The sequence below is a fragment of the Pantoea graminicola genome, assembly GCF_048452665.1.
Lineage (GTDB): Bacteria > Pseudomonadota > Gammaproteobacteria > Enterobacterales > Enterobacteriaceae > Pantoea.
In genome coordinates this window covers 573,062-630,732 of the sequence record NZ_JBLWSJ010000002.1, presented here as the reverse complement: position 1 = coordinate 630,732, position 57,671 = coordinate 573,062, and the positions used below count along the sequence as shown (strand labels likewise).

Here is a 57,671-nt window from a genome sequence, read left to right as displayed (position 1 = left end):
AGCAGCGGCCGCTGCTGTCGCCGGAATCGGCGTGGATCATCCGGCGTATTCTGGCTGGTGAAGCCCAGCCTGCGGCCAGTGGCATCGCCCCCGACGTGGTGCCTCTGGCCTGGAAAACCGGCACCAGTTATGGCTATCGCGATGCCTGGTCGGTGGGCATCAATCCCCGCTATCTGATCGGCGTCTGGGTCGGGCGACCGGATGCCACGCCCGTCGCCGGACAGTTCGGTTTTGCCTCTGCCGTGCCCGTGATGAATCAGATCAACAGCCTGCTGATGAGCCGCCTTAACCGGCGGGATGTTCCGGTCGATCCGCGCCCGGCGACGGTAACGGTGGCGACTATCTGCTGGCCTGGCGGTCAGCCGCTGCCCGACGGGGATGAAAACTGTCGGCAGCGCCGGCAGAGCTGGGTCGCCGCCGGAACACTGCCGCCCACGCTGCTGGCTGCCGGGCAGGAGAGCCTCAGCGGATTGCACCTGAGCTACTGGCAGAACCGGCAGGGGCTGCGCGTGGCCGCCGATTGCCCCGATGCGACCCGCCACGAACTGCTGGTCTGGCCGCTGCCGCTGGAGGCCTGGCTGCCGCCTCAGGAGCGGCGCGCACAGCGCCTGCCGCCGGTGGATATGCGCTGTCCGCCGTTACAGCAGGGCAGTGGCGCACCGCTGATCGTCACCGGCGTGACGGAGGGACAGATCGTCAGACCGCTGCCGGGCAGAGGTTCGCTGACTATCCCGGTTGCGGTACAGGGCGGGCAGGGCACACGGCGCTGGTGGTTTCTGAATGGTGAACCGCTGGTGACGCAGGACGCCGCCACACACCTGGCGCTGCCGCTCGATCGACCCGGTGAATATCAGCTGGTGGTGATGGATGAAGAGGGGGGCGTGGTCTCGGTCACTTTCCGGCGGGATTGACGATTTTTTGCGCTAAATCATAATATTGGCGCCTCTGCTTCGACTCAGATCAAGAATTTTCACCAAATTAGGGATCTCTGATAGGCAATGCCGGACTCAGCCCCTATAATCGGCGCCGTTTCTTAACCGGGGCGGATGCCACCGGTTTCTTCAGAACGTCAAGACAGAGGTCATCATGGCAATCGAACGTACTTTTTCTATCATCAAGCCAAACGCCGTCGCTAAAAACGTGATTGGTGCTATCTACAACCGTTTTGAGAGCGCAGGCTTCAAAATCGTTGGCGCAAAAATGCTGCAGCTGAGCAAAGAGCAGGCTGAAGGTTTTTACGCTGAGCACCAGGGCAAGCCATTCTTCGATGGCCTGGTTGAATTCATGACCTCTGGCCCGGTTGTTGTTTCCGTGCTGGAAGGTGAAAATGCCGTTCAGCGTCACCGCGACCTGATGGGTGCCACTAACCCGGCAAACGCACTGGCTGGCACACTGCGTGCTGACTACGCTGACAGCTTCACCGAAAACGCGACCCACGGTTCAGATTCTGCTGAATCCGCGGCCCGCGAAATCGCCTACTTCTTCGGCGAAAACGAAATCTGCCCACGTACCCGTTAATCGCCTGGCGATAAACGTTACAGCGGCTTTACAAAAATCTGCCTGGGGGAGGTGACTCCCGCCTGTTATCAGGCCGCAGATGTTGTACAATATTGCGCCTTCATTGACTCCGCTTAATGAAGGCGCAATTTTTTCACCTATCCCTGAACAGCGCCATAACGTGTAACAACGAGGCCAGAGAATATTATGTCCGAACAGATTGTGACGTCCGCGTCCGCATCCCCCATTGTCGTTTCCCCGAAAAGCCAGAAAATCAACCTGCTCGATCTCAACCGTCAGCAGATGCGCGAATTCTTCCAGTCGCTGGGCGAAAAGCCGTTCCGCGCTGACCAGGTCATGAAGTGGATCTATCACTACTGCTGCGACGATTTCGAGCAGATGACCGACATTAATAAAAAGCTGCGTAACCGGCTGATGGAACTGACGGAGATCCGCGCGCCAGAAGTGGCGGAAGAGATGCGCTCCACCGACGGCACCATTAAATGGGCGATTCGCGTGGGCGATCAGCTGGTGGAAACGGTCTACATCCCGGAAGGAGACCGCGCCACGCTCTGCGTCTCTTCCCAGGTTGGATGTGCACTGGAGTGTAAATTCTGTTCGACCGCACAGCAGGGCTTTAACCGTAACCTGCGGGTGTCAGAAATTATTGGTCAGGTGTGGCGCGCGGCGAAGATTGTCGGCGCAGCTAAAATCACCGGCCAGCGTCCTATCACTAACGTTGTGATGATGGGCATGGGCGAGCCACTGCTCAACCTCAACAACGTGGTTCCGGCGATGGAGATCATGCTGGATGACTTCGGATTTGGTCTGTCGAAGCGTCGTGTGACCCTCTCCACCTCTGGCGTGGTGCCTGCCCTGGATAAACTGGGCGATATGATTGATGTCGCGCTGGCGATCTCCCTGCACGCGCCTAACGACAAACTGCGTGACGATATCGTACCGATCAACAAAAAGTACAATATCGAAACCTTCCTGGCGGCGGTAAAACGCTACATCGGCAAATCCAACGCCAATCAGGGTCGCGTAACGATTGAGTACGTGTTGCTGGATCATGTTAATGACAGCACAGATGATGCGCATGAACTTGCCGCATTACTGAAAGAAACACCGTGTAAAATCAACCTGATTCCCTGGAACCCCTTCCCGGGCGCGCCGTATGGCCGTAGCTCCAACAGCCGCATCGATCGTTTCTCCAAGGTCCTGATGGACTACGGTTTTACCACCATCGTGCGCAAAACCCGAGGCGACGACATTGATGCTGCCTGCGGTCAGTTAGCCGGAGAGGTCATCGACCGTACCAAGCGGACCATGCGGAAAAAGATGGCGGGTGAAGCCATCTCTGTGAAGGCGCTCTAGAAGCGTAATCTCAGACGTTTCCTGACGGGATAACGCGTGGCAGGCTGCTGCCTGTGAACGTCAACCGTAGGGAAACGATTATGCGTAACGGATTACTGCTGGCGCTGTTAGTTGTAAGCGGGTGTGTCAGTCAGCCTCATCAACCCGGCGCTGCAGAGGTGCGTCTGCAACTCGGCATGCACTATCTGGCCGGGGGCGACTACGCCGCCGCAGAGCGAAACTTCCTGCGTGCGCAGGCCGCCGCTCCCGGGGATTACCGGGTCTCGCTTGCGCTGGCTCGACTGGCACAGGCGCAGGGGAATCAGACAGCGGCGCAGGCTCGCTTTATACTGGCACAGCAGCAGGCGCCGGATAATGGTTTCGTCGCTAACAATTACGGTGCGTTTCTCTGCGCTTTAAGGCAGTATGATGAAGCGCATCAACAGTTTAGTCGGGCAAGAGCAGCACAGCAGTCTGATGCACGTAATGACGCGCTTGAGCTGGCAGGATATTGTTATCTGCAGGCTGGCGAATATGCCGCAGCCCGCAGGACGCTACGGCTGGCCATTGAAGCAGACCGTCGCAAGGCGGACGCGTTGCTGGCTGAAGCTGAAAAGCAGATGAGTGATAACCATCTGACAACCGTGCCGGTTTTGCTCGACGTTTACCAGCACTCGCTGCCTGAAACGGCACGAAGTCTGGCGTTACACTTACGTTTCGCCGCGCTACAGGGAAATGCCGCTGACGTTTTACGTTATGGCGACCAGTTAGCGCGACGTTTTCCGCAATCGATACAGTACCAGCGTTATTTAGCTAATGAATACTGAAGCCACTCAAGAAAACTCTGCATTACACTCTACAGGCGAACGCCTGCGTCTGGCTCGTGAGCAGATGGGGCTGACGCAGCAGAACGTTGCTGAACGCCTGTGCCTGAAACTGACCACCGTGCGTGATATCGAGGAAGATAAATCACCTGTCGATCTCGCCTCGACGTTTTTGCGCGGTTACATCCGCTCCTATGCGCGTCTGGTGCACATTCCTGAAGAGGAACTGCTGCCGATGATGGCGAAACAGACGCCGGTCCGGGCAGCCAAAATTGCGCCCATGCAAAGTTTCTCCCTGGGCAAGCGCCGCAAAAAACGCGATGGCTGGCTGATGATTTTCACCTGGCTGGTGCTGTTTGTTGTCGTGGGGCTGACCGGTGCCTGGTGGTGGCAGAACCACAAGGCGTCACAGGATGATCTGGTGTCAGTGACCGATCAGAACGGCAGCGGAGATAACAGCCAGTCTATTCCGCTGGGTGAAACCAGCGGTGACAGCGCGACCCCGGCGGCGCCTGACGAAAGCAACAGCGCCAACAGCGACAACAGTGCAGCAGCCAGCACGCCTGCCACGGCGGCACCGGCTGCCAGCGCCAGCAACAGCACCGCCACTACTCAGCCGGATGCGGCCAGCAACACTGTGGTGTCGCCGAGCCAGGCACCGACAGAGAATACGGCGGCAGCGCCTGCTGCGACCAGCAGCACCGGCACCGCCTCTCAGATGCCCGTCGGAGCTGCCGCAGTCAGTGAACCTGCAGCTGACCCGAATGCGGTCGTGATGACCTTCACTGCGGACTGCTGGCTGGAAGTCAGCGATGCCACCGGCAAAAAACTGTTCAGCGGCACGCAGCGCAGTGGTGGTAAACTCAGCCTGGCAGGAACACCTCCGTATCGTCTGAAAATTGGCGCGCCATCGGCGGTTCAGGTGCAATATCAGAATCAGCCCGTTGATTTAAGTCGTTTTATCCGTAATAACCAGGTTGCTCGCCTGACATTGGGTGCGCAATAACAGCGTATTCTGTACCGGGCAATTGTGGAGAAGAAATATATGCATAACGAAGCACCCATTATCCGTCGTAAATCTAAACGTATTTACGTCGGCAAGGTGCCGGTCGGTGACGGCGCCCCAATCGCTGTTCAGTCGATGACCAACACCCGCACCACGGACGTGGAAGCGACGGTAAATCAGATCAAAGCCCTTGAGCGCGTCGGTGTCGACATCGTGCGTGTCTCGGTGCCTACCATGGATGCCGCAGAAGCATTCAGGCTGATCAAGCAGCAGGTAAACGTGCCGCTGGTGGCAGATATTCATTTTGACTACCGCATCGCCCTGAAAGTGGCTGAGTATGGCGTCGACTGTCTGCGCATCAATCCCGGTAATATCGGGAACAATGAGCGCATCCGCATGGTCGTCGACTGCGCACGCGACAAAAATATTCCTATCCGGATTGGCGTTAACGCCGGTTCGCTGGAAAAAGATCTGCAGGAAAAGTATGGCGAACCGACCCCGCAGGCGCTGCTGGAATCCGCCATGCGCCACGTCGACCATCTTGACCGCCTTAACTTCGACCAGTTTAAAGTCAGCGTAAAAGCGTCTGACGTCTTCCTGGCCGTCGAATCCTATCGTCTGCTGGCGAAGCAGATCGAACAGCCGCTGCATCTCGGCATTACCGAAGCGGGCGGCGCGCGTGCCGGTGCGGTGAAATCCGCGATCGGACTCGGCCTGCTGCTTTCCGAAGGCATCGGCGATACGCTGCGTATCTCGCTGGCGGCCGATCCGGTCGAAGAGGTCAAAGTCGGCTTCGATATTCTCAAGTCACTGCGCATCCGTTCCCGCGGCATTAACTTCATCGCCTGTCCGACCTGCTCACGTCAGGAGTTCGACGTGATCGGCACGGTCAACGCGCTGGAGCAGCGTCTGGAAGATCTGATCACCCCGATGGATGTCTCTATCATCGGCTGTGTGGTCAACGGACCGGGCGAAGCGACCCTCTCGACGCTGGGCGTGACCGGCGGCAGTAAGAAGAGCGGCTTCTACGAGGATGGCGTGCGTCAGCGCGATCGCCTCGACAACGACAATATGATCGACCAGCTGGAAGCGCGTATCCGTGCCAAAGCGTCGATGCTGGATGCCAGCCGCCGTATCGACGTGCAGCATCTGGAAAAATAATGGCGTGCGCGGCCTGCGTACGTGACTTTTTTGACTGAACCTGTGCGGTTTCATCCTCATAAGGTATGATGCCGGACAGGTTTTTTTGCATTAAGAGATTTTAACGTGGCGAAGAATATTCAGGCGATTCGCGGGATGAACGACTACCTGCCTGCGGATACGGCCCTCTGGCAACGGATTGAAGGCGTGCTCAAGCAGACGCTGGCGAGCTACGGTTACAGCGAAATTCGCTTACCGCTGGTGGAGCAAACACCACTGTTTAAACGCGCCATCGGTGAAGTCACCGATGTGGTTGAAAAAGAGATGTACACCTTCGAGGACCGCAACGGCGAAAGCCTGACGCTGCGCCCGGAAGGGACCGCAGGCTGTGTGCGCGCCGGTATTGAACACGGCTTACTCTATAACCAGGAGCAGCGTCTCTGGTATATGGGGCCGATGTTCCGCTATGAGCGTCCGCAGAAAGGCCGCTATCGCCAGTTCTACCAGATCGGCGTGGAAGTCTTTGGTCTGCAGGGACCGGATATCGATGCGGAACTGATCATGTTGAACGCCCGCTGGTGGAAAGCGCTTGGGATCGCCGATCATGTCCGTCTGGAACTGAACTCTATCGGTTCGCTGGAAGCGCGCGCGCACTATCGTGACGCGCTGGTCGCGTTTCTGGAACAGCATAAAGCGTCGCTGGATGAGGATTGCAAACGCCGCATGTACAGCAATCCGATGCGCGTGCTCGACAGCAAAAATCCTGAGATTCAGCAACTGCTGAACGATGCGCCGCAGCTTGGCGACTATCTGGATGACGAATCCCGCGAACACTTCAGCGGCCTGTGTGCCCTGCTGGACGATGCCGGCATCGGCTATACCGTCAATCAGCGTCTGGTGCGCGGGCTGGACTATTATAATCGCACCGTGATCGAGTGGGTCACCGATAGCCTGGGTTCTCAGGGCACGGTCTGCGGCGGCGGCCGCTACGATGGCCTGGTCGAGCAGCTCGGCGGTCGCGCCACGCCAGCCGTAGGTTTCGCGATGGGAATGGAGCGGCTGGTGCTGCTGGTTCAGGCCGTTAACCCGGAATTTGAACCGACGAGCAATGTGGATGTCTATGTAATCGCTTCCGGTCAGGGCGTGCAGTCTGCTGCGATGCAGCTGGCTGAGAAACTGCGCGACGAAGCGCCGGAACTGCGGCTGATGACAAACTTCGGCGGCGGCAACTTCAAAAAACAGTTTGCCCGTGCTGACAAGTGGGGCGCGCGCGTCGCGCTGGTGTTAGGCGAGGATGAAGTCAAAGCGGGTCAGGTCGTGATTAAAGATCTGCGCCGTGGCGAGCAGCAAACGCGGGATCAGGCAGAGGCTGCTGCTGTATTACGTTCGCTGTTACAGTAAGCGTGACGCAGCACCAACCATAGAAAGGAGAAGGATTGCGTGGAAGTGTATAGCAATGAAAACGAGCAGACTGAAGCGCTGCGCAACTTTTTTGCCAACAATGGGAAAGCGTTAGCCATTGGCGTGGTAATCGGCATTGCTGCGCTGGGGGGCTGGCGTTACTGGAGCAGTCATCAGGACGATACGGCGAAGACAGTCTCCGCAGAGTATCAGCAGCTCACCACCGCCATGCAGGCGGACAAACCTGAGACGCTGGAAGCCGTTAACCGTTTTGCCAGCGAAAACAGCAACACTTACGGTGCGCTGGCCGCGATGGATCTGGCAAAGCAGTATGTCGACGCCGGTCAGCTTGATAAGGCCGCAACGCTGCTGCAAAACGGACTGAAAGATACCAAAGATGCCAATCTGCAGGCGGTGATTAACCTGCGCCTGGCACGCATTCAACTGCAACAGAATCAGGCGGACGCGGCGCTTAAGACCCTTGACGGTGTGAAGGGTGATGGCTGGACAGCCATTGTGGCCGACATCCGCGGCGAAGCGCTGCTGACTAAAGGCGACAGGCAGGGCGCGCGCGATGCCTGGAGTAAAGGGGTGGAGTCTGACGCCTCTCCGGCACTGAAGCAAATGATGCAGATGAAGATGAATAACTTAAGCTAAGCCAGTCAAGAGAGAGCGCATGGAATTACGTAAATACCTGCTGCCGGGACTGATTTCAGTCACTTTGCTCAGCGGTTGTTCGCTGTTTAGCGGCGAAGAAGATGTAGTGAAAATGGCCCCGTTGCCTCAGGTGGAAAATCAGTTCACGCCACAGAAAGTGTGGAGCACCTCGGTAGGCGATGGCGTCGGTGATTTCTACTCAAACCTGCATCCTGCCTGGCAGGACAGCACGGTTTACGCTGCTGACCGCTTTGGTATTGTCAAAGCACTGGATGCCGCAGACGGTAAAGAAAAATGGAAGGTCGATCTCTCTGAGAAAACCGGCTTCTTTTCGAAAAATCGTTCCGCGCTGTTATCTGGCGGCCTGACGGCAGATGGCGACCGCGTCTATGTCGGCAGCGAACGCGGACAGGTTTATGCCCTGAACAGCAGTGATGGCAGCCTGGCCTGGCAGACCAAAGTCGCCGGTGAAGCGCTGTCGCGTCCGGTGGTCAGCGATGGCCTGGTGCTGATTCACACCAGCAACGGTATGCTGCAGGGTCTGGACCAGAGCAGCGGTGCCGTGAAGTGGAGCGTCAACCTGGATATGCCAGCGCTGTCTCTGCGCGGTGAGTCTGCCCCTGCGGTCGCATTTGGCGGCGCTATTGTGGGGGGTGACAACGGACGCGTCAGTGCGGTTGTGATGAACCAGGGTCAGCTGATCTGGCAGCAGCGGATTTCTCAGGTGAGCGGCGCCACAGAGATTGACCGTCTTAATGATGTCGATACGACGCCGGTGATCGTCAACGGGGTGGTTTACGCGCTGGCTTACAATGGCAACCTGACGGCACTGGATCTGCGTTCCGGTCAGATTTTGTGGAAACGCGAAATTGGCGGCGTGAAGGATCTGATTGTCGATGCGGGCCGCATCTACCTGGTGGATCAGGACGACCGTGTGATCGCACTGAATGCTGACGGCGGCGTGGCGATCTGGCGTCAGAGCGATCTGCTGCATCGCAACCTGACCTCACCAGTGCTCTACAACGGCTATCTGGTGGTCGGCGACAGCGAAGGCTATCTGCACTGGCTGAACACCACCGACGGTCGTTTCGTCGCACAGCAGAAACTGGACAGCTCAGGCTTCCAGACCGAGCCGGTGGTCGCCAGCGATAAGCTGCTGATCCAGTCGAAAGATGGTGAGGTTTACGCGATTACCCGCTAACGGGTAAACGTCCGGCAGGGAAAATCCTCCGTTCCGACGGCTCCTGATTTAATCAGGGGCCGTTTCGTTTTTAGTCAGGCATGGTATTCTTTGCGCCTTAAGCCTGAACTTGACGGCCAGAGCCGTTATAATCACGCCATTCGGGCGATTCATTTTCTATTGAGGCATTTTGTTATGGTACCTGTGGTCGCGCTGGTTGGGCGTCCCAATGTGGGAAAATCTACGCTATTTAACCGCTTAACCCGCACTCGTGATGCGCTGGTAGCGGATTTTCCTGGACTGACTCGCGATCGCAAATATGGTCGCGCCGAAGTGGAAGGGCGCGAATTTATTGTTATCGATACCGGCGGTATCGACGGCACCGAAGAGGGCGTCGAAACGCGGATGGCTGAGCAGTCACTGCTGGCGATTGAAGAAGCGGACGTCGTGCTGTTTATGGTTGACGCGCGTGCCGGCATGATGGCGGCCGATCAGCAAATCGCGAAACATCTGCGTTCCCGTCAGAAAGCGACCTTCCTGGTGGCGAACAAAACGGACGGACTGGATCCGGATCAGGCAGTAATCGACTTCTACTCCCTGGGCCTGGGCGAAATCCATGCGATTGCCGCCTCCCACGGTCGTGGCGTCACCAGCCTGATCGAAACGGCGCTGCTGCCGTGGATGGAGAAGGTTGAGCAGGTCGAACTGACCGAAGAAGAAGAGAACCAGGCCTACTGGGCGGCGCTGGACGCTGAAGAGTCGGCGGAACAGCAGGCTGCAGAGGAAGAAGAGAACTTCGACCCGACGGGCCTGCCGATCAAACTGGCGATTGTTGGCCGTCCGAATGTAGGTAAGTCAACGCTTACTAACCGTATCCTCGGTGAAGACCGCGTTGTGGTCTATGACATGCCGGGCACCACCCGCGACAGTATCTATATTCCGATGGAGCGCGACGAACGTGAATACGTTCTGATCGACACCGCAGGCGTGCGTAAGCGTGCCAAAATCTCAGACACCGTTGAGAAATTCTCGGTCATTAAGACGCTGCAGGCGATCGAAGATGCCAACGTGGTTATGCTGGTTATCGATGCCCACGCCGGTATTTCCGATCAGGACCTCTCGCTGCTGGGCTTTATCCTCAACAGTGGCCGTTCGCTGGTGATTGTGGTCAACAAATGGGATGGCCTGTCGCAGGAAGTGCGTGACGAAGTCAAAGAGACGCTGGACTTCCGTCTGGGCTTTATCGATTTCGCGCGTATCCACTTTATCTCTGCGCTGCACGGTAGCGGGGTGGGTAACCTGTTCGAGTCGATCACCGAAGCCTATGACTGTTCGACCCGTCGCGTAAACACCTCGCTGCTGACCCGTATCATGAACATGGCGGCAGATGACCATCAGCCACCACTGGTGCGCGGCCGTCGCGTGAAGCTGAAATATGCGCACGCCGGAGGCTATAACCCGCCTATCGTGGTGATCCACGGTAATCAGGTTAAGGATCTGCCGGACTCTTACAAACGCTACCTGATGAACTACTTCCGTAAATCACTGAACGTGATGGGAACACCTATCCGCATTCAGTTCAAAGAGGGTGAAAACCCTTATGAAGGCAAGCGTAACCTGCTGACACCGACTCAGCAGCGTAAGCGTAAGCGTCTTATGGCGCACATGAAAAAGAACAAGCGTTAAACGGAGAGGGCCAGCAGGCCCTCTTTTTTTGCCCGAAACCGGCTACCGGAGGTGCAGAATGTGTGAGCGTTGTGAAACCTGTCAGCATCCGCTGTTGCTCCGCGACGGTGAATTTATCTGTTCTGCCTGTGGCGCTCATTTTCCTGCGCAGCCCTGCTGCCCGACGTGCCAGGCGCCCCTTGAGGTGCTCAGAGCCTGCGGCGCAACGGACTATTTCTGCCGCAACGGACATGGCCTGATCGCCCGCGCGCGCCTGCTTTTCCGCTTACCGGCCCACTGAGCCTGCTTTTTCTCCTCTGCCAGGACCGGGTTACTGCGGCCTTTTTGTAGCAAAAATGCTATTGCGTCGTAACAAATGCGTTGTATATGTTCACTCTGTAATGTACCAGGTGGTACAATCCTGCCGCGTCGTGGGAGAGGCAGCGCAATTCATGCTCTTCCGGCCCACAGAAACTCACGGACGCGGGTCTGTTTATATTCGATTTGAAACTGAGCAACGCTCTGTGCAGCGCTAATCGCGCGGCAGAGTCAGGATGCGTCCTGTCCGGTCGCTCTGTTTATTCAGGAGAGTAAGTGTTATGGCTGAAACATCCTCCCGCTCCGGAAAGGGGCTGGGAATTGCATCCGTGCTGCTAGGGCTGGTGCTGCTTGCCACCGGTCTGTTTTTTGCCATCGGCGGCGGCAAACTGGTCGCCCTTGGCGGCAGCTGGTACTTTTTAATTGCGGGTATCGTTACGATCCTCTCCGCAATTCAGTTCTTCCGCCGCAAATCGTCGGCAGCGATTCTGTTCCTGCTGGTCTTCGTCGGCACCCTCATCTGGTCGCTGTTCGACGCGGGTCTGGAGTTCTGGCCGCTGGTCTCCCGTCTGATGGTGCCTGCCGGACTGACGCTGCTGGCCTTCCTGGTCTGGCCTTCACTGCGCAGGCAGGAAGGTAAGCACGCACTGGCAAAACCCGCTTATCTCTTCTCTGCGCTGCTGGCAGCCGGCATGGTGGTGACCCTGGTGCAGATGTTCCAGCCGCACCCGACCGTGGCAGGTACAGGCGAAGAGCTGCCGCTGATCCCGGTGGATAAGGCAAAACAGCAGAAAGACTGGGACAACTACGGTAACACCCCTCAGGGCAGCCGCTTCGTCGCGCTGGATCAGATCACCCGCGACAACGTGAAAGATCTGCAGGTGGCCTGGACCTTCCGCACCGGCGATACCCCAATCAGCCCGACCGGTAACGGTGCAGAAGATCAGCAGACCCCTCTGCAGGTCGGCAACACGCTTTACCTCTGCACGCCGCACAACAACGTCATCGCCGTTGAAGCTAATACCGGTAAGCAGATCTGGAAACGCGAAATCAACGCTCAGGCGGAAGTCTGGCCACGCTGCCGTGGTCTGGCCTACTTTGATGCGACCAAACCGCTGCAGCAGCCAGACAAGCCTGACTCCACCCAGGTGCCTGCCGCTATGCTGCCCGCCGGCGACAGCTGTCAGCGCCGTATCCTGATGAACACCATCGATGCGCGTCTGATTGCCATCAACGCGGATAACGGTGAGTTCTGCGAAAACTTTGGTAATCACGGCATTGTCGATCTCAAAGCGGGCCTGGGTCAGGCGCCGGATCCGCAGTATCAGCTGACGTCCGCGCCAACCCTGGCGGGCACCACCGTGGTGGTCGGCGGTCGTGTTGCCGACAACGTGCAGACAGACATGCCGGGTGGGGTCCTGCGTGGCTTCGACGTCATCACCGGCCAGATGCGCTGGGCGTTTGACCCGGGCAACGTGGATCCGAATGCGATCCTGATGCCAGGCAAAGATTACACCCGCAGTACGCCGAACTCCTGGGCACCGATGTCTTACGACCCGGAAATGAACACCGTGTTTATTCCGATGGGCAGCTCATCGGTTGACCTCTGGGGCGCAAACCGTACCGAACTGGATCACAAATATGGTGCGTCGGTTCTGGCGCTGGATGCCACCACCGGCAAAGAGAAATGGGTCTATCAGACCGTTCATAACGATCTGTGGGACTTCGACCTGCCGATGCAGCCAAGCCTGATCGACTTCCCGCAGAAGGATGGCAGCACCACGCCAGCGCTGGTGATTGGCGGTAAAACCGGCATGATCTTCGTGCTTGACCGTATGACCGGCAAGCCGCTGACTAAAGTCGAAGAGCTGCCGATGCCGCAGGGTCATATTCCGAACGAGCAGTACACCAAAACTCAGCCACACTCCACCGGCATGCCGCAGATTGGCAACCAGACGCTGAAAGAGTCTGACATGTGGGGCGCAACGCCGTTTGATCAGCTGGCATGCCGCATTGGTTTCAAATCAATGCGCTACAACGGCCTGTTCACCGTACCGGATACCGACAAGTCTCTGAGCTTCCCGGGTTCGCTGGGGGGAATGAACTGGGGCAGCATGTCGATGGATCCGAACAACCATCTGCTGTTCGTCAATGACATGCGTCTGGGCCTGTGGGTGCAGATGATCCCGGCGGATACCCGCAACACGGCGCGCGGCAGCAACGGTGGTGAAGCGATCAACACCGGTATGGGGGCGGTTCCGCTGAAAGGCACGCCTTATGCCGTAAACAAAAACCGCTTCATGTCACCGCTGGGCATCCCCTGTCAGAAACCGCCATTCGGTACGCTGTCAGCGATCGATATGAAAACCCAGAAAATCGTCTGGCAGGTTCCGGTCGGCACGGTGCAGGATACCGGTCCGTTTGGCATCAAGATGCGCATGAAAATGCCAATCGGTATGCCAACGCTGGGCGGGACGCTGGCAACTCAGGGTGGCCTGGTGTTCATCGCCGGTACGCAGGATTACTATCTGCGCGCCTTTGATGCCTCAACCGGTAAAGAGGTGTGGAAAGCACGTCTGCCGGTCGGCAGTCAGGGCGGTCCGATGAGCTACGTCTCGCCAAAAGATGGCAAGCAGTACATTGTGATCTCAGCGGGTGGCGCACGCCAGTCACCGGACCGGGGTGACTATGTGATTGCTTACGCGCTGCCAGACAGCAGATAACGACCAGCAAGCAAAAGGGCCGACACTGTCGGCCCTTTTTTTATTTCCCGTCACGCCAGAGCGCCTGCAGTTCAGGCGGCGCCACCTGTTCCGGAATCAGCAGCACGATGGTGCCGGACTCACGACGGGTCGCATACTGAATCTGAATGCGGAAATAGCGCTGGTCGCCACTGCCCACCTGTGCGGCCTTCTCCTCGGGTTCTCCTAGCGGCATGGCCTGCTCCAGCGCATGACAGACCCGCTGCTTCTCAGGCGGAGGCAGTTCGCCCAGCATAAAGCGCCGCTCGGCGCGCAGCCCCGGAATAAAAGCCATGCCGCCTTCCCGTGCGACGACGACGGTAGCATCATCGGTAAGTTCGGGCAGGTCACTCATAGCACGCCAACCTCCTTCCACGCCTGTTCAATCGCCCCGCTGACCGACTGATTAAACCGTTTTTCGCCGTGCTGAACCGTGAAGCGGGCAAAGGTTTTGAAGTCCGCATCCTGCGGGAGTTCATCGTCACACAGGGTGTCATACCAGGCGTAACCCGCCTGTTCCCATGCATAGCCGCCCAGCGCCGTGGCCGCCAGATAGAACGCGCGGTTAGGAATGCCGGAGTTGATATGCACGCCGCCATTATCCTCGCGCGTTTTCACATAGTGATCCATATGCGCAGGCTGTGGGTCTTTGCCCAGCATCGGGTCATCATAGGCGGTGCCCGGATCAGACATGGATCGCAGGCCACGCCCGTTAATCCCTTTTGCCAGCAGACCTTCGCCGATAATCCAGTCCGCCTCATCGGCACGCTGTTTTTTACTGAACTGCTTCACCAGCGAGCCAAAGACATCGGACAGCGATTCGTTCAGCGCGCCCGCCTGCTCGAAATAGATCAGCCCGGCTTCATTTTCCGTGACGCCGTGGGCCAGCTCATGTGCCACCACATCGATCGCAATCGTGAAGCGATTGAAGATCTCGCCATCTCCGTCGCCAAACACCATCTGCTGACCGTTCCAGAAGGCGTTCTGATACTTATCACCGTAGTGGATGGTACCCGGCAGCTTAAGGCCCTGACCATCCAACGAGTTACGCTGATACGCCTGCCAGAAGAAATCGTAGGTCACGCCCAGATAGTCCCAGGCTTCATCCGCCGCCACGTCGTCATTGCCCGGCTGGCCCTCCTGGCGGATCAGCTTACCCGGCAGGGTCTGCTGGCGCTGGGCATCATAAATTTCACGATCCACATGACCGCCTGCGGCCGTTTTTGCCACTGCCGGCTTCTGCCAGTGTTCGGCCATCAGGTGCTGAACGTGGGTCAGGGTGCGGCGCGCCTGCTCCTGCTGATGGCCGGAACCGTGAGCGATGATCTTACGAAGGATATAGGGAGGAATAACGCAGTAAGCCATGTGAGACTCCTTGGCATCAGGAATGGTCCAGAAAGTATAGACCCTCAGGCTGGATGGGCCTCATCCGTGAGGCCAGCGTTAATCAGAGAAGCGGGCAGGGCGGCGGAATCAGGCGAGGTTTTTGCGGCGGCGTTTTTTCTCGGGCACTAACTGCGTGACCTGGCTTTCCACCCAGCCATCATCAAGACGGGTGCGCAGCAGGTCGCCGCTCTGAAGCTGTCCGGTGTTTTTCACCACCTGACCGGCGGTGTCGGTGGTCACGCTGAACCCTCGCGCCAGCGTGGCCAGCGGACTGACGCCTTCCAGCTGAGCGACCCGCTGACCAAAGATCTGTTTGCGGCTGTTCAGCTGTTTTTCCATGCTCTGCTGCAGGCGATAGTGCCAGCTCTGCAACTGTTTCTGCGCCTCAAACAGACGCTGCTGCGGCTGCTGCGCGCTGAGGCGATGGAGCAGACGATCCTGCTGGCGCGTGGCGTGGCGCAGACGATTTTCCATCGCCTCACCCAGACTCTGCTGCAGACGGAACAGGGCCGTCTGCTGGCGGGCCAGGCGCAGCTGAGGATGCTGCTGTTGCAGGCGATGCTCCAGACGACTGTAGAGCCGCTGCTGGCGGGCCAGATAGTAATCCATCGCCATCTCCAGCCGCTGCTGCTGCGACTGTAACTGACGCAGCAGCTCAACCTGATTCCGGCTGACCAGCTCGGCCGCGGCGGAGGGGGTGGGCGCACGCAGATCCGCCACAAAGTCGGCAATGGTCACGTCCGTTTCATGGCCGACCGCGCTGACGATGGGAATGCGGCTGGCAAAGATGGCGCGCGCGACGCGTTCGTCGTTAAAGCTCCACAAATCTTCCAGCGATCCGCCGCCGCGACCGACAATTAACACGTCGCATTCATTGCGCAGGTTCGCGATTTCGATCGCCCGGACGATAGCCGCCGGGGCATCAACGCCCTGAACCACGGTGGGATAGATTACAACGGGCAGGGAGGGATCGCGACGATGCAGCACGCGCAACACATCATGCAGCGCCGCGCCGGTAGAGGAGGTGATCACCCCGACCTGACGCGCCGGGTCCGGCAGCGGTTGCTTGTGCTGTGGCTCGAACAGACCCTCGGTTGCCAGCTTTGCCTTCAGCAGTTCAAACTGCTGCTGCAGCAGACCTTCGCCCGCCGGATGCATACTTTCGGCAATCAGCTGGTAGTCGCCGCGCGGCTCATAGAGTGTGATATTGGCGCGGACCAGCACCTGCTGACCATGCTGAGGCCGGAAAGTCACGCGGCGGTTGCTGTTGCGGAACATGGCACAGCGAACCTGCGCGCCATCATCTTTCAGCGTGAAGTACCAGTGACCGGATGCCGGCTGGGTGAAATTGGAGATCTCGGCGCTGATCCAGACCAGGCCCATCTCTTTCTCCAGCAGCTGACGCACTGTCGTATTAAGGCGGCTGACGGTAAAAATATTGGCGATCGGTGGCAGCGACATGTGACGAAGATCAAATTCCAAATCAGGAGGTTAATTCATCGATACTACAGTCCTGCCAGAGCGGATCAAGAGTTTTTCTTAAAAAATAGTGGAGGCAATCGATTACGGCCTGTATAATGCCGCGGCAATATTTTATCTAATCTCAATCACCCGAGGTGGAGTATTGCCATGTTAAGAATCGCTAAAGAAGCACTCACTTTTGACGACGTTCTGCTCGTTCCTGCTCACTCCACCGTCCTGCCAAACACGGCCGACCTCAGCACGCAGCTGACCAAAAATATCCGTTTAAATATTCCGATGCTCTCCGCCGCCATGGACACCGTAACCGAAGCGGGCCTGGCGATTGCGCTGGCACAGGAAGGCGGTCTGGGCTTCATCCATAAAAACATGTCAATCGAACGCCAGGCAGATGAAGTGCGCAAGGTGAAGAAGCACGAGAGCGGCGTCGTTACCGAACCGCAGACCGTTCTGCCGACCACGCCGCTGTCTGACGTCAAAGCGCTGACCGAGCGTAATGGCTTTGCGGGCTATCCGGTGGTGAACGGCGACAACGAACTGGTGGGGATCATCACCGGTCGTGACGTGCGCTTTGTGACCGATCTTTCTCAGCCTGTTTCTGCCGTCATGACCCCGAAAGATCGCCTGGTCACGGTGAAAGAAGGCGAGGCGCGCGACGTTGTTCTGCACAAAATGCATGAAAAACGTGTCGAGAAAGCGCTGGTGGTGGATGACAGCTTCCACCTGCTGGGCATGATCACCGTTAAAGATTTCCAGAAAGCCGAACGTAAACCTAACGCCTGTAAAGATGCGCAGGGTCGTCTGCGCGTCGGTGCGGCTGTCGGTGCGGGTGCCGGTAACGAAGAGCGTATCGATGCGCTGGTCGCGGCGGGCGTTGACGTGCTGCTGATTGACTCTTCTCACGGCCACTCCGAAGGCGTGCTGTCACGTATCCGTGAAACCCGTGCAAAATATCCCGATCTGGAGATCGTTGGCGGTAACGTGGCGACCGGTGCGGGCGCACTGGCGCTGGTTGAAGCGGGCGTGAGCGCGGTGAAAGTAGGTATCGGCCCAGGCTCTATCTGTACGACCCGTATCGTGACCGGCGTGGGTGTACCGCAAATCACGGCCGTTTCTGATGCCGTCGCCGCGCTGGAAGGCACCGGGATTCCGGTGATTGCCGATGGCGGTATCCGCTTCTCTGGTGACATCGCGAAAGCGATCGCTGCTGGCGCATCCTGTGTGATGGTCGGTTCGATGCTGGCAGGAACCGAAGAGTCTCCGGGTGAGATCGAACTTTATCAGGGCCGTGCATTCAAATCGTATCGCGGTATGGGTTCACTGGGCGCGATGTCCAAAGGCTCATCTGACCGCTACTTCCAGACCGATAACGCTGCCGACAAACTGGTGCCGGAAGGTATCGAAGGCCGCGTAGCCTATAAAGGCCGTCTGAAAGAGATCGTTCATCAGCAGATGGGCGGACTGCGTTCGTGCATGGGCCTGACCGGTTGCCCGACCATTAACGACCTGCGTACCAAAGCGGAGTTTGTCCGCATCAGCGGCGCGGGCATCAATGAGAGCCATGTGCATGATGTGACCATCACCAAAGAGTCACCGAACTACCGCATGGGTTCATAATCCCGATTTCCCGCCCGGCTTTAGCCGGGCGCTTTTATTGTTCAAGTCACCGTTCTGGAAAACCCTCAATGACGACGGAAAATATCCATAAGCACCGCATTCTGATTCTCGATTTCGGCTCACAATACACTCAGCTGGTCGCACGCCGCGTGCGCGAACTCGGCGTCTATTGTGAACTCTGGGCATGGGATGTCACCGAAGAGCAGATCCGCCAGTTCAACCCAAGCGGCATCATCCTTTCCGGTGGTCCGGAAAGCACCACCGAGCTGAACAGCCCGCGCGCGCCTGAATATGTTTTCAACGCGGGCGTGCCGGTGCTGGGCGTCTGTTACGGTATGCAGACCATGGCGATGCAGCTGGGCGGTAAAGTGGCGGGCTCAACCGAGCGTGAGTTTGGTTATGCGCAGGTGGAAGTGACCACGCCAAGCGCCCTGGTTCGTGATATCGAAGATGCGATAAGCGCCGCCGGTAAACCGCTGCTGGATGTCTGGATGAGCCACGGTGACAAAGTCACGGCTATCCCGGCAGACTTCGTGACCGTTGCCAGCACAGAAACCTGTCCGTTTGCCATCATGGCCAACGAAGAGAAGCGCTTCTACGGCGTGCAGTTCCACCCGGAAGTCACCCATACCCGCCAGGGTCTGCGGATGCTGGAGCGCTTCATCATCGACATCTGTGAATGTGAAGCCCTGTGGACGCCCGCCAAAATCATCGAAGATGCGGTTGAGCGCCTGCGTGAGCAGGTGGGCAACGACAAAGTGATCCTCGGTCTGTCCGGCGGTGTGGACTCCTCCGTAACCGCGATGCTGCTGCATCGTGCGATCGGCGACCGTCTGACCTGCGTATTTGTGGACAACGGCCTGCTGCGCCTGAATGAAGCACAGCAGGTGATGGATATGTTCGGCGACCACTTTGGTCTGAACATCATCCATGTCCCGGCCGAAATGCGCTTCCTGGACGCGCTGGCTGGCATCGACGATCCGGAAGCGAAGCGTAAAACCATCGGTCGCGTCTTTGTGGAAGTGTTCGACGAAGAGGCGCTGAAGCTGCAGGACGTGAAGTGGCTGGCGCAGGGCACCATCTACCCTGACGTGATTGAGTCGGCGGCGTCGGCCACCGGTAAAGCGCACGTCATTAAATCGCACCACAACGTCGGTGGCCTGCCGAAAGAGATGAAGATGGGCCTGGTTGAGCCGCTGAAAGAGCTGTTCAAAGATGAAGTGCGCAAGATTGGTCTGGAGCTGGGCCTGCCGTATGACATGCTGTTCCGTCATCCCTTCCCGGGTCCGGGTCTGGGCGTGCGTGTGCTGGGCGAAGTGAAGAAAGAGTATTGCGACCTGCTGCGTCGTGCCGATGCCATCTTCATCGAAGAGCTGCACAAAGCGGATCTCTACAACAAAGTCAGCCAGGCATTCACCGTCTTCCTGCCGGTCCGTTCGGTTGGTGTGATGGGCGATGGTCGCAAATATGACTGGGTTGTCTCGCTGCGTGCGGTGGAAACCATCGACTTTATGACTGCTCACTGGGCGCACCTGCCGTATGAGTTCCTGGGCCGTGTCTCTAACCGCATCATCAACGAAGTCGACGGTATCTCCCGCGTGGTGTATGACATCAGCGGTAAGCCACCGGCAACGATTGAGTGGGAATAATCCCTCACCGGCGGATTAACGCCTGACCCTTTTGAAGCCCGCAGACCCGCGGGCTTTTTTACCGGCTTAATCTCCCGCCACGCCCGTTTTAACCTTTCAGCACATCCACACCGGCCACTGACGGTTTTCTGTTCACTTTGCCAGGAAATACGCTATTCTCCCTGCAGTAAAAGCCTGCACCTGCCACTTGTTGTGTCCCGCTTTTATCCGCCGCTTTGATAATCCGTATCCTCAAGCCGCTTACTGAAATGCCTGCTGATCGGGCGCTTCGTGATCCTTACGCCATCAGGAATGTTGTCATGCTCTCACTGAAAGTGTTCAGCCTGTTTTTTGTTGCCGTACTGCTGCTGTCGCTGGGTGCCAGCATCGCGCAGGCGACGCGTCACGGCGAAACCGCAGAGTCGGGCGGCTGGGCAACGGCCCGCCGCGATTCGGCCGGCATTGCGCCCGACCCGCGCGCGCTATACAGCCTGGCTATCGTTCAGGTCTACGCCGCGCCGACCTATGGCTGGAAAGGGCGGGTAGCGGTGCATCCCTGGATCATCTTCAAACGTGCCGGTGAAACGCGCTACACGCGCTATGAAGTGATCAGCTGGGGCAGCGGCGATAAAGTTCGCCGCAACACTAACCTGCCGGATGGCTACTGGTATGGCGCAAAACCCAGGCTGCTGGTGGATCACCGTGGGCCGGAAGCGCAGGCGATGATCCCGCAGATTGAGGCCGCGATTCAATCTTATCCGTGGCCGAACACTTACCACGCCTGGCCAGGGCCGAACAGCAACACCTTCCTGGCGCATATCGGCCGGGAAGTGCCAGCTCTGAAGCTTGATCTGCCCGCCAACGCGCTGGGTAAAGATTACCGGCCACTGTGGCGTCCGGTCGGGCTGCCACCCTCCGGGCGCGGCGTGCAGGTGTCGATTCTGGGTGTGGCGGGCGTGACGCTGGGCGCGGAAGAGGGGTTTGAAGTGAATCTGCTGGGGCTGAATATGGGGCTTGATTTCATGCCGTTCCGGCTGCGGCTGCCGTTCATTGGCGGGCTGGGCAATGACAATCTTCAGCAGGATAAGCCCTGATGGTCAGGCCCCGACAGGGGCCATTTCACTTCAGCAGACGCCAAAGTCACCCTCTTCGTGATAGAGGTTGACTCTGTCTGCTTTGACTTCAATCTCCTTCTTTGTCGCATCATCCACCCGTGCACACCACAGGGTGTCGCCTTCTACCCGAAGCACCTGCATTTTAGGGCCGCCGGTTTTCGACTGAACAAAATCCTCTGCTTTAAACATCCTGCCTCCGCTGTTTGCTGTTGATGACGCCATGTAAAAAGTGGCACTGATGATTTTTTGCGTACCGTTTTCCAGTTTATACCCTGGCTGTTTTACTGTGAGAAAAAGTCTGCGCATGCTGAGCCGCACGAAGATATTTTCACTGAGTTGTCAGTTGACAACTATTCAGTTCAGCGTCATGCTAGGGAAAAAATATGGCAAGGAAACGGCATCCCAACAAAGAGATCGAGACGGCTTTGCGTTACGCCGAATCTCATGGCTGGCTGGTGGTTACCAGTGGCCATCACGCCTGGGGAAAGATGTACTGCCCGAAAAATCTGCTGACGTGCCGATGCGGGGAATTTTGTCTGACCTGTATCTGGAGCACACCCGGAAATGCACATCAGCATGCCTGCGCACTGCGGCGGGTGGTCGATAACTGTCACTATCTGAAGTCCTGATGCAGCACAAGGAGAGGCATATGGAATATTGTTTTACACTGCGGTTCAGCCTGCCGGACGGGCATGAGCCGGCAGACGCGATGCTGGAAACGCTGGCCGCGGCAGGCTGTGATGATGCGCTGATCGGCCTGGGGATGCCAGGCCGGATCGCCCTGGAGTTTACCCGGGAAGCGGACTCCGCAGCGGCGGCGCTGATTCAGGCGGAAGAGGATGTGCAGCGTGCCATCCCGGGCGCGACGCTGGTGGAGGCCGCACCCGATTTCGTCGGCTTAACCGATGTAGCAGAGATGGTCGGCATGACCCGGCAAAATATGCGCAAGCTGATGCTCAGCCATCGTCCGCCCTTTCCGCTGCCAGTGCATGACGGCAAAACCGCCATCTGGCACCTGTCAGATGTGCTGGAGTGGTTGAGCCAGCGCGGTGACTATGCGCTGCCTGCCGCAACCCGCGAGCTGGCCCGGGTCACCCGGCAGCGCAATCTCAGCGGGTCGCTGCAACGCTATGGCGTACAGGCCTGATCAGTGCGGCAGCAGGAAAAGTGTTGCCAGACCCAGGAAGATAAAGAAGCCGCCGGTATCAGTCAGCGCGGTGATCAGGACGCTGGAACCCACCGCCGGATCGCGCTTCATTTTGGTCATGACCAGCGGCACCAGGACGCCCATCAGTGCGGCCAGCAGGAGATTCAGCGCCATCGCCAGCATCATCACGCCGCCGAGCGCCATATTGTCATACATCAGCCAGGTAATGGCGCCCATGATGCCGCCCCAGAACAGGCCGTTAATCAGCGCGACGCCGAGTTCACGGACGATCAGAAACGAGAAGTTACCCGGTTCAACCTGATGTAAGGCCAGCGCCCGCACAATCATGGTGATGGTCTGGTTGCCGGTATTACCGCCGATACCGGCGACGATCGGCATCAGCGTTGCCAGAGCCACGATCTGGGAAATGGTGCCTTCAAACAGGCCGATGACCCGGGAGGCGACAAAGGCGGTACAGAGGTTGATAGCCAGCCAGGCCCAGCGTTTACGCACCGATTTGCGGACCGGCGCGAAGACATCCTCTTCCTGACTGATACCGCCCATTTTACGGATGTTGCTTTCGTTTTCGGCATTCACCAGGTCGATGATGTCTTCGATGGTGACACGGCCAATCAGTTTGCCCTTTGCATCAGTGACGGCGGCAGAGATCAGGTTATAACGTTCAAAGGCGCTGGCCGCATCTTCGGCTTTGTCATTGAGCTGAAAGGTGGTCGGCCGCGGATTCATCACGTCGCTGACCTGCGTGGTAGGCTTGTTGAGCAGGATATCGGTCAGCATCAGCTCGCCCAGCAGCTGATTCTGTTTATTGGTAATAAAGAGTTTATCGGTACCGCCAGGCATGCTTTTGCGCTTGCGCAGAAAACGCTGCACGGTCGCCAGCGTGACATCTTCGCGCACCGTCAGAATATTGAAATCCATCACCCGGCCCACGCGGTCACGGTCAAGCTGCACCATGCTCAGCATACGGGCACGCAGCGCAGGCTCGACGGTCGCCAGCAGGCGTCCGGTCAGGTCGCGAGGCAGATAACGCGCCAGCCAGACCTGATCGTCGATGTCCAGCGGCTGGATGGCACGCAGGATATCGCGGTCGCTCATCTCTTCGGTGAGGCTGGCCCAGACCGTTTCAGAGGCTTCTACCAGCACATGGCCGCGCCGTTCATTCGGCACCAGTCGCCACAGCGCCTGACGTTCCTCCTCGGGCAAGGCTTCGAGAATATCTGCGAGGTCAGCGGCGTGCAGTTGCAGAATGTCCTGTTCCAGCGCATCGCGCCGGGCCGCATTTTCACGTTGCTGCTCAGGGCTGAAATCGCCGGATTTCTCCAGCAGCGCATCAACCAGATCGTGCTCGTTGAGCAGCAGCGTCAGAATGCGATGACGTATTTCACTTAAACGTTGAGAGTGAGAGGCAGACACAATTTATCCCTTTAGTCTGAAAGCACCAGCACGAAGTGTAGCGTTTCGCCTGAAAAAGGGGTGCAGAAATGCGTCCGGTTGTCCGGATTATGTTCAGATTTCAGGCGAAAAAATCACGATTCGTTAGCGCGTATCACCTGTTGTGATGACAACCGGCTCGGGGATCGTTTTCTGTTGCTGATGGTGCTCAAAGGCAGCAGGCAGGATAAAAATCAGGCGGCTAAAAAGAATGATAAAACTGATCAGCAACACAATACGGGTCATGGTGCCGGTTTTCTGACGTCTTCGGGGAGAAATAGCGCTGTTCACGCGGGGTGGTTCCTGTGATGACCCATGCAGGGCGACTGCAATATTTAGTCACAGTCGCCTGATGAAATCAATCGCTGTAGAAAAAAACAGCAAATAAAGATCAGTAGCTCGCCTTCTGCGCCAGCAGCGTAGCGAAACGGCAGGTAATGCGGTTGCCATTTTCGTCAGTGCGATGCAGCTGGCCGGGATGCTCGTTGTACTTTACGATGTGCCAGTTGCGGTAGTAGTGACTGAGTTCGCCCGACTTAAACGCAAAGGCGAAATCGGACGGGCAGGGCATATCCGGCGTGTTCATCGCCGCAACAATCAGGTTATACCCATTTCTGACGGTGCAGGCCTGCATATCGGCAATCAGCTGAGGGATGGTCTGCGGCTGCAGAAACATCATCACCACGGTCGACAGCACAAAGTCGAAGCCGCCATTGAAGCGGGTATTATTCAGGTCACGCTGCTCAGTATGAATGCCACTGAGCGCCTCCTGCTCAATAATCGACTGCAGGCGCGCCAGGCTCTGCGGGTTATGATCCCACGCCGTAACGTCAAAACCGTGCTGGTTCAGAAACAGCGTATTGCGGCCCACGCCACAGCCCAGATCAAGTGCCTTGCCGACGGTCAGCTGAGGCAGCGCCGCCACCACTTCGGAGTGGGGCGGCGTCAGGCCATAGGTTTCGGCGAAATAGTTATCGCCTGAAATCGGTGCGGTTGGTTGTGTCATCGTCTTCAGTTCAGTTAAAAGGGCGCCAGGCGCCCGGGTAATCAGGCTTCTTCTTCGAGGATCAGTTTCCATCCCGTGACGTCATTCCAGTAAACCTGCTCGCGTTCAAGATCGAGCTGGACCAGGTTGTTCTGACTGAAGTAGCCCGCCGGGAAAACCAGCGTCCAGTGGCCATCATCACACTTCAGGGTTAAGGAGTCGGGACGGGTGGTGGCCTGGCGCTGATTATTCAGCAGCGTACCCAGGCGCAGCAGGAAAATCAGCGGCACAAACTGCTTTTTCTTAAACAGCGTGACGCGCGGCAGCTCATCAAGCTTCACCGCTTTACGGTGGAATCTCACCAGCGCCGCCAGCAGCATCTGCTGATCCTGATTGAAGCCTGGCAGATTAGTATTTTGCAGGATATAGGCCGAGTGGCGTTGCAGGCCGCTGTGATTGATGGTCAGACCCACTTCATGCAGCATCGCCGCCCATTTCAGCAGGGCAGCCAGCTGCGGGTTCGCCAGTTTCGGGTTCTGCTCGCGCCATTGCAGATAGAGCTGCTCGGTGGTTTCCAGCACACGACGCGCCTGATCGCTGTCAATGGCGTAGTGGTTCGCCAGGCTCTGCGCGGTCCGGCTGCGAATATCCTGATGACGGAAACGGCCTTCCATCTCATACAGCACGCCTTCACGCAGCGCGCCGTCGGAGAGGCGCAGCTCACGAATCGCCAGCGCATCAAACACACCACACAGAATTGCCAGCCCCGGCACAAACACCCCTTTGCGCTCTTCGGAGAGGCCCGGCAGACTCAGGGCCGCAAAGGATTTGTGTTTCATCACCTCGTCATAGAGTTTGTCGAGGCGCTCCGGCGTAATCAGCTTCTCTTTCTCATCCATCGCCTGCAGCACTTCGCAGGCGGCTTTGATGGTTCCGGAGGCGCCCAGCGCATACTGCCAGCCGTGCAGACGATATTGCCACGCCAGTGTTTCCAGTTTCTGCGCCGCCGCTAAACGGGCTCGACGGAAGTTTTCACGGCTGATTTCGCCTTTCGGGAAATAGAGCTGGGCGAAGCTGACGCAACCCATACGGCGGCTCTCGACCAGCTGGGGTTCAAAATCCTCGCCAATGACCAGCTCGGTGGAGCCGCCGCCGATATCGATCACCAGCTTACGGCCTTTCTCCGGCTGCGTGTGCTCCACGCCCATGAAGATCAGACGTGCCTCTTCATGGCCCGAAATCACCTCGATAGGGTAGGGGATCACCTCGGCAGCGCGCTGCAGGAAGGTTTCGGCGTTCACCGCTTCACGCAGCGTATGGGTGCCGACGATCGTCACGTTGCTGGGGCTGAACCCCTGCAGGCGCTCGGCGAACAGGGCCAGACAGGCCAGCCCGCGCTCCATCGCTTCCTCACTGAGGTTGTGCTGTGCATCCAGACCATCAGCCAGGTGAACGCGCTGCTTAAGGCGCCCCAGTACCTGCATCGCACCATCGACAACCCGCGCGATCACCATGTGGAAACTGTTCGAGCCCAGGTCAATCGCCGCAAACTCCTGGGGTTTTGGCGTACTTTTATGAGAAATTGGCATAGGATTTATTCAGGTTGTTCCAGGTTCTTGATGTAATCATATATCGCCAGCTGTGAGCGCACTTTACGACGGTTGCCGCGCTGGACGTAGTGATTACTCAGCTCTTTATCAACGATGCGGGCTTTCACCGTATCACTCAACTGAATCGCAATAATGTCGAGTATGCGCTGCCGGATGCGGGGATCGAGGATCGCCACGGCCACTTCGATGCGGTAATCGATGTTACGCGTCATCCAGTCAGCGGAGGAGAGGAACACCTTTTTATCGCCGCCATTCTCAAAAATATAGACGCGATCGTGTTCCAGATAACGGTCAACAATACTGATGACGCGAATATTTTCACTGATCCCGGGCAGATCCGGGATCAGCGAGCACATTCCGCGCACCAGAAGATTCACCTTCACCCCTACGCTGGAGGCTGTATAAAGCCGATCAACCAGCCCTTTGTCCACCAGATTGTTGATTTTCAGAGTAATGCCGGAAGGCTTATTCTGCTGGGCGTTGGCGATTTCAGTGTCGATCAGCTCATACAGCATCCGGCGCGAGTTCTGTGGTGACACCATCAGATGATCGAAGGTGACGGGCCGGTAGGGATTCTCGATAAAGTTGAAGACCCGACGCACCTCATTGGTAATGCGTGCGTCCGCCGTCAGCAGAGAGTAATCCGTGTAGAGTCGCGCGGTTTTCTCGTTAAAGTTACCGGTGCCGATATGCGCGTAGCGCACAATCTCTTCGCCTTCGCGGCGCGAGATCAGGAACAGCTTGGCGTGGATCTTCAGACCCGGCGCGGAGAAGATAACGTGAACGCCCGCTTCGGTCAGGCGCTTGGCCCAGTAGATATTGGCCTCTTCATCGAAGCGCGCCTGCAGCTCCACCACCACCGTAACCTTTTTGCCGTTATAGGCGGCATGGATCATCGCATCCATAATGCGCGAATGTTTCGCAACGCGGTAGATGTTGATCTTGATCGCCAGCACGCTGGGGTCAAACGACGCCTGACGCAGCAGTTCCAGCACATGTTCAAAGGTGTGATAGGGATAGTAGAGCAGCACGTCGCGGTTGCGAATCGCATCAAAGCCGTTGCGGAAGCCATCGAAGCCGATGTGACGAATCTGCGGCAGCGGTCGATTGATCAGGTTGTTTTTGCCGACGTTCGGGAAGCCGATAAAATCTTTGAAGTTGTGGTAGCGGCCACCCGGCAGTATGGAGTCAAAATTCGAGATAGAGAGTTTGTGGCAGAGTAATTCGACCATCGCCTCCGGCATATCGCGCTGATAGACGAAGCGCACCGGCTCTGCAGTCAGACGTTGTTTGAGGCTGGAGGACATCAGCTCCAGCAGGCTGGACTCCATCTCCGTCACCAGATCGTACTCCGCGTCACGCGTCATTTTCATTGAATAGGCGTTGAGCGCGTCGTAGTCATAGAAACCTTTGAAAATGTCATCCAGGCAGTAACGCAGAATGTTATCCAGCAGGATCATCGGCTTGCGGCGACGCGGCGGCTCTGCCGGCAGGTTAATAAAGCGCGGCACCTTATCGGACGGGATCTCCAGCAGCGCATAGCGGATGTCGTCACCGCGAATAATCTCTACCGCCAGGTAGGTGTAATCATCTTTAAGAAATTCGGTCAGATCGGTTTCATGCGTGATCAGAATCGGCGAGATATGCTGACGCAGTTCATGCTTGAAATAGTGGCGCAGCCACGCCTGCTGGTTAAGGGAGAGCTGACGTTCGTTGATCAGGAAGATCTGATTGCGCGCCATCTCCAGCAGCAGCTCGTTATAGAGCGCATCAAACTCCTGATCGGACTTCATTACCCGCTGCTGGATTTTCTTGAACAGATGGCGTGGCGTACTGGCGGAACCCTGCTCTTCACCAATCAGAATGCGGCGTTTCAGATCGGCAAACCGCACTTTATAAAATTCGTCGAGATTGTTGGAGTAGATGCCCAGAAAGCGCATCCGCTCAATCAGTGGATTGCTTTTGTCTGCGGCTTCCTGCAAAACCCGTTCATTAAAAGATAACCAGCTTAATTCTTTTTCAATGTAAAGCTTTACCTGACCCATTCTCACTCCATTTAGCGGTTGCAGGACTGAAGATCCAGTATCCACAAACATTATGGCGAGAGTATGGCAGCGTTGTCCAACGCCAGCAGTTGTCTTATCAATCGGCTACGGGCAACATAGCGGCTTATTTTAGCCTGCTACCGGAACCGCATGAGCGTAAACCACATTCCTGTCCAATTCAGCGATCGTAAGCGTCGTGCCGTTGATCGGCTGACGCGGCGGCTGATCACCTGCTGTGGCGTGGCGATCCTGCTGTTAATGCTGCTGCTGTTTTGCTGGCTGATTGGCGTGGTGCTTCCGCTCTTCAGTGCGCCGGGCGTGCAAGTGATGCCCAGCCAGCAGCTCTGGGATCGTGCGCCTGCTGTCGCAACAGGCAATCTGGGCCGGATAGGCTGGCGTATCAGCAGCCAGGGCGCTGCGCGTTTTATTCCGCTGGATGGTCAGCCTGCTGAACCGGCGCTGGCGCTGACGCCGCCGCCCGATGAGGTGGTGCGGAGCAGTGATGAACAGACGCTGCTGCTGAACATGCAGGGCGCGCTGACGCTGTTACAGCCCACCACTGACGGGCAGTGGCATTTTCCGCTGGGCGACAAACCCTTTCATCTGCCCGAGGGTGCGGTGACAAAGATGGCGCTGGCAACGCGCCAGGCCGGTCAGTGGCGTATCGCGGCGCTCACGGGTGCCGGACTGCGGGTGCTGACGCTGGGCACCGATCGCCAGGCCTCAGTGTTCTCACTGCCTCAGGATCAGCTGGATCTGCTGGTTCTCTCTCCCTCAGGCGATCTGCTCTACACCACGGAGGGCAGCCTGCTGCGCGTCTGGCAACTGGATGACGATCGGGCGCATCTGCGCGAAACCCACACGCTGCCGCAGCGCCCGCAAAGTTTGCATCTGCTGGTGGGCGGCAGAAGTCTGCTGATTCAGGATCGCACCGGCGTGACACAGTGGTTCGCTGTCGCCAGCGAGCAGGGGCCGCGCCTGCAGCGTATCCGGACGTTTGCCGACAGCCGCAGCGACGACGGCACGCTGCTGGTGACAGAATCACAACGGCGGGTATTTGCGACGATCAGCCCGCAGGGGCTGTTACGCCTCTTTGCCAGTAAGCAGCCTGGCCCGATTCTGGAGCGTCAGCTGGCGCCTGGCATTGTGCAGGCGCAGTTTTCACCTCAGGGCGACAGCCTGCTGATTGAGCGGGCGGGAAGCTGGCAGCGCCTGCGGCTGGATAATCCCTGGCCGGACGTCACCTGGCGCAGTTTCTGGCAAAAAATCTGGTATGAAAATTATCCCGGACCGGACTGGGTCTGGCAGTCCACTGCGGCGGGCGACAGCTATCAGGCAAAATTCAGTCTGATGCCGATGGTGACAGGAACGTTAAAAGCGGCCAGCTTAGCGCTGCTGTTTGCCACACCGCTGGCGCTGGCCGCGGCGATGTACACCGCCTGGTTCATGTCGCCCGGATTACGGCGCTGGGTAAAGCCAGCTATCGAGATGATGGGCGCGCTGCCGAGCGTAGTGGTGGGGCTGATTGCCGGGATCTGGCTGGCGCCGCATATCGGACAGGCGCTGGTGGGCGTCCTGCTGCTGCCGCTGACGCTGGCGGGCACGCTACTGCTGTGCGGCATACTCAGCGCCCGCTTACCGTCGCGCTGGCGGCGGCCGGGCCGTGAGGTGCTGATTCTGCTGCCGCTGTTGCTGCTGGTCACGCTGCTGACGCTGTGGCTGCCCACGCTGTTTATCCCGGATGCGGGCGACTGGCTGCCCCACTATGAGCAGCGCAATCTGCTGGTCGCGGCGCTGGCGATGGGCTTTGCGCTGGTGCCCCTGATTTTTACGCTTTCCGAAGATGCCCTGTTCAGCGTCCCGGCCGCCCTGGGACAGGGGTCGCTGGCGCTGGGGGCCACGCCGTGGCAGACCCTGACCCGCGTCGTCCTGCCCGGTGCCTCGGCCGGTATCTTTGCCGCGCTGATGATCGGGCTGGGGCGGGCCGTGGGCGAAACCATGATTCTGCTGATGGCCACCGGTAATACGCCGCAGAGCGAAGGCGGACTGTTCAGCGGCCTGCGCGCGCTCTCGGCGAATATCGCTATCGAGATGCCCGAAGCGGTGGCGGGCAGTGCCCATTATCGCGTGCTGTTTCTCAGCGCCCTGATGCTGCTGATCTTTACGCTGGTGATCAACACCGTGGCCGAACTGATCCGTCAGCGGCTGCGCCAGCGTTACAGTCAGCAGGAGGAGCAGGCATGAAGGCGATGCGACAGAACGACCGCTGGCGCTGGTTAACCGCCGGGGCCGTAGCGGTCTGCCTGCTGGCCTTTACGCTGCTGATCGGGCTGCTGGCCTGGCAGGGGGTGCGTGCCTTCTGGCCGCAGCGGGTGGATCTGTATACGTTCAGCCAGCCAGCGGGCGGCGAGACGCGCCTGCTGGGCGAAACCCTGGATCATCAGCGTCACTTTCCGGCTCCGGCCGATGAACAGGGCAATAGCGGCGGGCAGGTTCACCGCTACCTGGTGAAAACCGGTAACCGCGACTGGGATGCGCCAGACTTCCGGGTCATCTACAGCCGGAGTGCGGCGAAGGTCAGCCAGCCAGCGGAGGTCATGGTGCTGCAGCGGCGCAGCCACGGCCTGGCCTATGGCTGGTTTGTCGGCCTGCGGGAGGACAATGAAGAGTTAACCGCACAGCATCCCGATGCGCTGCTGCATCAGCGGCTGGGGCAGGTACAGATGCTGGTGCGGCAGGCGAATCAGATCCGTCGGGTCGATATGGCGCGCCTGAATAACCAGCGTGAAGATCTTGACGAGCAGGCAGCCAGAAACCGCGCTGCCGGGCGCTTCGATCTGCAGGCCGAATCGGAATATCAGGCCAATCAGGCCGCCCTGCAGCGCCGCTTTAATCAGCTGAGCGAGACGCTCGCGGCTCTGCAACTGCAGAGTCAGCGTGATCAGCTCATCCTGCGTGATGTCCAGGGCACTGAACATGCGATCCCGCTGACCGAAATCGTCGACAGCTGGCAGCCGAACGCCATGACGCTGAGCGGCAAGATAGTGCATTTTCTGCATCAGTTATGGCGGTTTGTCAGTGATTCACCCGCCGAAGGGGAAAGCGAATCCGGGGCGTTTCCGGCCATCTTCGGCACCGTGCTGATGGTGCTGCTGATGTCGGTGGTGGTGATGCCACTGGGCGTTGTCGCCGCTATCTGGCTGCATGAATATGCGGGGCGTCATGCGCTGACGAGGCTGGTACGTATTGCGGTAGTCAATCTGGCTGGCGTGCCCTCCATCGTCTATGGCGTCTTTGGCCTGGGATTCTTTGTCTGGCTGGCTGGCGGCACGATTGATCGGCTGTTTTTCAGCAGCGCGCTGCCTAATCCCACGTTTGGCACGCCCGGCCTGCTCTGGGCGTCGCTGACGCTGGCCCTGCTGACGCTGCCCGTAGTGATTGTGGCGACCGAAGAGGGGCTATCCCGCATTCCCAACAGCCTGCGTCAGGGATCGCTGGCGCTGGGGGCCACTCAGGCGGAAACGCTGTGGAACGTGGTCCTGCCGATGGCGGTGCCCGCCATGCTGACCGGTCTGATTCTGGCCGTCGCGCGTGCTGCCGGGGAAACCGCGCCGCTGATGCTGGTGGGCGTGGTCAAGATGGTGCCGGAGCTGCCGGTGGACGCAGTGTTCCCTTATCTGCATCTGGACCGCAAGTTTATGCATCTGGGCTTCCAGATTTACGATCTGGCGTTTCAGAGTCCGAATATTGAAGCAGACCGTCCGCTGGTCTTCGCGACCGCACTGCTGCTGGTGCTGATTATTCTCTCACTGAATATGCTGGCGATGGGTCTGCGTCACCGTCTGCGTGAACGCTTTCGTCTTATGACTCAATAACAGGCTATGACTATGACGTCCGACACGGATATCGCGCTGACCGTTAACCATCTGTCGCTGTGGTATGGCGAGCGCCAGGCGCTGCAGGATATTTCGCTGCAGGTGCCAAAAAACAGGATCACCGCGCTGATTGGTCCTTCAGGCTGTGGTAAATCGACGCTGCTGCGCTGCTTTAACCGCATGAACGACGTGATCGATCACTGCCGGGTCGAGGGTGACGTGCTGCTGGGATCGCAGTCGATCCTGCGCCCCGAACAGGATCTCTCGGCGCTGCGCCGTCGGGTCGGCATGGTGTTTCAGCGGCCCAACCCCTTTCCTAAATCGATCTATGAAAATGTGGTCTACGGACTGCGTCTGCAGGGCGTGCGCGATCGGCGGGTGCTGAACGAAGCCTGCGAACGGGCGCTGCGGGCGGCGGCGCTCTGGAGTGAGGTGAAAGACCAGCTGTCGCAGAATGCGCTGACGCTCTCTACCGGCCAGCAGCAGCGTCTGGTGATCGCCCGCGCCATCGCGATTGAGCCGGAAGTGCTGCTGCTGGATGAGCCGACTTCCGCGCTGGACCCCATCTCTACGCTGGTCATTGAAGAGCTGATGACCACGCTCAGGCAGCATTTCACGCTGGTGCTGGTGACGCACAACATGCAGCAGGCGTCGCGCGTCTCCGATTACACCGCATTTATGCATCAGGGCACGTTAGTGGAGTTTGACGAGACCGATCGCATCTTTACCGCGCCGAAACAGCGTCGGACCGAAGATTATATTACGGGGCGCTACGGCTAAGTCGGGGGCAGGGGGCAGACGGCTTTCAGGGCGGCTCATGTCATCGAAGCGATAAAAGCCTGTGCCCGCAGTAGCAACTGACGGGCCAGGGATAAAAACGCCGGGAGCGTTTTCAGACATCGCAAAATGTTAGCCTTCAGGGAGGGGACGTCATCGCCTGCGCTGAGCGAGGGCGTTTTTTTACCGCTTTGCTCAGGCTCGCTGCGCCGTTACTCTGCCAGAAAGCACCGGCTTTCCCCGCCGCCTCAGTCGTTAGCATAGCCCTGCGGCGGCAGCGGTTTGCCATCCAGCCAGGCTTTACCGTCACGCATCGTCAGCCTGCCCTCGACAAACCAGCCGATCACCAGCGGATAGATCGCATGCTCCTGATGCTGAACCCGTTCGGTAATCTCCGCTTCGCTATCGCCAGGGAAAACCGGGACTTTCGCCTGCAGGATCACCGGGCCACCATCCAGCTCTTCGGTGACAAAATGCACGGAGGTGCCATGTTCGCTGTCGCCATTCTCCAGCGCCTGACGGTGCGTATGCAGGCCCGGATATTTCGGCAGCAGAGAAGGGTGGATATTCAGCAGGCGATTGTGAAAATGGGCGACGAACGCGGGGCTGAGGATCCGCATATAGCCCGCCAGCACAACCAGATCGGGCGAGTACGCCTCGATCGCCGCGATAAGCTGGCGATCAAAGGCTTCACGGTCGGCGAAGTCGCTGGCGGCAAGCGCATGCGCGGGCACGCCCGCCTCCTGCGCCCGCGTCAGGCCATACGCGGCGGCACGGTTGCTGAACACGGCAGCCACGCTGCCGTGAATCCGCCCGCTTGCACAGGCGTCAAGGATGGACTGAAGGTTACTTCCGTTGCCGGAAATCAGTACAACCAGCTTTTTCATCCGTTAATAACCACACGCTCTTCAGCATCAGATGCTTTGATCACGCCCAGCTTCCAGGCTTTCTCGCCCGCCGCCTGCATCAGCGCAATCGCCTTATCGGCGTCGGCCGGACTCAGGGCAATGACCATGCCCACACCGCAGTTAAAGGTGCGATACATCTCGAAACGGCTGACGTTGCCCGCCTGCTGCAGCCAGCTGAAGACGGCCGGCCACTGCCAGCTCTTCTCGTCGATGACCGCCTGGGTGTTGTCAGGCAGCACGCGCGGAATATTTTCCCAGAAGCCGCCGCCGGTCAGATGCGCAATCGCGTGCACATCGACCTGCTCAATCAGGCTCAGGATGTTCTTCACATAGATGCGGGTCGGTTCCAGCAGATGGTCGGCCAGTGGTTTGCCTTCCAGCTGTTCAGACAGCGGATCGGTGTTGCTGACTTCCAGAATTTTGCGCACCAGCGAATAACCATTAGAGTGCGGGCCGCTGGAGCCGAGGGCGATCAGTACGTCGCCATCCTGCACCTTGCTGCCATCAATGATTTCTGACTTTTCCACCACGCCGACGCAGAACCCGGCCACGTCATAATCTTCGCCGTGATACATGCCTGGCATCTCGGCGGTTTCACCGCCTACCAGCGCACAACCTGACTGCAAACACCCTTCAGCGATACCGGTAATCACCGCAGAGGCCGTTTCCACATCCAGCTTCCCGGTGGCGTAATAGTCGAGGAAGAAGAGCGGCTCGGCGCCCTGAACCACCAGATCGTTGACGCACATCGCGACCAGGTCAACGCCGATGGCATCGTGACGTTTGAGATCCATCGCCAGACGCAGCTTGGTGCCCACGCCATCGGTGCCGGAAACCAGCACGGGTTCACGGTATTTCTGCGGCAGCGCGCAAAGCGCACCAAAACCGCCCAGTCCACCCATCACTTCCGGGCGACGCGTCTTTTTCACTACGCCTTTAATACGGTCAACCAGAGCGTTACCAGCATCAATATCAACACCGGCGTCTTTGTAACTGAGAGAGGTTTTGTCGGTCACTGCGAGGTCCCCACGCGAGTTGCGGTTGGTGGTTTAAAATAAAGCGCGGCAATTCTATCAGTGCAGGCAAACGTTTGCGAGTCCGGGATTGCGCATCGGACGAATTTCATCAATCCTCTGTTTATCCCTGTAAAAGCCGCGGTATTGCGCAAGGAGAGGTGGCGCGCCGTCCAAAAGGCGGTATAATCCCGCGATTTTTTTTTAGCTCAACTCATTCCGGGAGAACACCAATGAAGATCGTGGAAGTCAGACACCCGCTGGTCAAACATAAACTGGGCCTGATGCGTGAGCATGATATCAGTACAAAGCGTTTTCGCGAGCTGGCGTCGGAAGTGGGCAGCCTGCTGACCTACGAAGCGACTGCCGATCTGGAAACAGAACGCGTCACCATTGAGGGCTGGAACGGCCCGGTAGAGATCGACCAGATCAAAGGCAAAAAAATCACGGTGGTGCCGATTCTGCGTGCCGGTCTTGGCATGATGGAAGGGGTGCTGGAGCACGTTCCCAGCGCCCGTATCAGCGTGGTGGGCGTCTACCGCGATGAAGAGACGCTGGAGCCGGTGCCTTACTTCCAGAAGCTGGTGTCTAACATCGAAGAGCGCCTGGCGCTGGTCGTCGATCCGATGCTGGCTACCGGTGGCTCTATGATCGCTACCATCGACCTGCTGAAGAAAGCTGGCTGCTCCAGCATCAAGGTGCTGGTGCTGGTGGCGGCGCCGGAAGGGATCGCGGCACTGGAGAAAGCGCATCCGGATGTTGAGCTGTACACCGCATCAGTGGATCAGGGGCTGAACGAAAAGGGTTACATCATTCCCGGACTCGGCGATGCCGGGGACAAAATTTTCGGAACCAAATAAATCGCATAGCCGACCAGAGAGTCGGCTTTTTTTTGGCAAAAAAAAGTGCCCGGAACGGGCGCGCCTGCTGCTGCGGCGCGGACCGGCGGGAGAGATAACCTAAGGGGATAAATGATGACTCGTCGCGCCATTGGCGTCAGTGAACGACCGCCGTTACTGCAAACCATTCCGCTCAGCCTGCAACACCTGTTCGCCATGTTTGGCGCCACCGTGCTGGTGCCGATTCTGTTCCATATCAACCCGGCCACCGTGCTGCTGTTCAACGGGGTGGGCACACTGATTTATCTCTTTATCTGTAAAGGCAAAATCCCCGCCTACCTGGGATCCAGTTTTGCGTTTATCTCGCCGGTGTTGCTGCTGCTGCCGCTGGGCTATGAGGTGGCGCTGGGCGGATTTATTCTGTGTGGTGTGCTGTTCTGCATTGTGGCACTGATCGTCAGACGCGCCGGGACCGGCTGGCTCGACGTGATGTTTCCGCCCGCAGCGATGGGGGCGATTGTCGCCGTCATTGGTCTGGAACTGGCTGGCGTGGCCGCCAATATGGCGGGCCTGCTGCCCGCTGAAGGCAGTGCGCCCGACAGTAAAACGGTACTGATCTCGCTGGTGACGCTGGCGGTGACGGTATTCGGTTCGGTGCTGTTCCGCGGTTTCCTGGCGATCATCCCGATTCTGGTTGGGGTGGTCGTGGGGTATCTGCTCTCCGCAGCGATGGGTATCGTGGACTGGAGCGGCGTCGAGCGCGCGCCGTGGTTTGCCCTGCCAACCTTCTACACGCCGCGTTTTGAGTGGGTGGCGATGCTGACGATTCTGCCTGCGGCGCTGGTGGTCATCGCCGAGCATATCGGTCATCTGGTCGTTACCGCCAATATCGTGAAAAAGGATCTGATCCGCGACCCGGGTCTGCATCGTTCGATGTTTGCCAACGGCTTATCGACGGTCATCTCCGGCTTCTTCGGTTCCACGCCGAACACCACCTACGGTGAGAATATTGGCGTGATGGCGATTACCCGTGTCTACAGTACCTGGGTCATCGGCGGCGCGGCAATTCTGGCGATCCTGCTCTCCTGTGTCGGCAAGCTGGCGGCGGTGATCCAGGCGATCCCGGTGCCGGTCATGGGGGGCGTCTCGCTGCTGCTGTATGGCGTGATCGGCGCATCCGGTATCCGCGTACTGATCGAATCTAAAGTCGATTACAACAAGGCGCAGAACCTGATCCTCACCTCCGTGATCCTGATCATCGGCGTCAGCGGCGCGAAGGTGCATATCGGCGCGGCGGAGCTGAAAGGCATGGCGCTGGCGACGATCGTGGGTGTTGGCCTGGCGCTGATCTTCCGTGTGATCTCGCTGCTGCGCCCGGAAGAAGTGGTGCTGGAAGCCGACGAACCGCGCGAACCGTGATCCCGGCCTGAGTCACGGGATCGGGGCAGGGACGCCCCATTCATCTCTTTCTGAAAACTGTGTTAGACTTCCCCCGATTTTTTGCTTGTTCTCTTGCTGAGGTGCTTCTGAACACGCCGGCACAATTGTCATTGCCACTTTATTTACCAGACGACGAAACCTTCTCCAGCTTCTGGCCGGGGGAAAACCCGTCTCTGATTGCCGCACTGAAAGGCGCTCTTAATCAGCAACATGGCAGCTATCTCTACTTCTGGTCACGCGAAGGGGGCGGACGAAGCCATCTGCTGCATGCCGCCTGCGCGGAGATGTCAGCGCGCAATGAGGCGGTCGGCTATGTGCCGCTCGATAAACGTACCTGGTTTGTGCCGGAAGTGCTGGAAGGGATGGAGCAGCTGTCGCTGGTCTGCATCGATAACATCGAATGTATTGCCGGCGAGCCGGAGTGGGAAATGGCGATCTTCGATCTCTACAACCGTATCCTCGAAACCGGTAACACGCGCCTGTTTATTACCGGCGATCGTCCACCGCGTCAGCTTAATCTGCAACTGCCCGATCTCGCGTCACGGCTGGACTGGGGCCAGATCTATCGCCTGCAGCCGCTCTCTGATGAAGATAAACTCCAGGCACTTCAGCTGCGCGCCGGATTGCGCGGATTTGAACTGCCGGAAGATGTGGGCCGTTTCCTGCTGAAGCGGCTGGATCGTGAAATGCGCACCCTGTTCGATACACTGGATCGGCTCGATCGCGCTTCTATCAGCGCCCAGCGCAAACTCACCATTCCATTCGTAAAAGAGACGCTCGGCCTTTAAAGAATGTCGAGCACCGCTTCCGGCGGACGGCCGATGCGTGCCCTGTCGCCATTAATTACAATCGGCCTCTCAATCAGCACCGGATTATTCACCAGCGCATCCAGCAGCACACTTTCGCTTTTGTCGCTGAGTGCCAGCTCGCGATAGATCGTCTCTTTAGTCCGCATCAATGCCCGTGCGCTCTGCATCCCCAGCTTCTGCAACAGGATTTGCAGCGTTTCGCGATCAGGTGGTGTCTGCAGATAGAGCACCACCTCCGGCTCTATGCCGCGAGCGGTAAGCAGCGACAGCGTTTCGCGGCTCTTGCTGCAGCGCGGGTTATGATAGATCGTCACCATCCTGATTCTCCTTCTGTGGCGGTGAATTTTACCCTTTCTGATACTGTTTAAAGCGCTGCTGTAACTGACGCAGCTGGTCGATACGGGCGTCGTAGCGCGCCTGCTTCAGGCTGCCGAGCGGCACCTGGGCGCTGGCGCTGCTGAGGGTGGTAATCGCCTGGTCGAGCTGACCATTCAGCGCCAGACTCTCCGCCCGCGCGGAGAGCTCTTCATCATTCAGTCCCTGCTGGGCAGACGCCTGCGCCAGCAGGTCCCAGCCGTTGGGGTCATCTTTGTTGGTCCAGGTGTAGCGATTCAGGATCCGGCTGGCGCTGGCATACTGCTTCGCTTCGACATAGGCATTGGCGAGGTTAAGCTGGACCACCGGGCTGTTTTTGGCTCCGCTGGCGGCGCTCAGCAGCGCAATGGCCTGCTGCGGCTGATTCAGGCCGATGTCGATGTCCGACATGATATCCAGGAACCAGATATTGTTGGGCTGCTTCGCCAGTAACGGCGTCATGATGCGCTTCGCATCGGCAAAGCTTTTCGCCTGCAGAAACTGTATGGCTTTGCCATATTGTGACGCCATCTGCTCACGGGCATTGCCGCCCGCATACTGACTCAGCAGTTCGTCGGTCAGCTGATTGCGTCCGGTCGGGTACATCCCCAGCGCACGCACCTTCGCCAGATAGAAATCTTCCGTCGACTGCACCACTACGGGCCGCATCTGATTCGCCCGGTTGCGGGCATCCGCCAGACGGCTGTCGGGCAGCGGGTGCGTCAGCAGGATCTCAGGCGGCTTTGAGGAGAAGCGGCTCTGATCGGCCAGCTTCTGCAGGAAGTTCGGCATCGCCTGGGGATCGAACCCGGCACGCTGCAGAACCTGAATCCCGATACGGTCGGCCTCCTGCTCATTACCCTGGGTAAAGCTGATGATGCCCTGCTGTGTGCCTGCCAGGGTGCCGGTCAGGGCGGCCATGCCCGCCTGCGGACTGGCCATCGCCAGCAGAATTGAGCCCAGCGCGCCGACCCAGGTCAGCGGCGCATTGCGCTTCTGGTCTTCCATCGCGCGTGCCAGGTGGCGCTGGGTAACGTGTGAGATCTCATGCGCCATCACGGACGCCAGCTGGCTTTCATTCTCGGTAAAACGGAACAGGGCCGAGTGCAGCACTACATTGCCCCCAAAGAAGGCAAAGGCATTAAGCTCATCGTTCTGGATCAGGAAGAAGTGGAAAGGCGTTTTCACGGCGTCGGCGTGCGAAACCAGGCGCTGGCCCAGCTGATTGATGTACTGATTCAGCAGCGGATCGTTAATCAGCGGGGCACTGGCGCGCAGCTGGCGCACATAGAAGTCGCCCATCTGCAGCTCCTGATTAATCGACAGCGTCGAACCGGCTGTGGTGCCGATATCGGGAAGCGAATCACTGATATCGGCATAAGCCGGTGAGAGTGTCGTGAAGATGAGTGTCGGAAGGAGCGCGGCGATCAGCGTTTTCTTTAACCGGTTCAACATGCCTTAATCCTGTAGAGGGGCCCTGAGAATGGACAGATGCGCAGCGGGAACGTTCCCCATTTCGCCGATCGCAGCAGTCCGGCCCTATCTTAACCAGAGCACTAAAAGAAAGAAATGGCGTTTTCTGCCTGCTGCCCGGCGTAATTTGTGCAAGATCGTGGATTTTGGCGAAAAAAATTGAATATCACGGTAACCTAAACGGCAGTTAAACGATACCAGCCCTGAAGGGATTGCCGCGTGAGCGAAGAGGAAAATGGCGGGTTATTCAATGGATCCGGTCAGGCATCGCCAGAATAGAGCAGAAAATGCTGGGTGAGGATAAAAAGGGTGCCGGCCCTTTTTTTAAAGTTATGTAAATTCACTCAAAAAAATTGAATGTGGCACGGTTTTTTCCAGGTCTACTCTGAAAAAGTCACGTCAGAAATTCAGAAATCTTTTATTCTGCCATCGACAAATTAAATCGTTATTCCCCTTTCTCTTTTTTTATTCCAGCTAAGCCTGGCTGCTTTTTATTTCTTAATGACGAGAAACTGTGAGGTGAAGGGTTGAATCATCAGGGCCATTTCTAAGAATACCCTTTTTCACGCTGTATGAAACTTTTCGATTAATTCTGCCGGTGAATCATTTTGGCGGGTTATCACTGTGGTGCTGACCTGAATTTACACAGGCGTGAGTTATACCCGTGCTGTGATATAGATAGCCGACCAGATTCAGTCCTGAATCTGCCAGACCTTATTTGATTTGCCGGAGAGAAGTAATATGCGTTCAGTGGTTTCTTACGCGTTAATCGCCATTATTGGCGGCGTCGTTGGCGCGGCTGTCACTCAGAGTGGCGATATTTATGACAAAGTTTCACGCCATTTTGCAACCGAGCCTCAGGAAGCCGAAGGATTCTGGAGCACACCCGCCATTGAAGGATACGGCAAAATTCATTACGAGCCTGATGCCGCGTTTAAACCGGTCGCGGGCCTCAGTAATAAAATCGTTTTTCAGATCACCCGCAGCGACGGCGCCATGACCGCCCCTAATCTGGGACTGGAGCGCGTGGCGCGCGTGGTAAATCTCTATATCGCCTCGGGTGTCCCGGCGGATCAGCTGAAGTTTGTGGTTTCGGTCACCGGTGATGCGACCCCGGCCATGCTGGATAACGCCCATTTCAGACAGTTTTATGGCATCGACAATCCCAACCTCAAGCTGATTAATGAGCTGAATCAGGCGGGTGTGAAAGTCTCAGTCTGCGATCAGTCTGTGGCATTCCATCACTATCCGAATAACTGGATTGATAAATCGGTCATCCATGCGCTTTCCAGTCCGACCACCGTATCAACCCTGCAGAATCAGGGCTACGCGTGGCTGGCAATGTAATGAATATTTTTAATAACCGGGAGAAGAGTGAATGCGTCCAGCAGCGTTAGTGGTCATGGCGGCCGTGGCCGGATTTATCGGGGGCAACGTTTTACAGTTGCCGGCGTTATTTGACAAAGTCAGCGGCAAAGTAGCAGATAATAAAGCTGAGCCTGCTGATTTCTGGAGTACGCCAGCCATTGAAGGCTACGGAAAAATACATTATGTCGATACGCCCGCGTTTAAACCCGGCACCACCGCTGGTCTGAGTAATAAAATTGTTTTCCAGATCAACCATAATGAAGGGGATATCCGCAAGCCGAATCTGGGGCTGGAGCGCGTGGCACGCGTTACTAACCTCTATTATGCGGCGGGTGTACCACTCGACCAGCTGAAATTTGTGGTCTCGATTAATGGCGATGCGGTTTCTTCAGCCCTGAATAATGCGCAGTTCAGCAAAGCCTACGGCGTGGATAACCCGAACCTGAAGCTGATTAGCGAACTGAAAAAAGCGGGCGTGCAGGTCACCATCTGCGACCAGTCAGTGGCGTTTCATCAGCTTGAGCGCAACTGGATCGACCCGATGGTTACACACACCATCTCCAGCGGCACCACTGTGGCGACACTGGAAAACAGCGGCTACGCCTTCCTGATGCTGTAAACGTCTGACAGCGGCGTCACTGCCGCTGTCACCTGCTGCTCCCTCGTCAATCCTGCTTCCCTTATCTGTTCCCGGCCCGCGCAGAGGGCTGTCGTTCGTTGTCAATGACAGCGACAAGGTCAGATGTCATCACTCATTCTCCCTTCTCCTGGCGTACTGACAATCTTGCATAGACGTGAATCAGGGCCGGGCTAATCTGGATTCTGTACGCTAAAATTTGTCTTAATGCTGCTCAAAAAGAGTGACACCGTGTAGACTTACGCCCGGATATCAGGGCTTCTGGCACATTAAAATAATCAGGCATTCAGGACATGACACTCTTCTTCAGGGCGGCGACGCCATGCTAAAGCTCTTTCGGCCCAAGGCCGATTTGCGCAATCTGATCGCCCTGCTGGTGATTGTCAGCATTGTCATCACGCTGGCAAACACGCTTTACGCCACCTGGCGGGTACAGCGGCAGGTGCTGATTGATACTACGCTCGAAGCTAACCGGGCCTATGCCGCCAAGCTGGCTTCCACCAGCGAAATTTTCTTCCAGCTGGCGCAGTCCCAGCTCCATTACAGCGCCAATCAGCTGAGCCGTGACTTTTACAATGATGCGCTGCTGAAAAGCGAGGTTAACCGCCTTCGTGAACAGACCACCAGTTTCAACTCGGTGGCGGTGGTAGATGCGCAGGGGATGGTTAAAGCGATTTCGCCGGAATCACTGACGCTGCAGGGAATACGTCTTACCAGCGACGCCTCGCGGGAAGCGCTGACCCTGCGGCAGCCGATCATCAGTAAGCCAACGCTTTCTGCCGCCAATAATCTGCTGGTGTTTGTCTCCTGGCCAATCTGGAGCGCCGATGGCGACTATCTCGGCTATGTCGGCGGCACGATCTATCTGAAGAAAAAAAGCATTCTGAATGCGCTGCTGGGTGAGCAGTTCTACCGGGATGGCACCACGGTTTATGTGCTCGACAGCAATAATGAGGTGCTCTATCACCAGAATCGTCAGCTGATAGGCAAAATTCTGCCCGCCATTGTCAGCCCCCGTGACGAGCAGACCAATGGGTCGCTGATACTCGACGGCTCCGGGGAATCCATGCAGCTGGCCGGATTTGCAGTGGTGCCGACGACAGGCTGGACGGTGGTGGCGCTGAAGCCAATCAATACGACGCTGAATCCGCTCTCGGGCCTGTTGATGAAAGTGCTGAAAAACTCGGTCCCCTTTGCGCTGCTGACCCTGCTGGTCGCCGTGGTGCTGGCGCGACTGATTGCCCGTCCGCTTTTCCAGCTGGCCCGCAAAGCCAGCCGGATGGATGTGCAGGGGGTCTCGAAGGAGATTGGCGGCATCACCGCATGGTATTTCGAGGCGGCGCAGGTCAAGCGGGCGCTGCTCACCGGCATCGGTCTGGTGCAGGATAAAATCGGCCGTCTTAACTCGGAAGCGCAGACCGATCCGCTGACCCAGTTGCTGAATCGCCGGGGGCTTAACGCGGTGCTGGAGTACTACCGCACGCTGCGTCAGCCATTTGCGGTGCTGGCACTGGATATCGACCACTTCAAAAACGTTAACGACACCTGGGGACACGACGTAGGCGATCGGGTCATTCAGCAGGTGGCGAGCACGCTGCGGGCCAGCGCCCGTCAGTCTGATGTGGTGTGTCGCAACGGCGGAGAGGAGTTTCTGATGCTGCTGCCGGGAACGTCACTGGATGAGGCGCAGATCATCGCAGAGCGCGTGCGGCTTGGCATCGCAGAAGCGTGGCTCACCGATGTCGGCAGGATCACCCTCTCTATCGGCGTGGCGGCCTGGAACGGGTCAGCGGAGGGGGGGCTGGAAGGCAGCTTAAAACAGGCGGATGCGGCGCTTTATCAGGCGAAAAATGCCGGGCGCAACTGCGTGATTGTTGCGGCGTCCTGAAGTCCGGGCGAGAAAAAGGGGCAGCGCAGGGATAACGCGGGGCAGGCAGGGCGCGGCTCAACGGCCGCGCCCCTGAACATCAGGCTGACTTAACGTACTCCAGCACCATGTCATGATGATTCGAGGTTTTAAAGTTATCAAAGACTTTTTCAACCTTGCCTTCAGCATCGACCAGGAAGCTGATGCGATGAATACCGTCATAGGTTTTCCCCATGAACGTTTTTTCACCCCAGACGCCAAACGCCTGGCAGACTTCATGATTCTCATCTGAGAGCAGGGTAAAGTTCAGCAGCTCTTTTTCAGCAAAGCGTGACAGTTTTTCTGGTTTGTCAGTGCTGATACCCAGCACTTCCACGCCCGCTTTCTTCAACTCATCCATATTGTCACGCAGACCGCACGCCTGCACGGTGCAGCCCGGTGTCATCGCCTTCGGGTAGAAGTAGACCAGAACGCGCTGTCCCTGGAAGTCGGTCAGATTTACGTGTTCACCATCCTGATCGGGCAGGCTAAATGCGGGTGCGGTATCTCCGGCTTTCAGTGGATTCATCACATCTCTCCATTTTTTTATTCAGGCTGTGGGTAATACACTATCCGGCCAGAAACGGCCAGAGGCAAAATCACCTTCAGGGGTATTTCACCACATAGCCGCATACTCAGCCGCCAGTCATGTGGAGAAATACCTCCGGCTTACAGACCAAGCTTAGCGTACTGCGCTCACAGATTCGCTGCTGTCGGCATCTGATGCGCTATAGAGGCGCAGCGACCCCTGCGCATTCAGCTCCTGACAGAGCGCGTTAAACGCCTGCTCAAACGTTGTGCCGCTGGTCCGTGTCGGACAATGGGCTGTCATTTGAATATAGAGCGTTGGCGGCAATTCGCGCTGCGCGGGTATAATGCGCGACACCAGTTCCGCCACATTCATCTGATGTTTATCGATCAGATCGGTAAAGCGTTCAATGGTATGCGGCGAATCGGCGACCTCAACCTGAATAAACGCGGTGTCGGGCATTGGCGGACGCAGCCGGGCATTGGTGCGCTTCATCACGATCAGCAGTTCCAGCTCTGCGCCTTTCAGCGGCAACGTCGACTCAATCAGCGTAATGGCGTTCCAGCTGCCCGACAGCAGCATAATAAAGGTGAACTCATCCCCAAGCATGGCAAGACGGCTATCTTCGATATTGCAACCGCAGCTGCTGACGTGTCGGGTAATGGTATTGACGATACCCGGACGGTCAACACCGAGGGCGGTGATCACCAGATGATGGGGCTGAGATGGCGACAAAATGGCTTTTCCTCTGCTTTCGCTAATAACCATAAGGTAAACATAAAAAAAACTGCTGACAAGCGCGGGAATAGCGAGGCTGGCTTGCTTTTCCCTAAGTGTAAAACGTACCATGAAGCACTTGTTTGTCGAGGGGATCGCCAATGTTTACGGGAAGTATTGTTGCACTCGTTACGCCAATGGATGACAGCGGTAATGTCTGCCGGTCGAGTCTGAAAAAACTGATTGATTATCATGTCGCCAGCGGCACCGCGGCGATCGTTTCCGTGGGCACCACAGGCGAATCCGCTACCCTGAGCCATGAAGAACATGGTGATGTGGTGATGCTGACCCTGGAACTGGCCGATGGCCGTATTCCGGTGATTGCCGGAACCGGCGCCAACGCCACCGCTGAAGGCATCTCTCTGACGAAGCGTTTTGAACATTCCGGTGTGGTGGGCTGCCTGACCGTCACGCCTTATTACAACCGCCCGACGCAGGAAGGGTTGTTCCAGCACTTTAAAGCCATCGCGAACAGCACCAGCCTGCCGCAGATGCTCTACAACGTGCCTTCGCGCACCGGGTGTGACATGCTGCCGGAAACCGTCGCCCGCCTGGCCGAAATCAAAAATATTATCGGAATCAAAGAGGCGACCGGGAACTTATCGCGGGTTAGTCAGATCCAAGAGCTGGTTGATGACGATTTCATTCTGGTCAGTGGCGATGACGCGACTGCACTGGACTTTATGCAACTGGGCGGCAAAGGCGTCATTTCGGTGACGGCAAACGTGGCTGCGCGCGAAATGGCTGAACTGTGTCAACTCGCACAGCAGGGCAATTTCGTCGAGGCTCGCCGCCTGAATCAGCGTCTGATGCACCTGCACCAGACGCTTTTCTGTGAACCCAATCCTATCCCGGTGAAATGGGCTGCGAAACAGCTAGGATTAATCGCTAACGACACGCTGCGTCTGCCAATGACGCCACTGACTGCAGCCGGCCAGCCGAAAGTGGAGCAGGCGCTGGTGAAAGCGGGTTTGCGATAATTTAGGGAGTTTGAATGAATTACTCAGTAAAGCGGTCAACAGTCGCCACAGTAGTGGGCCTTTCTACTCTGATGCTGTTGTCGGCCTGTTCCAGCGATCAGCGTTATAAACGTCAGGTCAGCGGCGACGAATCTTATCTTGAAGCCAGCCAGTTGAGCGAGCTCAAAGCGCCTGCCGGCATGATCCTGCCGGTTCAGCGCGGTGACTATGACGTGCCGCGCACCGCCAGCCAGGCACCGGTCGGCAAACAGCTCGACATTCGTCCGCCAGCCCAGCCGCTGGCGCTGATGAACGGCACCCGCGCACAGTTCAGCAACAACAGCGGCGCACTGATGATTGAAAACAGCCGGGGTTCAGTCTGGCCTCAGCTCGTTAACGTTGTACAGTCTTACAACTTCCCTATCGCTTCACGTAATGATGCAGGCCAGCAGCTGACGACCGACTGGGTGCAGTGGAACCGCGCCGATGAAGACCAGCAGTATCGTGGTCGTTACCAGATCAGCGTGCAGTCCCAGAGCTATCAGCAGCAGGTGACCGTGCGTCTGCTGGAACTGCAGCAGGCGGGTAAAACCGTCACTTCGCCGGTGCAGATCCAGCGTTACACCGCACAGATGCTGAACGATCTCAGTACCGGTCTGGATAAGATCGAAACGGCCAGTGAAAACGCCGCCTCCGGCCGCGTGACCGGATCGATTGACGTGCAGAGCGGCGCGGACGACACCGGCCTGCCGATGCTGATCCTGCGGTCACCGTACAACACGGCCTGGCAGCGTCTGCCGGATGCGATGAAGCGTGTCGGCATGGAAGTCACGGATACCACCCGCTCAACCGGCAGCATGAAGGTGACCTATAAGTCACTGAGCAGCAGCGAATGGGATGAGATTGGCGCGAAAGATCCTGAATTGCCGAACGGCGATTACAAGGTGCAGGTCGGCGATCTCGACAACCGCACCAGTCTGCAATTCATCGACCCGAAAGGGCATGTGCTGACCCAGTCGCAGAACGATGCGCTGGTGGCTGTGTTCCAGGCGGCGCTGAACAAATAAAGTTGCCTCAGGCCGGAGATTCTCCGGCCTTTTTTTTTTGTTTTTGGCATAATAGCGCGCGGCGAAGTAAACGATTGCGTCAAGGCAATCGCCGCAGCGGCACTGGCCGCTCACCACCCGTTATTTCAAGTCTGGAGTGAACAAGATGCAAAAGCGAGCTGAGTTGTATCGCGGTAAAGCGAAAACCGTATACAGCACCGATAACCCGGATCTGCTGATACTCGAATTCCGCAATGATACGTCAGCAGGTGATGGCGCCCGAATCGAGCAGTTTGATCGCAAGGGAATGGTTAACAACAAGTTTAACCACTTCATCATGACCAAATTGCAGGAAGCGGGGATCCCGACCCAGATGGAAGCGCTGCTGTCGGATACCGAAGCGCTGGTGAAGAAGCTGGAGATGGTGCCCGTAGAGTGCGTGGTTCGCAACCGCGCCGCAGGCTCGCTGGTAAAACGTCTGGGCGTGGAAGAGGGAATGGTGCTCAATCCGCCGCTGTTTGATCTTTTCCTGAAGGATGATGCAAAGCATGACCCGATGGTCAACGAATCCTACTGCGAAACCTTCGGCTGGGTCAGCAGACAGAACCTGGCGCGTATGCAGGAGCTGACCTTTAAAGCTAACGACGTGCTGAGCAAACTGTTCGACGATGCGGGCCTGATCCTGGTCGACTTCAAGCTGGAGTTTGGCCTGTTTAACGGCGAAGTGACGCTGGGCGATGAGTTTTCGCCAGACGGTGCCCGCCTGTGGGACAAAGAGACGCTCGACAAAATGGATAAAGATCGCTTCCGTCAGAGCCTCGGCGGCGTGGTGGAAGCCTATGAAGCGGTCGCGCAGCGTCTGGGTGTCACACTCGACTGAGTCTGCCCAGCGCACCGCCGCAAAAGGAGAGCCCCGGCTCTCCTTTTTCATTTTGGCGTAAAGCTGGTGATTGCGTCGTCACACAACTAAAATCATGCCATCTGAAAATGTCTGAGGGAATACAGCATGCGCTGGCAAGGGCGTCGCGAAAGCGACAATGTAGAGGACCGTCGTGGTCAATCGTCCGGTTTTGGCGGCGGAGGCCGTCAGATTCGTCTGCCGCGCGGCAAAGGTGGCATTGTCATTCTGATTGTGGTGGCCATTGCCGGTTATTACGGCTACGACCTGACCGCGCTGCTGACGGGGGGCGAGGTGGCACCGACCAGTCAGCAGCAGACGCGCAGCGTCAGCGCCAATGATGAAGAGGCCGCGAAATTCACCAAAGTCATTCTGGCGACCACCGAAGATACCTGGGACAAACTGTTCCGGCAGATGAATAAACAGTATGTCGCCCCGAAACTGGTGATGTATCGCGGCGCAACCCGTACCGGCTGCGGCACCGGACAGTCGGTAATGGGGCCGTTCTACTGTCCTGCCGATCAGACCGTCTATATCGACCTCTCTTTCTATGACGAGATGAAAACTAAACTCGGCGCGGGCGGCGACTTTGCGCAGGGCTATGTCATCGCGCATGAAGTGGGCCATCACGTTCAGAAGCTGCTGGGTATTGAACCGAAAGTGCGTGAGATGCAGCAGGGCGCCAGTCAGAAACAGGTCAATCAGCTCTCTGTGAAGATGGAGCTGCAGGCAGACTGCTTTGCCGGCGTCTGGGGACACTATATGCAGCAGCAAAATATCCTTGAGGCGGGCGACCTGCAGGAAGCACTGAATGCCGCCGAGGCGATTGGTGATGACCGGCTGCAGCAGAAAGGTCAGGGCCGCGTCGTGCCGGACAGCTTTACCCACGGCACCTCCGAGCAGCGTTACACCTGGTTTAAGCGCGGTTTTGACGGTGGCAATCCGGGACAGTGCGACACCTTCGCCAGCAACTGATGCCTTTGCAGCGTCTGACGCAGGAGATGGAACAGGCCGGTGTGCGTCGTCTGGCGGTGATCAGCGGCGACCCGGCCTGGTGTTTATCGCAGGCGGCAGAGTGGCGTCACACGCTCGCGGGTGACTGGCCGATCGTCAGTCCGGCACCGCTATTTGCGGATCCGGCTGACGCACCGGCTCTGCACGTACCGCCTGCTGCGGTTCGCACGCTGCTTGGCCGTGAATTTCGTCATGCCCTGTTCGACGCCCGTTACGGCTTTCACGCCGAGGCGTTCGCGGCGCTGGCTGGTACGCTCACCGCCGGAAGCTGGCTCCTGCTGCTGGTGCCGCCCTGGGATCAGTGGCCGCAGCAGCCCGATGGTGACAGCCTGCGCTGGGGGGACGTTGCCAGCCCCATCGCCACGCCGCATTTTGTTCATCATCTGCAACAGCTCATCACGGCGGACGACCAGCTCCTGCTGGCGCGTCAGCATCAGCCCTGCCGGTTTCCGTCCCGGCCCGCGTGGCCGCGATGGCACTGCCAGGCACCGCAGCAGCAGCGGGCGATACTCGATCAGCTAATGGCTATGCCCTCGGGTGTGGCGGTCCTGACCGCGGCGCGGGGCCGCGGTAAATCGGCGCTGGCGGGAATGCTGGCGCGCCAGGCGGGTGCCTGTCTGGTCACGGCCCCCGCCAGAGCCTCCACGACGGTGCTGGCTGCCTTTGCCGCTGAGCAGTTTCACTTTATGGCACCGGATGCGCTGCTGGCGCTGGAGACGCCGCCCGCGGCGGAGTGGCTGATTGTGGATGAGGCTGCGGCCATCCCGGCGCCGTTGCTGCAGGCGCTGGTCGGCCGCTATCCCCGCGTTCTGCTGACGACCACCGTTCAGGGCTACGAAGGCAGCGGGCGCGGCTTTATCCTGAAATTCTGCGCCGGACTGGCGGACGTGCACTATTTTACGCTGGATGAGCCTCTGCGCTGGTCGCGTGCCGACCCGCTGGAGCAGTGGCTGAATCAGGCGCTGCTGTTTGAGGATGCGGCGGCGGTCGAACCGGCATCCGCTGCGCCGGTCACGCCGCAGCGGGTAGCACCGGGCGATTTCAGCGCGCTGGAGTCCGCTTACCGTCTGCTCACCAGCGCACACTATCGCACCTCGCCGCTCGATCTGCGCCGCCTGCTGGATGCGCCCGGTATGCAGTTGTGGCGCGCTGGCTCGCTGTCCGCCCTGCAGGGCGCGCTCTGGCTGGTGGAGGAGGGCGGGCTGGAGCCGGACCTGGCGCAGGCGGTCTGGGCGGGCACCCGGCGACCCCGGGGCAATCTGGTAGCGCAGTCGCTGGCGGCGCACGCGGGACTGCCGGAGGCGGCGACCCTGCGGTCGCTGCGGATCAGCCGCATAGCCGTGGCGGCGGAGAGCCGTCGTCAGGGCATCGGGCAGCAGCTGGTGGCCGCCGCGGCCAGCGCGGCCGCCGGGCACGACTATCTTTCCGTCAGCTTCGGCTACACTCATTCACTCTGGGCCTTCTGGCGCGCCTGTGGTTTTACGCTGGTGCGGATAGGTACCCAGCGTGAAGCCAGCAGCGGCTGCTACGCCGCGATGGCGATGCGGCCCTGTTCGGCGGCGGGCAACGCATTGCAGCGCCGCGCCGTCGCGCAGCTGGCGCGCGACTGGCCACGGATGCAACACTTTCTTGAGCTGGAACTGACGCTGGAAACCGTCGCGGATGACGGCCTGAACGATCAGGATATTCAGCTGGCCGCCGGTTTTGCCTGGGCGCAGCGGCCACTGGAAGCAAGCCTGCCGGTGCTGCAGCGTCTGGTGGAGGCTGCTGCCGTGCCCGATCCACTGCTGCTGGCGGCGGTGACAACCCCTGACGCGCTTAGCGAACTCGCTCAGCAGGCGGGCGTCAGCGGACGTAAAGCGCTGATTGCGGTGCTGCGTCAGCGAGCTGCAGCCGGACTCCATTCCCTGGGTGTGACAGCGGAGCAGCTCTGCCTGCCGTTGAAATAATTCGACCAGCGGGTTCAAATAATCCCCCTGTCATTTTGCGTCAGGCGGCGTAGAGTGGCTTCAGGAGGTCAACATGACACTGAAATATGTAATCGTTCAACAGCCAGCCACCGCCGCTCAGCTATTTCTGCTCTACCACGGCGTCGGCGATAACCCCGATTCAATGGGTGAAATCGGCAGCTGGTTTGCCAGGAGCTTCCCGGAGGCGCTGGTGGTCTCCGTCGGCTCGCCGGGCGCAGTGCGTCAGTGGTTCGGTGAAACGGACCTGCACGATCAGACTATCCAGCAGCGGGTGGATGCGGCGATGCCGCAATTCGTGGAGTCGGTGCGTCACTGGCAGAAGAAGAGTGGCGTGCGGTCGGAGGCGACCGCCTTAATCGGCTTTTCGCAGGGCGGCAGTATGGTGCTGGAAGGGGTTAAGGCGCATGCCGATCTGGCGAGTCGTGCGGTGATCTTTAACGGGCGGTTCATTACGCTGCCGGAAAAGGCCACGACCCGCACCACGATCCATCTGATCCACGGTGATTACGATGAGCAGATCCCGCTGCATCATGCGCAGCAGGCGGAGCAGCGTCTGATTGCCCGCGGCGGCGACGTGACGCTGGATATCGTTGACGATCTGGGCCACGCTATCGACCACCGCAGCATGGAACTGGCGCTCAATCATCTGCGTTATACGGTGCCGAAACGCTACTTCGATGAGGCGCTGAGCGGCGCAAAACCCGGCGACGATGATGTGATCGCGATGATGTAAAAAAAGCCCCTGCATCACAGGGGCTTTTTTCATTTACTTCTTCTTCGGCCAGTCGTCTTCGTCATCCCACTTATCGTTGAAATCACGATGCGGCGGCAGATCCGGTTTGTTCTCCATAAACTTTTTGTGATCGATGCGTTTCAGATCTTTATAAACGTTCATCAGCACGCCAACCATCAGCAGGATCACCAGGATCCACCAGTAATCTTTAATAAATTCCATTTGCTGCTCCTTTAAACCGCCGTCAGGCGATCAGTTGTTCCATGATGCGCTGGTACATCCGGCTCAGCATCTGCAGGTCGGAGGCTTTCACACACTCATTGATTTTATGAATGGTGGCATTCACCGGCCCCAGCTCCACCACCTGCGCACCCATCCGGGCAATAAAGCGGCCATCGGAGGTGCCGCCCGTGGTCAGCAGCTGTGGCTTAATTTCATTATAGTGCGCTACAGCTTTTACAACGGCATCAACCAGCTTACCGCGTGCGGTCAGGAAGGGCTGACCGGAGAGTTTCCACTCGATGGTGTAACGCAGCTGGTGACGATCCAGCAGCTCTGCCACCCGCTGACGGATCAACTCATCGGTCAGTTCGGTGCTGAAGCGGAAGTTAAACTGCACAAACAGCTCACCGGGGATCACGTTGTTGCTGCCGGTGCCCGCCTGCACATTGGCAATCTGCATGCTGGTCGTCGGGAAAAACTCATTCCCCTGATCCCACTCGGTTGCCACCAGCTCATTCAGCGCAGGCATCGCCCGATGCACCGGGTTATCTGCCAGATGCGGGTAGGCGACGTGGCCCTGCACACCGTGAATGGTCAGGTTGGCGGTGATTGAACCGCGACGGCCATTCTTCACGACATCACCAACGACTTCGGTGCTGGAGGGCTCGCCGACCAGACAGTAGTCGAGCCGTTCCCGGCGCGCCATCAGCCGCTCCACCACTTTTACTGTGCCATTGGCCCCGCTGGCCTCTTCGTCCGAGGTGATCATAAAGGCGAGCCGTCCTCTGTGATGCGGACGCGCCGCCACAAAGCGTTCGGCCGCGACCACCATCGCCGCCAGCGACCCTTTCATGTCAGCCGCACCGCGACCAAACAGCATGCCGTCGCGGATGGTGGGCTCAAACGGCGGATTGATCCAGCGACTGGCATCGCCAGGCGGCACCACATCGGTATGGCCGGCAAATGCCAGCGTTTCCCCTTCGCCCCGGGTGGCCCAGAAGTTCAGGGTGTCGTCGATGTTCATGGTTTCGATCTTAAAGCCAATGGCTTCAAGACGGGCGATCAGCAGAGCCTGACAGCCGGCATCATCGGGGCTGAGAGAGGGGCGACGAATAAGCTGCTGCGTCAGCTCAATGACCGGGCAAAACATATTATGACTTCTCCTGGATAGCATTCTGATAGGTGGCTTCGTTAAAACCGGCGAGCAGGGTGCCATCCGGAGTGCGCAGCAGTGGACGCTTAATCATGGCGGGATGGGCCAGCATCAGTGCGCGGGCGCTGCTGGCGTCGGTGACGGCTTCACGCTCAGCGTCGGGCAGTTTGCGCCAGGTGGTGCCACGGGTGTTGAGCAGCGCCTCATAGCCCAGCGCATCGATAAACGCCTGCAGCAGGGCTTCGCTCAGGCCATCGGCACGGTAGTCGTGAAAGTGATAGTCGATACCCGCCGCCGTTAAAAAACGCCGGGCTTTTTTTATGGTGTCGCAATTTTTAATCCCGAACATCACCCACTGCGTGCACATCGCCTGATCCTTATTGTCATGTTGAGCGTTAAGCTGAAAAAAGCAGCCAGAGCGCGAGTTTAGCATAGTGTGATCCGTTGCGGCATCTGCGCGGACGCGGGAAACGGCCCCGAATGAACCGGCGGCCATGCGCCGTTTCTCAGTGGGTAATCGCTATCAATTTCATCTGCAATCATTACGTTTGTCATCATTGGCACATTAAGAATTTCGCTATGTTGATAAAATCGTCTACCGCTGGGCTTAAAAAAAATTAATTTCAACCGCCTCAGTCAGTTGCTGAAATGTGCGTCAGCTTACAAAATCAGCAACATTCATGTTTTTCGTGCTGCTGCCGATAAAGTTAACAGGTGTAACCGTATTCACCTGAATAAAAAAAAGGCGTAACATTGCCATCACAATAAGAGAGGGCATCATGATTGACACCGAAATGGGAACCTGGAAAGAATTTATCGAAGCGATGTTACGTAACAAGTAACCCACCTCGGGAATAGCAGGACCATCCCGCTTGCTGGAATTCTTACCACACACAGAAACAAGGCGGTCACTGATTTCAGTGGCCGCTTTTTTATTGGGCGCTAGTCTTGCGGCTTCTCTTTCAGCGGGAAGCGACGGCGGACCAGCACAAAGAACAGCGGCACAAAGAAGATCGCCAGCAGAGTGGCAGAGATCATCCCACCCATCACGCCGGTTCCCACAGCATGCTGGCTGCCAGAGCCTGCTCCGCTGCTGATAGCCATCGGCAGCACCCCGAAGATAAAGGCCAGCGAGGTCATCAGAATCGGCCGCAGGCGCTGACGTGACGCCTCCAGCGTTGATTCCACCAGTTCACGGCCTTTACTGTTAATCTCGTTGGCAAATTCCACAATCAGGATGGCGTTTTTCGCGGAGAGGCCTACCACCGTCAGCAGACCCACCTGGAAGTAGACATCGTTTTCCAGGCCGCGCAGCCAGGTGGCAATCAGCGCGCCGACCACCCCCAGCGGCACCACCAGCATCACCGAGAAGGGGATCGACCAGCTCTCATACAGTGCGGCCAGGCAGAGGAACACTACCAATAGTGAAATGGCATAGAGCGCCGGAGCCTGGGAGCCGGAGAGCCGCTCCTGATAGGAGGCACCGGTCCACTGGAACCCCACGCCCAGCGGCAGCGCGTTCACCAGCTTCTCCATCTCATCCATCGCCGTGCCGCTGCTGACGCCGCTGGCCGCTTCACCGACAATCTCCAGCGAGGAGTAGCCGTTGTAGCGTTCGAGTCGCGGTGAGCCGGTCTCCCAGCGGCTGGTGGCAAAGGCGGAGAAGGGCACCATGCCGCCGCTGCTGTTGCGCACGTACCATTTGTTGATGTCATCCGGCAGCATGCGGAATTCGGCGGCGGCCTGCACATAGACCTTTTTCACCCGGCCGCGATCCAGGAAGTCATTGACGTAACTGGAGCCCCAGGCGGTGGTCAGGGTGTCGTTGATGGTATCCAGCGAGACGCCCAGTGCCTGCGCTTTACGCGCATCCACATCAATCTGCAGCTGCGGACTGTCATCGAGACCATTGTGACGCACCCGTGACAGCGCCTTATCGTTACCCGCCATCTCCAGTAGCCGGTCGCGCATCGCCATCAGCTGAGTATGGCCGATGCCCGCATGATCCTGCAGTTGCATATCGAAGCCGGAGCTGCTGCCCATGCCGGTGATGGCGGGCGGACTGCTGGCAATCACCCGCGCCTCGGTGATCTTCTGAAACGCCCGGGTCGCGCGTTCAATAATCGCGAAAGAGGTGCGATCAGCGCCGGGTCGCGCTTCCCAGTCTTTCAGCCGCACAAACAGGCGCGCCACGTTCTGCCCATTGCCACCCGGACCAGCGCCGATGGTGGCGAAGACCGACAGCACGTTCGCCTTCTCCTCCGTCAGGTAGTAGTTTTCGACCTTCGCTACCACGCTGGCCGTCTGCTCAAGCGTGGCGCCAGCCGGAAGCTGAACCTGTGTCAGGAAGACCCCGCGATCCTCCAGCGGCAGAAATGAGGTGGGCAGACGCAGAAACAGGAAGGCCATCAGGCCGATAAGGGCGAGATAGAGCAGCAGCCAGCGACCGCCCCGTCGCAGCAGCGCCGCCACACCGCGCTCATAGCGGTCTGCGTTGCGATTGAAGTGACGGTTAAACCAGCCGAAGAAGCCGCGCCGCGCGTGCGGATCGCCCCCGGCGACCGGTTTCAGCAGCGTAGCGCACAGCGCCGGGGTCAGGATCATCGCCACCAGCACGGACAGCACCATCGCCGAGACGATGGTAATCGAGAACTGACGATAGATGGCCCCGACGGTGCCGCCGAAAAAAGCCATCGGCACAAACACCGCAGAGAGCACCAGCGCGATGCCGACCAGCGCACCCTGAATCTGCCCCATCGATTTTCGTGTGGCGGCGCGGGGCGAAAGTCCCTCTTCCTGCATCAGTCGTTCCACGTTTTCCACGACCACGATGGCGTCATCCACCAGCAGCCCGATCGCCAGCACCATGGCAAACATGGTCAGAGTATTGATGCTGAACCCGCAGGCGTAGAGCACGCTGAAAGTGCCGAACAGCACCACCGGCACCGCAATCGTCGGGATCAGGGTGGCGCGGAAGTTCTGCATAAACAGATACATCACGCCAAAGACCAGCACGATCGCCTCCAGCAGCGTCTTTACCACGTCCGTAATTGACGCCTTAACGAACGGGGAGGTTTCATAGGCAATTTTTGCTTCCAGCCCGTGCGGGAAGTAGTGCGATAACTCCTCAATGCGCGCCCGCACCAGCTTGTCGGTGTTCATCTCGTTGGCGCCGGAGGCAAGCTTCACCCCCAGGCCAGAGGCAGGCTGACCGTTGTAGCGACTCAGATAATCATACTTCTCGGCACCCAGCGCCACGCTGGCGACATCCCCCAGCGTGACCACGGAACCGTCGGGATTGTTTTTTAAAGTAATCGCCCGGAACTGCTCGGGCGTCTGCAGCATCGACTGGGCGTTCACCGTGGCGTTCAGCGCCTGTTTCTCCACCGACGGCAGGCCACCCACCTGACCCACGGCCACCTGACTGTTCTGGGACTGAATGGCGCTGACCACATCATTGGTGGTCAGCGCGTAGGCGATCAGTTTGTTGGGATCGAGCCAGATGCGCATCGCATACTGTGAGCCGTAGGCGTCAACCTGACCCACGCCGTCGATGCGGCTCAGCGGATCCTGAATATTACTGGCCACATAGTCTGAAATATCCTGCTTATCCATGCTGCCGTCGGTGGAGACAAAGGCCACCATCAGAATGTTGCTGTCACCGGTTTTGTTGACCGTAACGCCCTGCGACTGCACCGCCTGCGGCAATTTACGCAGCGCCGACTGCAGCTGATTCTGCACCTGCTGACGGGCTTCATCGGGATTGGTGCCGGCGCGGAAGGTGAGGGTGATTTGCGCCTGGCCGGTGTTACTGCTGTTGGAGGACATGTACATCAGGTTGTCGATGCCGGTCATGTTCTGCTCGATCACCTGGGTGACGGTATTTTCCAGTGTCTGAGCGGACGCGCCCGGATAGTTAGCGGTGATCCGCACGTTGGGCGGCGCCAGGTCGGGATACTGTTCCACAGGCAGTGACATGATCGACAGGGCTCCGCACAGACAGAGCAGAATCGCCAGCACCCAGGCAAAGATGGGGCGGTCGATAAAGAAATTCGACATTAAATCGACACTCCTCAGTATTTATTATACTCGGTCAGCCCCACCAGCCACGGGCGCACTGGCAGACAATCGGATGGTCTTTGCCACGATTCTCCTCCGCCATTTACTCTACGTGCGGCGGCGGGGGAAATCGTGGAGAAATTGAGGAGAAAGTGTAAATTCGTTGGCTATTTGCGGCTTTCCAGCCACATCACCGTGGCCGCCACCCGTGAGCGGACATCCAGCTTGCGCAGCAGATTGCGGATATGCACTTTCACGGTCTCTTCCGAGATATGCAGAATGGCGGCAATCTCCTTATTCGACAGGCCGCGCGCCACCTCCTGCAGGACATCCCGCTCACGTTCGGTGAGCTGACGCAGCGGATCGGCGCTGTGCTGACGACTGGACAGATAGCTGGCAACGCCGTCGCTGAACACCTTCTCACCACGCGATGCCTGCAGGATATGTTCCAGCAGGATATCCGGCTCGCTGTCCTTAAGCAGATAGCCGTCGGCACCGGCGTCCACCATGGCAAAAATATCGCTGCGGGCGTCGGAGACCGTCAGCACCAGAATGCGTGAATGAATGCCATCCTGACGCAGCGCCTTCAGCGTATCCAGCCCGGACAGGCCCTTCATATTCAGATCCAGCAGAATGATGTCAGGTTCCTGACGGCGTGCCTCT

52 protein-coding genes (2 of these 52 running past the window's edge) are annotated in these 57,671 nt (G+C 58.1%); 32 read left to right on the top strand and 20 right to left on the bottom strand.

Annotated features, from left to right (window positions below; translation table 11 throughout):
* The 12 genes from pbpC to ACNY69_RS06895 all read left to right on the top strand — a co-directional run.
* On the top strand, positions 1-911 hold the final stretch of the coding sequence (gene pbpC / locus ACNY69_RS06950) for a peptidoglycan glycosyltransferase PbpC (RefSeq protein ID WP_418797692.1). It extends 1,417 nt beyond the left edge of the window; only the last 911 of its 2,328 coding nucleotides appear in the window; the start codon falls outside the window, past its left edge; it ends in the stop codon at positions 909-911.
* Between the two features lie 175 nt (positions 912-1,086).
* Complete coding sequence (gene ndk, locus ACNY69_RS06945) at positions 1,087-1,518, top strand: nucleoside-diphosphate kinase (protein WP_003848684.1); 432 nt, start codon at positions 1,087-1,089, stop codon at positions 1,516-1,518.
* 186 nt (positions 1,519-1,704) lie between these two features.
* The gene (rlmN, locus tag ACNY69_RS06940; protein ID WP_111139148.1) at positions 1,705-2,874 is read left to right on the top strand and encodes a dual-specificity RNA methyltransferase RlmN; all 1,170 of its coding nucleotides are present in this window, start codon (positions 1,705-1,707) and stop codon (positions 2,872-2,874) included.
* Between the two features lie 80 nt (positions 2,875-2,954).
* A complete protein-coding gene (pilW, locus tag ACNY69_RS06935) occupies positions 2,955-3,680 on the top strand; it encodes a type IV pilus biogenesis/stability protein PilW (RefSeq protein ID WP_111139149.1) in 726 nt (241 codons plus the stop codon).
* A complete protein-coding gene (gene rodZ / locus ACNY69_RS06930; RefSeq protein WP_293772922.1) occupies positions 3,670-4,683 on the top strand; it encodes a cytoskeleton protein RodZ in 1,014 nt (337 codons plus the stop codon). Before pilW ends, rodZ begins: the two co-directional genes overlap by 11 nt.
* 39 nt (positions 4,684-4,722) lie before the next feature.
* Positions 4,723-5,844 (top strand): flavodoxin-dependent (E)-4-hydroxy-3-methylbut-2-enyl-diphosphate synthase, encoded by a 1,122-nt coding sequence (gene ispG / locus ACNY69_RS06925; RefSeq protein ID WP_111139151.1) that lies wholly within the window; start codon positions 4,723-4,725, stop codon positions 5,842-5,844.
* Between the two features lie 105 nt (positions 5,845-5,949).
* The gene (gene hisS, locus ACNY69_RS06920) at positions 5,950-7,224 is read left to right on the top strand and encodes a histidine--tRNA ligase (RefSeq protein WP_111139152.1); all 1,275 of its coding nucleotides are present in this window, start codon (positions 5,950-5,952) and stop codon (positions 7,222-7,224) included.
* Positions 7,225-7,263: 39 nt separating this feature from the next.
* Positions 7,264-7,881 carry a YfgM family protein gene (locus tag ACNY69_RS06915; protein WP_111139153.1) on the top strand — a complete coding sequence of 206 codons (618 nt, stop codon included), beginning with the start codon at positions 7,264-7,266 and terminating at the stop codon, positions 7,879-7,881.
* A gap of 19 nt (positions 7,882-7,900) precedes the next feature.
* Positions 7,901-9,082, top strand: a complete 1,182-nt coding sequence (gene bamB / locus ACNY69_RS06910; protein WP_111139154.1) for an outer membrane protein assembly factor BamB — start codon at positions 7,901-7,903, stop codon at positions 9,080-9,082.
* A gap of 174 nt (positions 9,083-9,256) precedes the next feature.
* Positions 9,257-10,747 carry a ribosome biogenesis GTPase Der gene (der, locus tag ACNY69_RS06905; RefSeq protein ID WP_293772913.1) on the top strand — a complete coding sequence of 497 codons (1,491 nt, stop codon included), beginning with the start codon at positions 9,257-9,259 and terminating at the stop codon, positions 10,745-10,747.
* Between the two features lie 58 nt (positions 10,748-10,805).
* Positions 10,806-11,027, top strand: coding sequence for a zinc ribbon domain-containing protein (locus ACNY69_RS06900; protein WP_293772910.1), 222 nt, complete (start codon positions 10,806-10,808; stop codon positions 11,025-11,027).
* A 298-nt stretch (positions 11,028-11,325) separates the two neighbouring features.
* Entirely contained in the window at positions 11,326-13,767 is a 2,442-nt protein-coding gene (locus ACNY69_RS06895; RefSeq protein WP_418797688.1) for a glucose/quinate/shikimate family membrane-bound PQQ-dependent dehydrogenase, read from the top strand.
* A gap of 40 nt (positions 13,768-13,807) precedes the next feature.
* Here the strand turns inward: ACNY69_RS06895 and ACNY69_RS06890 are convergent, their stop codons facing one another.
* From ACNY69_RS06890 to xseA, 3 genes are all read right to left on the bottom strand, one after another.
* Positions 13,808-14,140 carry a protealysin inhibitor emfourin gene (locus ACNY69_RS06890; RefSeq protein ID WP_111139157.1) on the bottom strand — a complete coding sequence of 111 codons (333 nt, stop codon included), beginning with the start codon at positions 14,138-14,140 and terminating at the stop codon, positions 13,808-13,810.
* On the bottom strand, positions 14,137-15,150 hold the full coding sequence (locus tag ACNY69_RS06885) for a M4 family metallopeptidase (protein WP_111139158.1): 1,014 nt from the start codon (positions 15,148-15,150) through the stop codon (positions 14,137-14,139). Before ACNY69_RS06885 ends, ACNY69_RS06890 begins: the two co-directional genes overlap by 4 nt.
* Before the next feature lie 108 nt (positions 15,151-15,258).
* Positions 15,259-16,632 carry an exodeoxyribonuclease VII large subunit gene (gene xseA / locus ACNY69_RS06880; RefSeq protein ID WP_418797790.1) on the bottom strand — a complete coding sequence of 458 codons (1,374 nt, stop codon included), beginning with the start codon at positions 16,630-16,632 and terminating at the stop codon, positions 15,259-15,261.
* Between the two features lie 168 nt (positions 16,633-16,800).
* On the opposite strand from xseA, the gene guaB reads away from it, so the two are divergent.
* The 3 genes from guaB (at position 16,801) to ACNY69_RS06865 (ending at position 20,989) form a co-directional block, all read left to right on the top strand.
* Positions 16,801-18,267 carry an IMP dehydrogenase gene (gene guaB / locus ACNY69_RS06875; RefSeq protein ID WP_111139159.1) on the top strand — a complete coding sequence of 489 codons (1,467 nt, stop codon included), beginning with the start codon at positions 16,801-16,803 and terminating at the stop codon, positions 18,265-18,267.
* A gap of 68 nt (positions 18,268-18,335) precedes the next feature.
* Positions 18,336-19,916, top strand: a complete 1,581-nt coding sequence (gene guaA / locus ACNY69_RS06870) for a glutamine-hydrolyzing GMP synthase (RefSeq protein WP_111139160.1) — start codon at positions 18,336-18,338, stop codon at positions 19,914-19,916.
* A gap of 299 nt (positions 19,917-20,215) precedes the next feature.
* Positions 20,216-20,989 (top strand): DUF3750 domain-containing protein, encoded by a 774-nt coding sequence (locus ACNY69_RS06865; RefSeq protein ID WP_293772899.1) that lies wholly within the window; start codon positions 20,216-20,218, stop codon positions 20,987-20,989.
* 30 nt (positions 20,990-21,019) lie between these two features.
* Here ACNY69_RS06865 and ACNY69_RS06860 read toward each other — a convergent pair whose 3' ends face one another.
* Positions 21,020-21,199: a DUF2158 domain-containing protein gene (locus tag ACNY69_RS06860; RefSeq protein ID WP_418797686.1), complete on the bottom strand. Its 180-nt coding sequence runs from the start codon at positions 21,197-21,199 to the stop codon at positions 21,020-21,022.
* A gap of 194 nt (positions 21,200-21,393) precedes the next feature.
* Here ACNY69_RS06860 and ACNY69_RS06855 point away from each other — a divergent pair, with 194 nt between their 5' ends.
* Both ACNY69_RS06855 and ACNY69_RS06850 read left to right on the top strand, forming a co-directional pair.
* The gene (locus tag ACNY69_RS06855; RefSeq protein WP_293772893.1) at positions 21,394-21,639 is read left to right on the top strand and encodes a hypothetical protein; all 246 of its coding nucleotides are present in this window, start codon (positions 21,394-21,396) and stop codon (positions 21,637-21,639) included.
* Between the two features lie 20 nt (positions 21,640-21,659).
* Entirely contained in the window at positions 21,660-22,157 is a 498-nt protein-coding gene (locus ACNY69_RS06850; protein ID WP_293772890.1) for a helix-turn-helix transcriptional regulator, read from the top strand.
* Here ACNY69_RS06850 and mgtE read toward each other — a convergent pair whose 3' ends face one another.
* The 5 genes from mgtE to ppk1 form a co-directional block, all read right to left on the bottom strand.
* The gene (gene mgtE, locus ACNY69_RS06845; RefSeq protein WP_418797684.1) at positions 22,158-23,591 is read right to left on the bottom strand and encodes a magnesium transporter; all 1,434 of its coding nucleotides are present in this window, start codon (positions 23,589-23,591) and stop codon (positions 22,158-22,160) included. It lies immediately after the preceding gene.
* Positions 23,592-23,714: 123 nt separating this feature from the next.
* Complete coding sequence (locus ACNY69_RS06840; RefSeq protein ID WP_111142250.1) at positions 23,715-23,900, bottom strand: YfgG family protein; 186 nt, start codon at positions 23,898-23,900, stop codon at positions 23,715-23,717.
* Between the two features lie 100 nt (positions 23,901-24,000).
* Positions 24,001-24,615, bottom strand: a complete 615-nt coding sequence (tehB, locus tag ACNY69_RS06835; RefSeq protein ID WP_111142249.1) for a tellurite resistance methyltransferase TehB — start codon at positions 24,613-24,615, stop codon at positions 24,001-24,003.
* Between the two features lie 41 nt (positions 24,616-24,656).
* Positions 24,657-26,183 (bottom strand): exopolyphosphatase, encoded by a 1,527-nt coding sequence (ppx, locus tag ACNY69_RS06830; protein ID WP_111142248.1) that lies wholly within the window; start codon positions 26,181-26,183, stop codon positions 24,657-24,659.
* A gap of 5 nt (positions 26,184-26,188) precedes the next feature.
* Positions 26,189-28,249: a polyphosphate kinase 1 gene (gene ppk1, locus ACNY69_RS06825; protein WP_293772886.1), complete on the bottom strand. Its 2,061-nt coding sequence runs from the start codon at positions 28,247-28,249 to the stop codon at positions 26,189-26,191.
* Positions 28,250-28,399: 150 nt separating this feature from the next.
* On the opposite strand from ppk1, the gene ACNY69_RS06820 reads away from it, so the two are divergent.
* Genes ACNY69_RS06820 through pstB form a run of 3 tightly spaced genes read left to right on the top strand, consistent with a single transcriptional unit; the run spans position 28,400 to position 32,904 of the window.
* Entirely contained in the window at positions 28,400-30,493 is a 2,094-nt protein-coding gene (locus tag ACNY69_RS06820; protein ID WP_293772884.1) for an ABC transporter permease subunit, read from the top strand.
* Entirely contained in the window at positions 30,490-32,124 is a 1,635-nt protein-coding gene (pstA, locus tag ACNY69_RS06815) for a phosphate ABC transporter permease PstA (RefSeq protein WP_418797681.1), read from the top strand. The genes ACNY69_RS06820 and pstA overlap by 4 nt, the downstream gene beginning before the upstream one ends.
* A gap of 12 nt (positions 32,125-32,136) precedes the next feature.
* Positions 32,137-32,904 (top strand): phosphate ABC transporter ATP-binding protein PstB, encoded by a 768-nt coding sequence (pstB, locus tag ACNY69_RS06810; RefSeq protein WP_418797680.1) that lies wholly within the window; start codon positions 32,137-32,139, stop codon positions 32,902-32,904.
* A 245-nt stretch (positions 32,905-33,149) separates the two neighbouring features.
* Here the strand turns inward: pstB and purN are convergent, their stop codons facing one another.
* Positions 33,150-33,788, bottom strand: coding sequence for a phosphoribosylglycinamide formyltransferase (purN, locus tag ACNY69_RS06805; RefSeq protein ID WP_111139320.1), 639 nt, complete (start codon positions 33,786-33,788; stop codon positions 33,150-33,152).
* Positions 33,785-34,825: a phosphoribosylformylglycinamidine cyclo-ligase gene (gene purM / locus ACNY69_RS06800; RefSeq protein WP_111139321.1), complete on the bottom strand. Its 1,041-nt coding sequence runs from the start codon at positions 34,823-34,825 to the stop codon at positions 33,785-33,787. Before purM ends, purN begins: the two co-directional genes overlap by 4 nt.
* A 230-nt stretch (positions 34,826-35,055) precedes the next feature.
* On the opposite strand from purM, the gene upp reads away from it, so the two are divergent.
* The 3 genes from upp to hda all read left to right on the top strand — a co-directional run bounded on the left by upp (position 35,056) and on the right by hda (position 37,889).
* Complete coding sequence (gene upp / locus ACNY69_RS06795; protein ID WP_111139322.1) at positions 35,056-35,682, top strand: uracil phosphoribosyltransferase; 627 nt, start codon at positions 35,056-35,058, stop codon at positions 35,680-35,682.
* 114 nt (positions 35,683-35,796) lie between these two features.
* The gene (uraA, locus tag ACNY69_RS06790; RefSeq protein WP_111139323.1) at positions 35,797-37,080 is read left to right on the top strand and encodes a uracil permease; all 1,284 of its coding nucleotides are present in this window, start codon (positions 35,797-35,799) and stop codon (positions 37,078-37,080) included.
* Between the two features lie 107 nt (positions 37,081-37,187).
* On the top strand, positions 37,188-37,889 hold the full coding sequence (gene hda / locus ACNY69_RS06785) for a DnaA inactivator Hda (protein WP_233498975.1): 702 nt from the start codon (positions 37,188-37,190) through the stop codon (positions 37,887-37,889).
* On the opposite strand, the gene arsC is transcribed toward hda, so the two are convergent.
* Complete coding sequence (arsC, locus tag ACNY69_RS06780) at positions 37,886-38,227, bottom strand: arsenate reductase (glutaredoxin) (RefSeq protein ID WP_418797677.1); 342 nt, start codon at positions 38,225-38,227, stop codon at positions 37,886-37,888. The two genes, hda and arsC, sit on opposite strands and share 4 nt — an antisense overlap.
* 28 nt (positions 38,228-38,255) lie before the next feature.
* Positions 38,256-39,719, bottom strand: coding sequence for a beta-barrel assembly-enhancing protease (bepA, locus tag ACNY69_RS06775; RefSeq protein ID WP_111139326.1), 1,464 nt, complete (start codon positions 39,717-39,719; stop codon positions 38,256-38,258).
* A 759-nt stretch (positions 39,720-40,478) separates the two neighbouring features.
* Here bepA and ACNY69_RS06770 point away from each other — a divergent pair.
* From ACNY69_RS06770 to ACNY69_RS06760, 3 genes are all read left to right on the top strand, one after another.
* On the top strand, positions 40,479-41,084 hold the full coding sequence (locus ACNY69_RS06770) for a DsrE family protein (RefSeq protein ID WP_111139327.1): 606 nt from the start codon (positions 40,479-40,481) through the stop codon (positions 41,082-41,084).
* Between the two features lie 31 nt (positions 41,085-41,115).
* Entirely contained in the window at positions 41,116-41,724 is a 609-nt protein-coding gene (locus ACNY69_RS06765; RefSeq protein ID WP_111139328.1) for a DsrE family protein, read from the top strand.
* Positions 41,725-42,064: 340 nt separating this feature from the next.
* On the top strand, positions 42,065-43,630 hold the full coding sequence (locus tag ACNY69_RS06760; protein ID WP_111139329.1) for a sensor domain-containing diguanylate cyclase: 1,566 nt from the start codon (positions 42,065-42,067) through the stop codon (positions 43,628-43,630).
* 79 nt (positions 43,631-43,709) lie between these two features.
* Here ACNY69_RS06760 and bcp read toward each other — a convergent pair whose 3' ends face one another.
* Together bcp and ACNY69_RS06750 are read right to left on the bottom strand one after the other, a co-directional pair.
* Entirely contained in the window at positions 43,710-44,177 is a 468-nt protein-coding gene (gene bcp, locus ACNY69_RS06755; protein ID WP_111139330.1) for a thioredoxin-dependent thiol peroxidase, read from the bottom strand.
* Between the two features lie 153 nt (positions 44,178-44,330).
* Positions 44,331-44,912, bottom strand: a complete 582-nt coding sequence (locus ACNY69_RS06750; protein WP_111139331.1) for a glycine cleavage system transcriptional repressor — start codon at positions 44,910-44,912, stop codon at positions 44,331-44,333.
* A 143-nt stretch (positions 44,913-45,055) separates the two neighbouring features.
* Here ACNY69_RS06750 and dapA point away from each other — a divergent pair, with 143 nt between their 5' ends.
* The 6 genes from dapA (at position 45,056) to ypfH (ending at position 51,574) form a co-directional block, all read left to right on the top strand.
* A complete protein-coding gene (gene dapA, locus ACNY69_RS06745; RefSeq protein WP_111139332.1) occupies positions 45,056-45,934 on the top strand; it encodes a 4-hydroxy-tetrahydrodipicolinate synthase in 879 nt (292 codons plus the stop codon).
* Positions 45,935-45,948: 14 nt separating this feature from the next.
* The gene (gene bamC / locus ACNY69_RS06740; protein ID WP_111139333.1) at positions 45,949-46,980 is read left to right on the top strand and encodes an outer membrane protein assembly factor BamC; all 1,032 of its coding nucleotides are present in this window, start codon (positions 45,949-45,951) and stop codon (positions 46,978-46,980) included.
* Positions 46,981-47,125: 145 nt separating this feature from the next.
* On the top strand, positions 47,126-47,839 hold the full coding sequence (gene purC, locus ACNY69_RS06735) for a phosphoribosylaminoimidazolesuccinocarboxamide synthase (protein ID WP_111139334.1): 714 nt from the start codon (positions 47,126-47,128) through the stop codon (positions 47,837-47,839).
* A gap of 126 nt (positions 47,840-47,965) precedes the next feature.
* Positions 47,966-48,832: a KPN_02809 family neutral zinc metallopeptidase gene (ypfJ, locus tag ACNY69_RS06730; protein WP_111139335.1), complete on the top strand. Its 867-nt coding sequence runs from the start codon at positions 47,966-47,968 to the stop codon at positions 48,830-48,832.
* The gene (locus ACNY69_RS06725; protein WP_418797673.1) at positions 48,832-50,820 is read left to right on the top strand and encodes a tRNA(Met) cytidine acetyltransferase TmcA; all 1,989 of its coding nucleotides are present in this window, start codon (positions 48,832-48,834) and stop codon (positions 50,818-50,820) included. The genes ypfJ and ACNY69_RS06725 overlap by 1 nt, the downstream gene beginning before the upstream one ends.
* 73 nt (positions 50,821-50,893) lie before the next feature.
* Positions 50,894-51,574, top strand: coding sequence for an esterase (gene ypfH, locus ACNY69_RS06720; protein ID WP_418797671.1), 681 nt, complete (start codon positions 50,894-50,896; stop codon positions 51,572-51,574).
* Between the two features lie 33 nt (positions 51,575-51,607).
* Here the strand turns inward: ypfH and ACNY69_RS06715 are convergent, their stop codons facing one another.
* The 5 genes from ACNY69_RS06715 to ACNY69_RS06695 all read right to left on the bottom strand — a co-directional run.
* A complete protein-coding gene (locus ACNY69_RS06715) occupies positions 51,608-51,796 on the bottom strand; it encodes a YpfN family protein (protein ID WP_111139338.1) in 189 nt (62 codons plus the stop codon).
* Positions 51,797-51,818: 22 nt separating this feature from the next.
* Complete coding sequence (dapE, locus tag ACNY69_RS06710) at positions 51,819-52,946, bottom strand: succinyl-diaminopimelate desuccinylase (RefSeq protein ID WP_111139339.1); 1,128 nt, start codon at positions 52,944-52,946, stop codon at positions 51,819-51,821.
* A gap of 1 nt (position 52,947) precedes the next feature.
* Complete coding sequence (locus ACNY69_RS06705) at positions 52,948-53,316, bottom strand: ArsC family reductase (protein ID WP_111139363.1); 369 nt, start codon at positions 53,314-53,316, stop codon at positions 52,948-52,950.
* A gap of 575 nt (positions 53,317-53,891) precedes the next feature.
* On the bottom strand, positions 53,892-57,008 hold the full coding sequence (gene acrD / locus ACNY69_RS06700) for a multidrug efflux RND transporter permease AcrD (RefSeq protein WP_111139340.1): 3,117 nt from the start codon (positions 57,006-57,008) through the stop codon (positions 53,892-53,894).
* 167 nt (positions 57,009-57,175) lie between these two features.
* Positions 57,176-57,671 carry the 3' portion of a response regulator gene (locus tag ACNY69_RS06695; RefSeq protein ID WP_111139341.1) on the bottom strand. It continues 134 nt past the right edge of the window, so only the last 496 of its 630 coding nucleotides appear in the window; its start codon lies off the right edge, out of view — the gene reads right to left on this strand; it ends in the stop codon at positions 57,176-57,178.

Excerpts from the sequence above, each read along its gene's own strand:
- ndk (WP_003848684.1), top strand. The coding sequence starts at position 1,087 with ATGGCAATCGAACGTACTTTTTCTATCATCAAGCCAAACGCCGTCGCT.
- rlmN (WP_111139148.1), top strand. The coding sequence starts at position 1,705 with ATGTCCGAACAGATTGTGACGTCCGCGTCCGCATCCCCCATTGTCGTT.
- pilW (WP_111139149.1), top strand. The coding sequence starts at position 2,955 with ATGCGTAACGGATTACTGCTGGCGCTGTTAGTTGTAAGCGGGTGTGTC.
- rodZ (WP_293772922.1), top strand. The coding sequence starts at position 3,670 with ATGAATACTGAAGCCACTCAAGAAAACTCTGCATTACACTCTACAGGC.
- ispG (WP_111139151.1), top strand. The coding sequence starts at position 4,723 with ATGCATAACGAAGCACCCATTATCCGTCGTAAATCTAAACGTATTTAC.
- bamB (WP_111139154.1), top strand. The coding sequence starts at position 7,901 with ATGGAATTACGTAAATACCTGCTGCCGGGACTGATTTCAGTCACTTTG.
- der (WP_293772913.1), top strand. The coding sequence starts at position 9,257 with ATGGTACCTGTGGTCGCGCTGGTTGGGCGTCCCAATGTGGGAAAATCT.
- ACNY69_RS06900 (WP_293772910.1), top strand. The coding sequence starts at position 10,806 with ATGTGTGAGCGTTGTGAAACCTGTCAGCATCCGCTGTTGCTCCGCGAC.
- ACNY69_RS06895 (WP_418797688.1), top strand. The coding sequence starts at position 11,326 with ATGGCTGAAACATCCTCCCGCTCCGGAAAGGGGCTGGGAATTGCATCC.
- ACNY69_RS06890 (WP_111139157.1), bottom strand. The coding sequence starts at position 14,140 with ATGAGTGACCTGCCCGAACTTACCGATGATGCTACCGTCGTCGTCGCA.
- ACNY69_RS06885 (WP_111139158.1), bottom strand. The coding sequence starts at position 15,150 with ATGGCTTACTGCGTTATTCCTCCCTATATCCTTCGTAAGATCATCGCT.
- xseA (WP_418797790.1), bottom strand. The coding sequence starts at position 16,632 with ATGTCGCTGCCACCGATCGCCAATATTTTTACCGTCAGCCGCCTTAAT.
- guaB (WP_111139159.1), top strand. The coding sequence starts at position 16,801 with ATGTTAAGAATCGCTAAAGAAGCACTCACTTTTGACGACGTTCTGCTC.
- guaA (WP_111139160.1), top strand. The coding sequence starts at position 18,336 with ATGACGACGGAAAATATCCATAAGCACCGCATTCTGATTCTCGATTTC.
- ACNY69_RS06865 (WP_293772899.1), top strand. The coding sequence starts at position 20,216 with ATGCTCTCACTGAAAGTGTTCAGCCTGTTTTTTGTTGCCGTACTGCTG.
- ACNY69_RS06860 (WP_418797686.1), bottom strand. The coding sequence starts at position 21,199 with ATGTTTAAAGCAGAGGATTTTGTTCAGTCGAAAACCGGCGGCCCTAAA.
- ACNY69_RS06855 (WP_293772893.1), top strand. The coding sequence starts at position 21,394 with ATGGCAAGGAAACGGCATCCCAACAAAGAGATCGAGACGGCTTTGCGT.
- ACNY69_RS06850 (WP_293772890.1), top strand. The coding sequence starts at position 21,660 with ATGGAATATTGTTTTACACTGCGGTTCAGCCTGCCGGACGGGCATGAG.
- tehB (WP_111142249.1), bottom strand. The coding sequence starts at position 24,615 with ATGACACAACCAACCGCACCGATTTCAGGCGATAACTATTTCGCCGAA.
- ppx (WP_111142248.1), bottom strand. The coding sequence starts at position 26,183 with ATGCCAATTTCTCATAAAAGTACGCCAAAACCCCAGGAGTTTGCGGCG.
- ppk1 (WP_293772886.1), bottom strand. The coding sequence starts at position 28,249 with ATGGGTCAGGTAAAGCTTTACATTGAAAAAGAATTAAGCTGGTTATCT.
- ACNY69_RS06820 (WP_293772884.1), top strand. The coding sequence starts at position 28,400 with ATGAGCGTAAACCACATTCCTGTCCAATTCAGCGATCGTAAGCGTCGT.
- pstA (WP_418797681.1), top strand. The coding sequence starts at position 30,490 with ATGAAGGCGATGCGACAGAACGACCGCTGGCGCTGGTTAACCGCCGGG.
- pstB (WP_418797680.1), top strand. The coding sequence starts at position 32,137 with ATGACGTCCGACACGGATATCGCGCTGACCGTTAACCATCTGTCGCTG.
- purN (WP_111139320.1), bottom strand. The coding sequence starts at position 33,788 with ATGAAAAAGCTGGTTGTACTGATTTCCGGCAACGGAAGTAACCTTCAG.
- upp (WP_111139322.1), top strand. The coding sequence starts at position 35,056 with ATGAAGATCGTGGAAGTCAGACACCCGCTGGTCAAACATAAACTGGGC.
- uraA (WP_111139323.1), top strand. The coding sequence starts at position 35,797 with ATGACTCGTCGCGCCATTGGCGTCAGTGAACGACCGCCGTTACTGCAA.
- arsC (WP_418797677.1), bottom strand. The coding sequence starts at position 38,227 with ATGGTGACGATCTATCATAACCCGCGCTGCAGCAAGAGCCGCGAAACG.
- bepA (WP_111139326.1), bottom strand. The coding sequence starts at position 39,719 with ATGTTGAACCGGTTAAAGAAAACGCTGATCGCCGCGCTCCTTCCGACA.
- ACNY69_RS06770 (WP_111139327.1), top strand. The coding sequence starts at position 40,479 with ATGCGTTCAGTGGTTTCTTACGCGTTAATCGCCATTATTGGCGGCGTC.
- ACNY69_RS06765 (WP_111139328.1), top strand. The coding sequence starts at position 41,116 with ATGCGTCCAGCAGCGTTAGTGGTCATGGCGGCCGTGGCCGGATTTATC.
- ACNY69_RS06760 (WP_111139329.1), top strand. The coding sequence starts at position 42,065 with ATGCTAAAGCTCTTTCGGCCCAAGGCCGATTTGCGCAATCTGATCGCC.
- bcp (WP_111139330.1), bottom strand. The coding sequence starts at position 44,177 with ATGAATCCACTGAAAGCCGGAGATACCGCACCCGCATTTAGCCTGCCC.
- dapA (WP_111139332.1), top strand. The coding sequence starts at position 45,056 with ATGTTTACGGGAAGTATTGTTGCACTCGTTACGCCAATGGATGACAGC.
- bamC (WP_111139333.1), top strand. The coding sequence starts at position 45,949 with ATGAATTACTCAGTAAAGCGGTCAACAGTCGCCACAGTAGTGGGCCTT.
- purC (WP_111139334.1), top strand. The coding sequence starts at position 47,126 with ATGCAAAAGCGAGCTGAGTTGTATCGCGGTAAAGCGAAAACCGTATAC.
- ypfJ (WP_111139335.1), top strand. The coding sequence starts at position 47,966 with ATGCGCTGGCAAGGGCGTCGCGAAAGCGACAATGTAGAGGACCGTCGT.
- ACNY69_RS06725 (WP_418797673.1), top strand. The coding sequence starts at position 48,832 with ATGCCTTTGCAGCGTCTGACGCAGGAGATGGAACAGGCCGGTGTGCGT.
- ypfH (WP_418797671.1), top strand. The coding sequence starts at position 50,894 with ATGACACTGAAATATGTAATCGTTCAACAGCCAGCCACCGCCGCTCAG.
- ACNY69_RS06715 (WP_111139338.1), bottom strand. The coding sequence starts at position 51,796 with ATGGAATTTATTAAAGATTACTGGTGGATCCTGGTGATCCTGCTGATG.
- dapE (WP_111139339.1), bottom strand. The coding sequence starts at position 52,946 with ATGTTTTGCCCGGTCATTGAGCTGACGCAGCAGCTTATTCGTCGCCCC.
- ACNY69_RS06705 (WP_111139363.1), bottom strand. The coding sequence starts at position 53,316 with ATGTGCACGCAGTGGGTGATGTTCGGGATTAAAAATTGCGACACCATA.
- acrD (WP_111139340.1), bottom strand. The coding sequence starts at position 57,008 with ATGTCGAATTTCTTTATCGACCGCCCCATCTTTGCCTGGGTGCTGGCG.